53 protein-coding genes, 1 tRNA gene and 3 pseudogenes (2 of these 57 cut by a window edge) are annotated in these 57,671 nt (G+C 46.5%); 9 read left to right on the top strand and 48 right to left on the bottom strand.

The window, feature by feature from the left end:
* Together DW800_RS03570 and dnaN are read right to left on the bottom strand one after the other, a co-directional pair.
* Positions 1–671, bottom strand: the 5' portion of a protein-coding gene (locus tag DW800_RS03570) for a 3'-5' exonuclease (protein ID WP_005831385.1). The gene continues 100 nt to the left of window position 1, outside the view; the window shows 671 of its 771 coding nt (coding positions 1–671); it begins with the start codon at positions 669–671; the stop codon falls past the left edge of the window.
* A gap of 138 nt (positions 672–809) precedes the next feature.
* A complete protein-coding gene (gene dnaN, locus DW800_RS03565) occupies positions 810–1,934 on the bottom strand; it encodes a DNA polymerase III subunit beta (RefSeq protein ID WP_005831387.1) in 1,125 nt (374 codons plus the stop codon).
* 187 nt (positions 1,935–2,121) lie between these two features.
* Between dnaN and DW800_RS03560 the strand changes: the two genes are divergently transcribed.
* Positions 2,122–2,490: a DUF3127 domain-containing protein gene (locus DW800_RS03560; protein WP_005831391.1), complete on the top strand. Its 369-nt coding sequence runs from the start codon at positions 2,122–2,124 to the stop codon at positions 2,488–2,490.
* Between the two features lie 167 nt (positions 2,491–2,657).
* Here DW800_RS03560 and DW800_RS03555 read toward each other — a convergent pair whose 3' ends face one another.
* The 5 genes from DW800_RS03555 to DW800_RS03535 all read right to left on the bottom strand — a co-directional run bounded on the left by DW800_RS03555 (position 2,658) and on the right by DW800_RS03535 (position 8,032).
* Positions 2,658–4,292 carry a DUF3352 domain-containing protein gene (locus DW800_RS03555; protein ID WP_005831393.1) on the bottom strand — a complete coding sequence of 545 codons (1,635 nt, stop codon included), beginning with the start codon at positions 4,290–4,292 and terminating at the stop codon, positions 2,658–2,660.
* 72 nt (positions 4,293–4,364) lie between these two features.
* The gene (locus DW800_RS03550; protein ID WP_005832365.1) at positions 4,365–5,132 is read right to left on the bottom strand and encodes an MBL fold metallo-hydrolase; all 768 of its coding nucleotides are present in this window, start codon (positions 5,130–5,132) and stop codon (positions 4,365–4,367) included.
* Between the two features lie 70 nt (positions 5,133–5,202).
* Positions 5,203–6,189: a UDP-N-acetylmuramate dehydrogenase gene (gene murB, locus DW800_RS03545; protein ID WP_016274343.1), complete on the bottom strand. Its 987-nt coding sequence runs from the start codon at positions 6,187–6,189 to the stop codon at positions 5,203–5,205.
* A 17-nt stretch (positions 6,190–6,206) separates the two neighbouring features.
* On the bottom strand, positions 6,207–7,055 hold the full coding sequence (locus DW800_RS03540) for a DUF4348 domain-containing protein (RefSeq protein WP_005831399.1): 849 nt from the start codon (positions 7,053–7,055) through the stop codon (positions 6,207–6,209).
* Between the two features lie 20 nt (positions 7,056–7,075).
* Positions 7,076–8,032, bottom strand: coding sequence for an NAD-dependent epimerase/dehydratase family protein (locus DW800_RS03535; protein WP_005831407.1), 957 nt, complete (start codon positions 8,030–8,032; stop codon positions 7,076–7,078).
* A 153-nt stretch (positions 8,033–8,185) separates the two neighbouring features.
* Here DW800_RS03535 and kbl point away from each other — a divergent pair, with 153 nt between their 5' ends.
* Positions 8,186–9,373 (top strand): glycine C-acetyltransferase, encoded by a 1,188-nt coding sequence (gene kbl, locus DW800_RS03530; RefSeq protein ID WP_016274341.1) that lies wholly within the window; start codon positions 8,186–8,188, stop codon positions 9,371–9,373.
* A 141-nt stretch (positions 9,374–9,514) separates the two neighbouring features.
* Here the strand turns inward: kbl and DW800_RS03525 are convergent, their stop codons facing one another.
* The 9 genes from DW800_RS03525 to purU form a co-directional block, all read right to left on the bottom strand.
* Positions 9,515–9,997 (bottom strand): ferritin, encoded by a 483-nt coding sequence (locus tag DW800_RS03525; RefSeq protein WP_005831414.1) that lies wholly within the window; start codon positions 9,995–9,997, stop codon positions 9,515–9,517.
* A 142-nt stretch (positions 9,998–10,139) separates the two neighbouring features.
* Positions 10,140–11,300, bottom strand: a complete 1,161-nt coding sequence (gene lysA, locus DW800_RS03520) for a diaminopimelate decarboxylase (protein WP_005831416.1) — start codon at positions 11,298–11,300, stop codon at positions 10,140–10,142.
* A 153-nt stretch (positions 11,301–11,453) separates the two neighbouring features.
* A complete protein-coding gene (locus DW800_RS03515; protein WP_005831418.1) occupies positions 11,454–12,773 on the bottom strand; it encodes an aspartate kinase in 1,320 nt (439 codons plus the stop codon).
* A gap of 123 nt (positions 12,774–12,896) precedes the next feature.
* Positions 12,897–13,604: a cell division ATP-binding protein FtsE gene (locus tag DW800_RS03510; protein ID WP_005831420.1), complete on the bottom strand. Its 708-nt coding sequence runs from the start codon at positions 13,602–13,604 to the stop codon at positions 12,897–12,899.
* A gap of 23 nt (positions 13,605–13,627) precedes the next feature.
* Complete coding sequence (gene hisIE / locus DW800_RS03505; protein WP_009038209.1) at positions 13,628–14,233, bottom strand: bifunctional phosphoribosyl-AMP cyclohydrolase/phosphoribosyl-ATP diphosphatase HisIE; 606 nt, start codon at positions 14,231–14,233, stop codon at positions 13,628–13,630.
* A 121-nt stretch (positions 14,234–14,354) separates the two neighbouring features.
* Positions 14,355–15,110 (bottom strand): imidazole glycerol phosphate synthase subunit HisF, encoded by a 756-nt coding sequence (hisF, locus tag DW800_RS03500; RefSeq protein ID WP_005832373.1) that lies wholly within the window; start codon positions 15,108–15,110, stop codon positions 14,355–14,357.
* Between the two features lie 42 nt (positions 15,111–15,152).
* Positions 15,153–15,875 carry a 1-(5-phosphoribosyl)-5-[(5-phosphoribosylamino)methylideneamino]imidazole-4-carboxamide isomerase gene (gene hisA, locus DW800_RS03495; RefSeq protein WP_005832375.1) on the bottom strand — a complete coding sequence of 241 codons (723 nt, stop codon included), beginning with the start codon at positions 15,873–15,875 and terminating at the stop codon, positions 15,153–15,155.
* Positions 15,876–15,895: 20 nt separating this feature from the next.
* Positions 15,896–16,486 (bottom strand): imidazole glycerol phosphate synthase subunit HisH, encoded by a 591-nt coding sequence (gene hisH, locus DW800_RS03490; protein WP_119957812.1) that lies wholly within the window; start codon positions 16,484–16,486, stop codon positions 15,896–15,898.
* A gap of 89 nt (positions 16,487–16,575) precedes the next feature.
* Entirely contained in the window at positions 16,576–17,433 is an 858-nt protein-coding gene (gene purU, locus DW800_RS03485) for a formyltetrahydrofolate deformylase (RefSeq protein WP_005831431.1), read from the bottom strand.
* Between the two features lie 359 nt (positions 17,434–17,792).
* Here purU and DW800_RS03480 point away from each other — a divergent pair.
* Positions 17,793–17,866: transfer RNA gene (locus DW800_RS03480), tRNA-Asp, on the top strand.
* A 146-nt stretch (positions 17,867–18,012) separates the two neighbouring features.
* On the opposite strand, the gene DW800_RS19585 is transcribed toward DW800_RS03480, so the two are convergent.
* The 19 genes and pseudogenes from DW800_RS19585 to DW800_RS03380 all read right to left on the bottom strand — a co-directional run bounded on the left by DW800_RS19585 (position 18,013) and on the right by DW800_RS03380 (position 36,096).
* Complete coding sequence (locus DW800_RS19585; protein WP_008647309.1) at positions 18,013–18,162, bottom strand: hypothetical protein; 150 nt, start codon at positions 18,160–18,162, stop codon at positions 18,013–18,015.
* Between the two features lie 75 nt (positions 18,163–18,237).
* Positions 18,238–19,047, bottom strand: coding sequence for a hypothetical protein (locus tag DW800_RS03475; protein WP_008647311.1), 810 nt, complete (start codon positions 19,045–19,047; stop codon positions 18,238–18,240).
* A 15-nt stretch (positions 19,048–19,062) separates the two neighbouring features.
* Positions 19,063–19,506, bottom strand: a complete 444-nt coding sequence (locus DW800_RS03470) for a hypothetical protein (RefSeq protein ID WP_119957811.1) — start codon at positions 19,504–19,506, stop codon at positions 19,063–19,065.
* An 86-nt stretch (positions 19,507–19,592) separates the two neighbouring features.
* Positions 19,593–20,939, bottom strand: coding sequence for a MobV family relaxase (gene mobV, locus DW800_RS03465; protein ID WP_119957810.1), 1,347 nt, complete (start codon positions 20,937–20,939; stop codon positions 19,593–19,595).
* Positions 20,940–21,123: 184 nt separating this feature from the next.
* Positions 21,124–22,093 (bottom strand): annotated as a pseudogene (locus DW800_RS03460) (toprim domain-containing protein).
* 205 nt (positions 22,094–22,298) lie between these two features.
* Entirely contained in the window at positions 22,299–23,369 is a 1,071-nt protein-coding gene (locus DW800_RS03455) for an AAA family ATPase (protein WP_119957809.1), read from the bottom strand.
* A gap of 11 nt (positions 23,370–23,380) precedes the next feature.
* A complete protein-coding gene (locus tag DW800_RS03450; protein ID WP_119957808.1) occupies positions 23,381–23,689 on the bottom strand; it encodes a DUF3853 family protein in 309 nt (102 codons plus the stop codon).
* A 221-nt stretch (positions 23,690–23,910) separates the two neighbouring features.
* Positions 23,911–24,939 carry a hypothetical protein gene (locus DW800_RS03445; RefSeq protein WP_119957807.1) on the bottom strand — a complete coding sequence of 343 codons (1,029 nt, stop codon included), beginning with the start codon at positions 24,937–24,939 and terminating at the stop codon, positions 23,911–23,913.
* A gap of 13 nt (positions 24,940–24,952) precedes the next feature.
* Entirely contained in the window at positions 24,953–26,239 is a 1,287-nt protein-coding gene (locus tag DW800_RS03440; RefSeq protein ID WP_119957806.1) for a site-specific integrase, read from the bottom strand.
* Positions 26,240–27,077: 838 nt separating this feature from the next.
* A pseudogene (locus DW800_RS03430) lies at positions 27,078–27,500 on the bottom strand (GNAT family N-acetyltransferase).
* 64 nt (positions 27,501–27,564) lie between these two features.
* Positions 27,565–28,149 (bottom strand): annotated as a pseudogene (locus DW800_RS19875) (Crp/Fnr family transcriptional regulator).
* A gap of 39 nt (positions 28,150–28,188) precedes the next feature.
* Positions 28,189–28,971, bottom strand: coding sequence for a Cof-type HAD-IIB family hydrolase (locus DW800_RS03415; RefSeq protein ID WP_044468969.1), 783 nt, complete (start codon positions 28,969–28,971; stop codon positions 28,189–28,191).
* A gap of 44 nt (positions 28,972–29,015) precedes the next feature.
* Entirely contained in the window at positions 29,016–29,915 is a 900-nt protein-coding gene (locus tag DW800_RS03410; protein ID WP_057089044.1) for a helix-turn-helix domain-containing protein, read from the bottom strand.
* 156 nt (positions 29,916–30,071) lie between these two features.
* Complete coding sequence (locus tag DW800_RS03405) at positions 30,072–31,382, bottom strand: DUF58 domain-containing protein (RefSeq protein WP_117703169.1); 1,311 nt, start codon at positions 31,380–31,382, stop codon at positions 30,072–30,074.
* Positions 31,379–32,353 carry an AAA family ATPase gene (locus tag DW800_RS03400; RefSeq protein ID WP_022402023.1) on the bottom strand — a complete coding sequence of 325 codons (975 nt, stop codon included), beginning with the start codon at positions 32,351–32,353 and terminating at the stop codon, positions 31,379–31,381. Before DW800_RS03400 ends, DW800_RS03405 begins: the two co-directional genes overlap by 4 nt.
* An 11-nt stretch (positions 32,354–32,364) precedes the next feature.
* Positions 32,365–33,588, bottom strand: coding sequence for a DUF4350 domain-containing protein (locus tag DW800_RS03395; protein WP_117703170.1), 1,224 nt, complete (start codon positions 33,586–33,588; stop codon positions 32,365–32,367).
* Positions 33,585–34,199 (bottom strand): DUF4129 domain-containing protein, encoded by a 615-nt coding sequence (locus DW800_RS03390; RefSeq protein ID WP_009038199.1) that lies wholly within the window; start codon positions 34,197–34,199, stop codon positions 33,585–33,587. The genes DW800_RS03395 and DW800_RS03390 overlap by 4 nt, the downstream gene beginning before the upstream one ends.
* Before the next feature lie 9 nt (positions 34,200–34,208).
* Complete coding sequence (locus tag DW800_RS03385) at positions 34,209–35,153, bottom strand: hypothetical protein (protein WP_005832395.1); 945 nt, start codon at positions 35,151–35,153, stop codon at positions 34,209–34,211.
* Positions 35,134–36,096 (bottom strand): stage II sporulation protein M, encoded by a 963-nt coding sequence (locus DW800_RS03380; protein WP_005832397.1) that lies wholly within the window; start codon positions 36,094–36,096, stop codon positions 35,134–35,136. Before DW800_RS03380 ends, DW800_RS03385 begins: the two co-directional genes overlap by 20 nt.
* Positions 36,097–36,196: 100 nt before the next feature.
* Between DW800_RS03380 and DW800_RS03375 the strand changes: the two genes are divergently transcribed.
* Together DW800_RS03375 and DW800_RS03370 are read left to right on the top strand one after the other, a co-directional pair.
* Complete coding sequence (locus DW800_RS03375; RefSeq protein WP_117703171.1) at positions 36,197–36,922, top strand: RDD family protein; 726 nt, start codon at positions 36,197–36,199, stop codon at positions 36,920–36,922.
* Positions 36,923–37,047: 125 nt separating this feature from the next.
* Positions 37,048–37,623, top strand: a complete 576-nt coding sequence (locus DW800_RS03370; RefSeq protein ID WP_008664890.1) for a DUF4251 domain-containing protein — start codon at positions 37,048–37,050, stop codon at positions 37,621–37,623.
* 179 nt (positions 37,624–37,802) lie between these two features.
* Here DW800_RS03370 and DW800_RS03365 read toward each other — a convergent pair whose 3' ends face one another.
* Both DW800_RS03365 and DW800_RS03360 read right to left on the bottom strand, forming a co-directional pair.
* Complete coding sequence (locus tag DW800_RS03365) at positions 37,803–38,636, bottom strand: DNA-formamidopyrimidine glycosylase family protein (RefSeq protein ID WP_005832407.1); 834 nt, start codon at positions 38,634–38,636, stop codon at positions 37,803–37,805.
* 75 nt (positions 38,637–38,711) lie between these two features.
* On the bottom strand, positions 38,712–39,770 hold the full coding sequence (locus tag DW800_RS03360; RefSeq protein WP_005832409.1) for an MBL fold metallo-hydrolase: 1,059 nt from the start codon (positions 39,768–39,770) through the stop codon (positions 38,712–38,714).
* A 144-nt stretch (positions 39,771–39,914) separates the two neighbouring features.
* On the opposite strand from DW800_RS03360, the gene DW800_RS03355 reads away from it, so the two are divergent.
* A complete protein-coding gene (locus tag DW800_RS03355) occupies positions 39,915–40,790 on the top strand; it encodes a PfkB family carbohydrate kinase (protein WP_005832412.1) in 876 nt (291 codons plus the stop codon).
* 35 nt (positions 40,791–40,825) lie between these two features.
* Here the strand turns inward: DW800_RS03355 and hcp are convergent, their stop codons facing one another.
* Positions 40,826–42,475, bottom strand: coding sequence for a hydroxylamine reductase (gene hcp / locus DW800_RS03350; protein ID WP_005832415.1), 1,650 nt, complete (start codon positions 42,473–42,475; stop codon positions 40,826–40,828).
* Between the two features lie 182 nt (positions 42,476–42,657).
* Between hcp and DW800_RS03345 the strand changes: the two genes are divergently transcribed.
* Both DW800_RS03345 and DW800_RS03340 read left to right on the top strand, forming a co-directional pair.
* Positions 42,658–43,296 carry a Crp/Fnr family transcriptional regulator gene (locus DW800_RS03345; RefSeq protein WP_005832417.1) on the top strand — a complete coding sequence of 213 codons (639 nt, stop codon included), beginning with the start codon at positions 42,658–42,660 and terminating at the stop codon, positions 43,294–43,296.
* A gap of 52 nt (positions 43,297–43,348) precedes the next feature.
* Entirely contained in the window at positions 43,349–44,038 is a 690-nt protein-coding gene (locus DW800_RS03340; RefSeq protein ID WP_005832420.1) for a Crp/Fnr family transcriptional regulator, read from the top strand.
* 1 nt (position 44,039) lies between these two features.
* Here the strand turns inward: DW800_RS03340 and DW800_RS03335 are convergent, their stop codons facing one another.
* The 8 genes from DW800_RS03335 to DW800_RS03300 all read right to left on the bottom strand — a co-directional run bounded on the left by DW800_RS03335 (position 44,040) and on the right by DW800_RS03300 (position 54,927).
* Positions 44,040–45,320: an alginate export family protein gene (locus tag DW800_RS03335; protein ID WP_005832422.1), complete on the bottom strand. Its 1,281-nt coding sequence runs from the start codon at positions 45,318–45,320 to the stop codon at positions 44,040–44,042.
* Between the two features lie 7 nt (positions 45,321–45,327).
* Entirely contained in the window at positions 45,328–46,119 is a 792-nt protein-coding gene (locus DW800_RS03330; protein ID WP_009038192.1) for a cytochrome c biogenesis protein, read from the bottom strand.
* Positions 46,116–47,360 carry a cytochrome c biogenesis protein ResB gene (locus DW800_RS03325; RefSeq protein WP_005832426.1) on the bottom strand — a complete coding sequence of 415 codons (1,245 nt, stop codon included), beginning with the start codon at positions 47,358–47,360 and terminating at the stop codon, positions 46,116–46,118. The genes DW800_RS03330 and DW800_RS03325 overlap by 4 nt, the downstream gene beginning before the upstream one ends.
* Positions 47,361–47,489: 129 nt before the next feature.
* The gene (gene nrfA, locus DW800_RS03320; protein WP_009038191.1) at positions 47,490–48,971 is read right to left on the bottom strand and encodes an ammonia-forming cytochrome c nitrite reductase; all 1,482 of its coding nucleotides are present in this window, start codon (positions 48,969–48,971) and stop codon (positions 47,490–47,492) included.
* Positions 48,972–49,163: 192 nt separating this feature from the next.
* On the bottom strand, positions 49,164–49,754 hold the full coding sequence (gene nrfH, locus DW800_RS03315) for a cytochrome c nitrite reductase small subunit (protein WP_005832432.1): 591 nt from the start codon (positions 49,752–49,754) through the stop codon (positions 49,164–49,166).
* A gap of 196 nt (positions 49,755–49,950) precedes the next feature.
* On the bottom strand, positions 49,951–51,132 hold the full coding sequence (locus DW800_RS03310) for a PepSY-associated TM helix domain-containing protein (protein ID WP_005832435.1): 1,182 nt from the start codon (positions 51,130–51,132) through the stop codon (positions 49,951–49,953).
* Between the two features lie 35 nt (positions 51,133–51,167).
* A complete protein-coding gene (locus tag DW800_RS03305; protein WP_119957805.1) occupies positions 51,168–52,577 on the bottom strand; it encodes a DUF4374 domain-containing protein in 1,410 nt (469 codons plus the stop codon).
* Positions 52,578–52,620: 43 nt separating this feature from the next.
* Positions 52,621–54,927, bottom strand: coding sequence for a TonB-dependent receptor (locus DW800_RS03300; protein WP_227224497.1), 2,307 nt, complete (start codon positions 54,925–54,927; stop codon positions 52,621–52,623).
* Between the two features lie 364 nt (positions 54,928–55,291).
* Between DW800_RS03300 and eno the strand changes: the two genes are divergently transcribed.
* The gene (gene eno, locus DW800_RS03295; RefSeq protein WP_005831501.1) at positions 55,292–56,572 is read left to right on the top strand and encodes a phosphopyruvate hydratase; all 1,281 of its coding nucleotides are present in this window, start codon (positions 55,292–55,294) and stop codon (positions 56,570–56,572) included.
* Between the two features lie 355 nt (positions 56,573–56,927).
* On the opposite strand, the gene queF is transcribed toward eno, so the two are convergent.
* Positions 56,928–57,383: a preQ(1) synthase gene (gene queF, locus DW800_RS03290; RefSeq protein WP_008664917.1), complete on the bottom strand. Its 456-nt coding sequence runs from the start codon at positions 57,381–57,383 to the stop codon at positions 56,928–56,930.
* A 31-nt stretch (positions 57,384–57,414) separates the two neighbouring features.
* A protein-coding gene (gene queC / locus DW800_RS03285) for a 7-cyano-7-deazaguanine synthase QueC (protein ID WP_119957803.1) crosses the window boundary here: on the bottom strand, positions 57,415–57,671 show its final stretch. It continues 400 nt past the right edge of the window; only the last 257 of its 657 coding nucleotides appear in the window; the start codon falls outside the window, past its right edge; it ends in the stop codon at positions 57,415–57,417.

Below are 57,671 nucleotides of genomic sequence, written 5' to 3'. Positions count from 1 at the left end.
CGCTTCAGGACATCGGATACCGACATGCCCTTGTACTTGCCGAAGTTGAATACTTCCACACCTTTGTCATCGTAGACCATACGACCGGCAAAGTCCACATTCTTGTTGAAGCTGGAATAGTCGGCAAGGAAAGCCACGTCATTCTGCAACTCCGGATAGCGGTCCAACTGCGACATCAGCACTTCGTAGGTGGCACGTGTATCAGCCTCTGCCGTATGGGCGTCTTCCAAATTCTTGCCGCAATAGAATTTATAGGCAGCAGATAGCGTGCGTTGCTCCATCTTGTGGAAAATGACCTGCACGTCCACAAACTTGCGGCGGCTCATGTCAATGTCCACACCGGCACGAAGGAACTCTTCCGCCAGGACGGGGATATCAAAACGGTTGGAGTTGAAGCCCGCCAAGTCGCATCCTTCAATGTCATTGGCAATGTTGCGCGCCACTTCCTTGAATGTGGGGCAGTCGGCTATATCGGCATCGTAGATGCCATGAACGGCAGATGCTTCGGCAGGAATGGGCATTTCGGGGTTGATACGCATGGTTTTGGACTCCTCATTCCCGTTGGGATATACCTTGAGGTAACAGATTTCGACAATTCGGTCTGAGTTGATATTGGTACCCGTAGTCTCCAAATCAAAAAAGACTATCGGATTTTTCAGATTCAATTTCATTGTTTTTTCGTTTTATAAGCTCTGGCTATGAGCTATAAATTATAAGTTTAACTTACAAGCCACGAGCTACAAGTACCGTGCGGCATAATTGCGCAGCCACTTGTAGCTCGTAGCTCATAATCCGATTGCTAATATTCATCAGTCATTCAGCATCATCGGCATCAGCAACATCAGCAAGTCTTCGTTCTCTTCCTGCTCTACCGGAATAATGACACCTGCACGTGAAGGATCTGCCAGTTCGATAACGATTTCATCGGCAGAAATGTTATTCAGAATGTCAATCAGGAAAGTGGACTTGAAACCGATGCTCATCGGATTGCCCGCATATTGGCAAACCAGTGTTTCTTCGGCCGATGTAGAGAAGTCGATGTCCTGTGCGGAGATGACAATCAGATTCTCCTGCATACGGAGCTTGATAAGGCTGCTTGCCTGCGAGGAGAAGATGGACACGCGGCGCAAAGCACCGAGCAGTTGCAGGCGGTCTACCGTCACTTTATAAGGGTTGTTCTGCGGAATCACAGAGTTGTAGTTGGGATAGCGCCCTTCAATAAGGCGGCATACCATGCGGTAGCTTTCCAATGTGAACACAGCGTTGCGTTCGTCGAACTCGATAGTCACCATGCCTTGCTCTTTCGGTAGCAGGTTCTTCATCAGGGAAGCCGGCTTCTTGGGCAGGATAAAGGCAGCACGTTCGTTGCCCTTGGCGGCCAGTGTCTTGCAGCGCACCAGTTTATGACCGTCCGATGCCACCATCGTGATATCCTCCGTTGTGATATCGAAATAGATACCGTTCATCACGGGACGAAGTTCGTCATCAGCCGTAGCAAACACGGCACGGTTGATGCCACCCAGCAACACTTGTGCATCCATTTCCACACGTACGGCATTGTCACCCAACATGGCGGACTGCGGGAACTCGTCTGCATTCTGCCCCATCAGGCTGTATTTACCGTTCTGATACTGTACCGTGATTTCAAGGGAATCCGTATTGATTTCAAAAGTCAACGGTTGTTCGGGAATTTCCTTCAAAGCGTCCAAAAGGGTTTTGGCTGTGACGGCAAAACGACCGTCCATATCACTTTCATTCACTTCGACTGTAGTGACCATCGTCGTTTCACTGTCGGAAACAGTTGCAGACAAGGTTCCGTCTTGCAGTTCAAAGAGGAAACAATCCAAAATAGGCAACGCATTCTTCGAATTAATCACACGGCTAATAGCCTGCAAATGACTGGAGAGCGCAGTACTCGAAACGATAAATTTCATATCTTCTGTATATTTAAGTTTTTTATTTTGCTAACGTCTTAGAAACCGTTTTTATATTTTTCAAACTGACGGACAAAGTTAAAAAAAGAATTCCCTACGACAAAGAAATAGCAAGAAAAAACAGCCGAATATTCGTCTCATATTCCTAAAAAATTGTAACTTCGCCGCATCATTTAAAAAGAAAACAATGGAATTTACAGGAAAAATCATCGCTATACTCCAGCCCAGAGGCGGAGTTTCCAAGTCAGGTAACGAATGGAAATCACAAGAATATGTGATTGAAGACCATGGCCAATATCCGCGCAAAATGTGTTTTGACGTATTTGGAGCGGACAAAATCGAACAGTTCAATATTCAGATGGGCGAAGAGCTGACAGTATCTTTTGATGTAGACGCACGCCAATGGCAAGACCGTTGGTTCAACAGTATTCGCGCATGGAAGGTAGAACGCGTAAGCACTGCCGCACCCGCTCCGGGCGCTCCCGTTCCACCGCCGGCTCCCACTGCCGCACCGGAATTCCTCGCAGGGGATGCAAAGGATGACCTGCCGTTCTAAGAATATGTTATAATTCACCACAGATTGCACAGATTAACACAGTTTATTCTAGAATTTTGATAATCAAGAATTTTTAGCTGTGTTAATCTGTGCAATCTGTGGTGAGTGTGTATTTTGACTTTCCTCGTGCTTATTTTCCCTCAGCACTCTACAGAATGACCGATTAATCACCCTTTATAAAGCAATACGATATTCGGATAAACCACCCCTTCTGTACAAGTAAACTGTACTGCAAGCATGAAATGACGGAAGAAGTTGGATTGACGGAAGAAGAAGTTCGGTATCAGACGCACATACGTTTCAGGCTGGCTCAGCATCATCTCCATATCCACCATCATCACAAAATTATATATGGGTGAAAGACTGCCTATACCCTCTTCGTACACCGGTGTTCCGTCTAACACATCTCCACTCTCCACCGCCTCAATATAGGCCGAAAGGCTCAGTGCATCGGGAGCCAGCAACAGACTACCCCGATAGAAACAGGCAAAGGTATAAAGGGCAGACTCCGTGATGCCCGTCAGCTGGGTGAGCAGCGTGTTACGGGGCAACACATATTTAGGGAACTTCCTTGCTTTGGGATACAACGAATTATTTGAAACCACCTTCGGCATAAGCGGAGCATCCTCTTCCTTGGGGGTACTGTAAAGCAGAGACTGCAAGCGGCGTTCCGCTGCCAGTTCATCCTTGAGAGGGATACACATCACGGCGCAAGGCAGCTTGTCCAACGTGTCTTTAGACTGGAACAAGCAAGACATCACGCTCTCGCCCGCATGCTCATTCAAGTAAGCAATCCACTCCTCGTCGCGCTGCTTGATATAGTCTGAATAGGTGGCCTTGGCATACTCCTGACTGGCAGTAAAGCCAAACCAGGAATTTCTGTCAGACATTGCCCAGCGATCGTAAAAGAAAGTGGAAGACGGAAGCAGAGCCCCGGAAAATCCGTCCTCTACCGGCTGCTGCACCCGCAAGGCATTGATAAACGTCTGTGTGGAATCCGACCCATGGCTGATGCCGGAGCAATAAATGGCATCTTCATTGAACTTCATGTCAAACTCCGCCCAACTGCCCAGCTGCGTCTGCGAACGGATACCGTCCGTAGGCTTCCCCATATCCACTCCTTTCATACGCACATAGACCGTGGCAGCCACGTTACTCTGCTTGCCCGCGTACATAGTGCGGAAAGAAGGGAGGTTCATCAGGGACTTTTTGCTGCGCCGCGCATCAATCACATGTTCTATCAAACGCTTCTGGAAACTTACAACCAGAAAATCGGGAGTGAAGTAGGCAGCCAGGAAACGACCGTCTGCCATGGGATAGATACGTATCTCCTCTCCCTTGTAATCGAAATACTTGGAAGGAAACGAACTGGAGCAGTACTTCTCCACAAAAGACTCCACCAACTCATAATCACCCGAACCCAAACTACAATACAATACTTGGTTCATCGGTGTATCCGGCTCGTGAAAGCTAATCAGCATCTTGTTCATCTGTTTACTCAGTCCATGCGGAGTATCCTCCACCAAAGTATACAAATACTTCTTCAAGTAAACAAAAAGCTCCGATACGTATAGAAAATGATTGTCTTTGCTGCAATTCAGTTCATTGATATCTTCCACGAGGTCTGCCATACGGTCGGTTTCGAGTATGGCTGTGGCATCTTGCGGCACCAAAGTATAAAGATTGAAATCCTGCCGGTTCTCCACCGAATTCAACCGCAGGAAGGAATACACGCCAAAACCGGTACATAGCAGCACTATGGACACAACGACAGCTATCTGTATGAGGAGTCGGAGTTTCATGGCATTTATTCATCAACTTTTGGCAAAAATAGCATTTTCTACTAATAAAACAAAACAAATGTTTCAAAAAGTTTAGAAATCTATTTCAAGTCCATCGTAGGCAAAGTGTACATGGGGTGGCAGCTGCTTTTCGATGTCGGCATGAAGCCCTGCATGATGGCTCATATGGATGAAATAGGTCTCTTTGGCACCAATACGTCCGGCAGCCTCCAACGCCTCCGAAATACTCTGGTGCGTAGGATGCGGCTTTGGCCGTAAAGCATTCATTACCAAAACGTCCAAGCCCTTCAATTGTTCATAAGATTCCTCAGGCATCATGTGCATATCCGTGATATATCCCAGCCGGCCGCCAATGCGGTAGCCCAGGATGGGAAGCCTGCCGTGCATCACCCGTAAAGGCAGCACTTCCGTCCGGTTGATGTGGAACACCTGCCCCGCCTCCACTTCCTGCAGATAGATACGCGGAACTCCCGGATATACCTTATCGACAAAGCAGTAAGGCATCCTTGCCCGCAGATGGGCAGCAGTGTAGGCATCGGAATAGATAGGGATATCGGCAAAACGACCGAACGGGCGCAAATCATCCAGACCACCCACATGGTCATAGTGTTCGTGTGTCACCAGTACGCCGTCTATCTTCTCAAAAGAAGAAGCACGCAGCATCTGTTCCCTGAAGTCAGGACCACAATCTATCAATATCACCGCATCATCCGTATGCAGCAGGGATGACGCACGCAAGCGGTTGTCCCGCGGGTCAGTGGAAGTGCAGACCGGACAAGTACAGCCTATCTCAGGCACACCGGTCGAAGTTCCACTTCCTAATATTCTGAGTTTTCCCATTGACTAAATCAAATAAATTTCTAAAATCAGGTTATATACAACAATGTTTGGGTGTGTCAAAACTCTCTTACTATTTTATCAAACAAACTTCCGGGTGAATATCAATGCCGAATTTCTCGCGGACAGAAGCCCGCACGGCATCCGAAAGAGCGACAATATCCGCTCCCGTGGCACCACCCGAGTTCACCAGCACCAACGCCTGCCGGCCGTGCACCGCAGCAGGCCCCAGCGCCTTGCCTTTCCAGCCACACCGGTCTATCATCCAGGCAGCCGGTATCTTTACCCGACCGGCATCCACATCATAGTGGGGCATGTCCGGATATTCCCGTTGCAAAGACTCGAACTGCCGACGCGGCACGATGGGGTTCATAAAAAAACTACCCGCATTGCCCAGCACCTTCGGGTCGGGCAACTTGCTTTGACGGATGTCTATAATCACGCGGCGCAAAATTTCCAGATTCAGCACCGGATATTTCTCCAGCTCCTGCCGGATAGTACCGTAATCCAATGTATAATGTTCCCGTTTACCCAGGCAGAAGTTCACGTAAGTCACAAACACGGTCTTCATCTCCGGTTGCTTAAACAAGCTCTTTCTGTAGGAGTAGCCGCATTCGTCCACCCCGTAGATACGCTTCTCCCTTGCCATGTTTATGGTTTCCACGGATGTTATCAGGTCCTTTACTTCCACACCATAGGCACCGATATTCTGTACTGCGCTCGCCCCCACCTCACCCGGTATCAGCGAAAGGTTCTCGGCACCATACCAATGCCGCTCCACACAGTAGGCCACAAAATCGTCCCATACCACACCGGCGCCCACACGCACCGACACGTGCTCCTCATCCTCTGACGTCACCTCCAGGCCACCGATACGTGAATGCAGCACCGTGCCTTCATAATCCTTAATAAAGAGCAGGTTGCTCCCTCCACCGATATGCAGCCAGGGCGCAACGACCTGTCCTGCTGCAATCAGCTCCCGCAGTTCATCCTCCGAACCGTATTCCAGAAATCTTGCAGCAGTAACGTCAATTCCAAATGTATTGGGTATCTTCCTCAAACCTTTCCTCCTTTATTTTAAATGCTCGTGTCTTCATATTTGTACAGCTCCCATCCCTTACTGCGTTTGCGGAAATAGAAGATATTGGAGTATCCGTTGCCTATGCCATTTACCTTCAGTATTTTGGTATCCGACAAGTCCTCATTCTTCTGTCCGTAATTGATATTAGACAATCTGTCGGTAGGCATTACCGGACGAAAGGCATACCACTGGTCCACATCCAAAGTAGTTTCCAGAATAGAAAACTCGTCATCAGGGTCTATGGTGATGAATTGTAGCGGATGCCTGATATGCTTGCTCTGATAGACACTGTCCGTCACAAAACGGGTATAGAATTCCACGAAGTCCTCATTTTCACCTTTCTCCATCTCGCGCAGGTTAATGGCCTCGAGCATCCACATTCCCCGCTTCCGCTCAAAATAATAACGCTTCACCATACGCGTTTTCAAGAAAATCCACTCCACTTGCACCGATGTCAGCGTAGTATCGCCCACCATGTCCATATCCTCTTCCTTATCAAAAAGCAAGGTGTAATAGTTCTGCTTGGTAAACAGATAATCATGCTTCCAAAACTCTTCCTCTATCTTTGACGGCGTGTCACGATTGTAATAGGGCAAAGGAAATACCGTCCTCTGCCTTTGCAGGGCATCATCCGAAGCATAATTGAAGATAAAATCATCAAACAGCTCGTCTGCCTCCATCGGCTTCGGTTCTTCCTTCACTTCTGCTTCCAGCAGCGTATCGGCCTTGTGACCGGCCGAATCCACCATTTCCGTAATGGTAGCAAAGGGATCCATTTTCGCCTTTTTGTTTCCGCACGAAATCAAAAAGGTGAACAACAAAAATCCCAATAAAAGTTTTTTCATTCTTTACGGACCGCTTACGGTCACTTGTTTAATTTAGCTCTTAATTTCTCAAGCATGTCTACGGTCATGGACTCCAGGTCGTACTGCGGCATCCAGTCCCATTCCTCGCGTGCACAAGAGTCATCCAGAGAGTCGGGCCAGCTGTCGGCAATGGCCTGCTTCAGCGGATCAATCTCGTATGCCATCTCAAAATCAGGCATATGCTTCTTAATTTCCTGATAAATCTGTTCCGGGTCAAAACTCATGGAGGCGATGTTGAAAGCGTTGCGGTGCTTCAGCCTTGCCGGTGCCGCTTCCATCAGCGAGATGGCCGCGTTCAGTGCGTCGGGCATATACATCATATCCATATACGTGCCGGCCTTCACCGGACATACGAATTTTTCTCCCTTCACGGCAGAGTAGAAAATATCCACCGCATAGTCCGTAGTGCCGCCACCCGGAGGGGTCACGTTCGAAATGATTCCCGGAAAACGTACCGAGCGTGTATCCACACCATATTTTGTATAGTAATAGTCACTCAACAATTCAGTCGTCACTTTTGTCACCCCATACATGGTACGCGGACGCTGGATAGTGTCCTGCGGTGTCTTCACATGAGGCGTAGCTTCGCCGAACGAACCGATGGAACTCGGAGTAAACACGGCACAATTGTACTCACGTGCCACTTCCAGTACATTCCACAACCCGTCGATACCGATTTTCCAAGCCATGGCCGGACGGCTTTCGGCAACTACCGAGAGCAAGGCAGCCAGGTTGTAGATAGTATCAATCTTGAACTGACGTGCCACCACCTCGATGGACTGACGGTCTGTCACGTCGGCAATGGCCGAAGGGCCGGATGCTTTCAATTCTCCCTTGGGCATAGCACTCGGAATGTATCCTGCCACAACATGGTCATCGCCATAACGTTTGCGCAACTCCAGCGTGAGTTCCGACCCAATCTGTCCGGTAGCTCCAATTACCAAAATATTCTTCATACGAGTTATTTATAAGGTTTCGTTATTATATATGGTGCAAATATACATACTTTTTTTTCATATTTCTGCCATATTGATATTGTTTATTCCAAGAAAAATGATGTTCTTTGTGGGAAATGTAATGACAACGTATTACCTAAAAAATAAAATGCTATGTACGGTAAAATGAAAGACCATCTCAGCAAGACACTTGCTGAAATAAAAGAAGCCGGACTCTACAAGGAAGAGCGACTGATTGAGAGTGCACAACAAGCTGCCATCAGCGTAAAAGGCAAAGAGGTGCTGAACTTCTGTGCCAACAATTACCTGGGACTGTCCAACCACCCGCGGCTGATTGCCGCCGCCCAGCAGATTATGGAACGCCGCGGATACGGCATGTCGTCCGTACGCTTCATCTGCGGAACGCAGGACATCCACAAGGAGCTGGAAGCAGCCATCTCCGACTACTTCAAGACTGAAGACACCATTCTCTACGCCGCTTGTTTCGACGCCAATGGCGGTGTGTTCGAGCCCCTCTTCACCGAGGAAGACGCCATCATCTCGGACTCCCTGAACCATGCTTCCATCATTGACGGCGTACGCCTCTGCAAAGCCAAACGCTATCGCTACGCCAATGCCGACATGGCCGACCTGGAAAGATGCCTGCAGGAAGCCCAGGCACAGCGTTTCCGTATCGTAGTTACGGACGGGGTATTCTCCATGGACGGCAACGTTGCCCCGATGGACTGCATTTGCGACCTTGCCGAGAAATACGACGCGCTGGTCATGGTGGACGAATCACACTCTGCCGGCGTGGTAGGCCCTACGGGACACGGCGTAAGCGAACAATACGGCACCTACGGACGCGTAGACATCTATACCGGAACTTTGGGCAAAGCCTTTGGCGGCGCTTTGGGAGGATTCACTACCGGACGCAAGGAAATCATCGACCTGCTACGCCAACGCAGCCGTCCGTACCTCTTCTCCAACTCATTGGCTCCGGGCATCATCGGCGCCAGCCTCGAGGTATTCAAGATGCTCAAAGAGAGCAATGCCCTGCATGACAAACTGCTGGAAAACGTGAACTACTTCCGCGACAAGATGACCGCCGCCGGTTTCGACATCAAGCCGACACAAAGCGCCATCTGCGCCGTCATGCTGTATGATGCCAAACTCTCCCAGATTTATGCCGCCCGCATGCAGGAAGAGGGCATCTACGTCACCGGTTTCTACTACCCCGTAGTGCCCAAAGACCAGGCACGCATCCGCGTACAAATCTCTGCCGGACACGAAAAGGAGCATCTGGACAAATGTATCGCTGCATTTATTAAGGTGGGGAAAGAACTGGGAGTGCTGAAATGAGTGATGAGTTATAAGTTATTTGCTTGTGCTTTCCCTTGCGGATATAAGCCCTTCATCAACAAATAACTCACAACTTATAACTCATAACTAAAAAAAATCCCGCGACTAAAATTAGCCGCGGGATTTTTTTTAGTTTCTCTCTTATCTACGTTCTCCCAGTTTTGAGTCAACGAAGAAGATTCCGGCATCACCGGCTTTCTTTATCATATCTACAATGCCGTCGGCAGTAGCTTCTTCTTCTACCTGCTCGCGCACGAATCCCCAAAGGAAGTCTTGTGTAGCCTTATCTTTTTCGGCAGAGGCAACATCTACCAATTCATCAATCATTTTGGAAACACGGCGTTCGTGCTGGGCTACCTGCTCGAACACTTCCAGTGGAGTACCGAAGTCATTGGGAACAACATCAATCTTGTCCAGTTTGGCCTTACCGCCACGCTTGATGATATAAGAAGCCATTTCACAAGCATGAGCTTTTTCTTCAGAAGCCTGCTTCTTCAACCAGGAAGCCATGCCGTTATAACCTTCTTTCTCCATATAGAAAGACATTGCCAGATAAAGGTTGGAAGACCACATCTCAGCCGTAATCTGCTCATTAATTGCATTCTGTAATTTTTCTGTAATCATAATCGTATTTATTTAAATTGAAATCATTACAAAAGTAACAAGAAACCTTAAAAGTTGTTCACGCAATAACATTTTTTATATAAAAACAGAAGCCTTGGTATAATAAATGCTTCGCCATTCATGCAACGCATCTCCAGCCTCTCTATACCAGCTCGTCCGACGTATATCCTTGAGGCAGCTCACGGCAGTTATAGCCCGAAGCCATAATTTCGCCATAAGCCCCTGCCGAACGGAGGGCGATAAGGTCGCCACGCTTCACCCCATTCAAATCAATAGCCTTACCGAATACATCAGAAGACTCACAGATGGGCCCTACGACATCATAAGCCTGAACCGGCGCATCCGAAGTGATATTCTCTATCTTATGGAACGCTTGGTAGAGTGCCGGACGAATCAAATCCGTCATGCCGGCATCCAGAATGGCAAACTGCTTGTTGGTGCCCTGCTTCACATAAAGCACCTGCGAAATCAATGAACCGCATTGTCCCACTACCGCACGTCCCAGCTCGAAGTGGAGCGTCTGGTGGGGACGGAGTTTCAGATGGCTGTTGTAAGTCTCGAAGTAGCTTTTGAAGTCGGGTATCGGCTGACGGTTGGGGTGACCGTAATCAATGCCGAGTCCGCCCCCCACATTGACGTGCTCGATGCGGATATGGCGAGCTTCCAGCTTATCCTGCAATTCGTTGACGCGGTTACACAAAGCCACGAAATCGCCCATATCCAATATTTGGGAACCGATGTGGAAATGCAGTCCGATGAATCTCAGGTTCTTCATATTCTGCGCAATGTCTATCACATGGTCCATATCCTGCATGCTGATACCAAACTTGTTTTCGGCCAGCCCAGTGGTAATATTGGCATGGGTATGGGCACCTACATTGGGATTGATACGGAAAGCCACATTGGCCACCTTACCTTTAGCGGCAGCCAGCTCGTTGATAATCTCCAGCTCGGGGACAGACTCCACATTAAAGCAGAAAATGTCATAATCCAGCCCCAGATTGATTTCCCAATCAGCCTTGCCCACCCCTGCAAAAACAATCTTGCCAGTGGGAAAACCTGCCTTGATGGCTGCACGGATTTCACCGCCACTTACACAGTCGGCACCCAAGCCGTTCTCGCGGATAATGGCAAGCACCTTGGGATTGGCATTGGCCTTCACAGCATAATGCACCGAATAGTTACCATATCGGGCAGCTTCCGTACGGATGCACGAAAGTGTGTCGCGCAAGACCTTTGTGTCGTAGTAATAGAAGGGAGTACGCAATTCGCGGAATTTATGGATAGGGAATGTTCCTTTCATATAATAATCGTAATCTTTGTTTAGTTTAAAAAAAGGAAGATGAAAGAGGTGTCTACAAATAATTTTTCAGACGCAGATGACGCAGATTACACAAATAGGAAGCAAAAAGAATCTGCGTCATCTGTGTAATCTGCGTCTGAAAAATATCAAGAGTTATTCCTCATTGAACAGCGCATCACTGAGTGACTGCAACGCTGCCTTCTTGTCGCACTCGCGGATGAGGAAAGAAATATTATAGTTGCTACCACCGAAAGAAATCATACGTACCGGTATGTCGCGCATGGCATCCAATGCCTTGGCTTCGAAACCGACATTTTCCCATTCGAGGTCGCCCACCACGCAGATGATGCACATGTCCTTGTCCACCGTCACTGTGCCATACTTCTTCAAGTCATCCAGAATTTCATTGAGATGCTTCACATTATCGATAGATACGGACACACCCACTTCTGAAGTACAAATCATATCGATGGAAGTCTGGTAGCTCTCGAATATCTCGAAAACCTTACGCAAGAATCCGTGAGCAAGCAACATGCGGCTGGATTTTATCTTGATGGCCGTAATGTTGTCCTTGGCAGCCACCGCCTTAATCTTACCCTTCTCCGTATCATTGGAAATCAGCGTACCCGGAGCAGTGGGGTCCATCGTATTGAGCAGACGGACGGGGATATTGGCATACTTGGCAGGCTGGATGCAGGTAGGGTGCAGAATCTTGGCACCGAAGTATGCCAGCTCGGCGGCCTCTTCGAAATGCAGATGACGCACCGGCGCAGTCTTGTCCACAATACGGGGGTCGTTGTTGTGCATGCCGTCGATATCCGTCCAAATCTGGATTTCGGAAGCGTTGATGGCAGCACCAATCAGCGAAGCCGTATAGTCGCTTCCGCCACGCTGCAGATTGTCTATCTCGCCGTAGGCATTGCGGCAGATGTACCCCTGAGTGATATAAATCTCAGCATCCGGATGCAGTTCCAGCTGAACTTGGAGCTTGTCCTTGATATAGACCGGATCGGGCTCGGCATTCTTGTCCGTACGCATGTATTCTAAAGCCGGAAGCAATACAGACTTCACGCCGCATTCCTGCAGATAGTAGTTCATCATGGCGGTGGAAATCAACTCGCCCTGAGCCAACACCACTTTCTCCTCAAACAGAGTGAAGAGGTCTTTGGTATAAGAACGGATATAGTCAAAATGTGATTTGATGAGTTCCAGGCCTTTCTGTTTATACTCCGGAGTAGCAAAGAGTTCATCAATGTGCTGGCGATATTTACTTTCCAGCTTGTTGATAATCTCGTTGGCACCTTCCGGATTCTTCTTGTACAGATAGTCCGAAATCTCAACCAATGTGTTTGTGGTACCCGACATGGCAGAGAGAACCACAATCTTACGTTCACCATCGGTAATCAATTTGGCCACTTCCTTCATTCGCTGAGCCGAACCTACTGAAGTACCTCCAAACTTTAAAACTTTCATTTTCGTTCCTGTATTAATTAGTTTATAGTTACAAGCTACGAGCTACAAGTAGGCAGCTGCGGAGCTTTATCGTTAATTTCTGTTCTTTATAAGAATCAGTAGTTAGAGATAACTACTTAACTACTAATCATTGGTTATTGCAGGGGCGTATTCTGCTGTAACATCAGTCATCAGATGGTCTGCGCACCGGTACACCTTGCCGGGAAACTCTCGCAGCAGCTGCAGGTTGTGCGTGGTCATCACCACCAGTGCGCCGGCTTCACTGATGCCGTGCAGAAGTTCTGCAATGGCATGTCCGGTTTCCGAATCCAGGTTTCCGGTAGGCTCATCCGCAAGGATTATCTCCGGAGAGTTGAGCACTGCACGCGCAATCACAATGCGCTGTTGCTCACCACCCGACAGTTCATTAGGCAGCTTATATCCTTTGTTGCTCATCCCCACCAGGTTCAACACCTCTTCTATTTTGTCCTTAATCTCCCCTTTGCTCTTCCAACCGGTAGCACGGAGAACAAATTCAAGGTTGTCGTACACCGTACGGTCTGTCAGCAACTGGAAGTCCTGGAATACGATTCCCAGCTTGCGGCGCAACTGCGGGATGTGCTTACGCTTAATATGGAGCATGTCATACCCCAATACTTCAGCCTCGCCCGATGCAATATCCAGTTCGCCATAGAAAGTCTTGAGCAGGCTCGTCTTGCCGGAGCCCACTTTACCTACCAGGTACACGAACTCCCCTTTGTGAAGTTCCAAATTCACATCGTTCAGTACGCACAACTCCTGCTGGTGTATCTCTACGTCCGTATATCTTATCAGCGCCTCGCCCACCCCCATTTTAATTATTAATTTTTAATTACTTAATGTTTCTTCCACGTCGCACTGTGACGTTCCTCCAATTCACGCGCAAGGTCTTCAATGCGGTATCCTTTGGATGTGAGCAGCACGATGAGGTGATACAACAAATCAGCTCCTTCATAAATCAGGCGTTCGTCCGTACCGTTGCAAGCCTCAATGACGGTTTCCACAGCCTCTTCGCCTACCTTCTGTGCCATTTTGTTGATACCGGACTGGAAAAGACTGGTCGTATAGGAACCTTCGGGCATTTCATCATAACGCTTACAGATGAAATCCTGAAGAAGCTTTAGAAACATAACCGGCTGTTCGTTCTTCTCACCCCAGCAAGTATCTGTACCGGTATGGCAAACCGGGCCTACGGGATGTACCTGCACCAGTAACGTATCCCGGTCACAGTCTTCCTTCATGGAAACCACATTCAGGAAGTTGCCACTCTCCTCGCCTTTCGTCCAAAGGCGGTTCTTGGTACGGCTGAAGAAAGTCACCTTTCCAGTTTCCACCGTCTTGTCATAAGCCTCCTTGTTCATGAAGCCAAGCATCAGCACCTTAGCGGTATCTGCATCTTGTATAATCGCCGGAACGAGTCCGTTCATCTTGTCAAAATCCATTCTATTTACGATTTAGCTATTTACTATTTACGATTGATATTACTTTAAGTGACTGGAGACTTATGATTTGCTTGAGTAATCCCAATCGTAAATCGTAAATCGTCCAATCGTAAACTCACCTTCATCTTCTCATCGCAATTCCTTGGGCACAAAGATACGATTTTAATTCGGGAATTTTGATTTCTCCGAAATGAAAAACACTGGCTGCCAGGGCAGCATCAGCTTTTCCCTGCAAAAAGACGTCACGAAAATGTTCTTTGGCACCTGCCCCTCCCGATGCAATGATGGGGATGGACAATCCGTCGGCAAGGCTGGAAAGCGCTTCATTGGCATAACCGGTCTTGACACCGTCGTGATTCATGCTGGTGAACAATATCTCGCCCGCACCACGTTCCTGGGCTTCTTTTGTCCACGCAAACAGTTCCTTATCCGTTTCCACACGACCACCGTTCAAGTAGCACCGCCATCCCTTCTCTGTCTGTTTGGCATCAACTGCCAGTACACAAACCTGAGAACCGAAGTTCTTCGCAATCTCGTCTATCAATCCGGGACGGCGGATAGCAGAGGAATTGATGGAGATTTTATCGGCACCTGCATGCAGTAGCCTATCCACGTCACCCAGTTCATGAATGCCTCCACCTACTGTAAAAGGAATGCTGATATTCGCAGCTATGCGTTTCACCAATTCAGTGAAAGTCTTACGGCCTTCAAAACTGGCTGTGATGTCGAGAAAAACCAGTTCGTCGGCACCCTGCTCACTATAAGCACGCGCCAGTTCTACCGGGTCGCCCGCCTGGCGGAGGTTCACGAAATTGGTACCTTTCACGGTCTGCCCATCTTTAATGTCGAGGCAAGGAATGATTCTTTTTGCTAACACGGCGGTTTGAGTTATAAGTTATAAGTGATTAATTTTCACCTTTCAACTAACAAAGTTTTCCAACTCTTTGAAGGTGATGCGGCCTTCGTACAGAGCCTTACCGAAAATAACGGCAGGTATGCCGGCGGCTTCCAGCTGGCGTATATCATCGGCACAGCTTACGCCTCCACTGGCTATCAGATAGAGTTCTGGATGATGCTCCAGTATCTCCTTATACAGCGCTATCGATGGTCCTTGCAGCATTCCGTCACAACTGATATCAGTACAGATAACCTTACGGACCCCCTTCTCTACATAGTCTTTCAAGAACGGAAACAGTTCGCAGCCACTCTCATCCTTCCAACCATTGACGGCTATTTTATGCTCTTTCACATCAGCACCAAGAATAATCTTCTCGGAGCCATACATTTGAAGCCACTTACAGAACAATTCGGGATTCTTCACAGCAATGCTGCCGCCGGTCACCATCTGCGCACCGTTCTCAAAAGCTATCACCAAATCTTCATCACTCTTCACCCCACCTCCAAAATCAATAATAAGAGACGTACGCACAGCTATCTGTTCCAACGTGCGGTAGTTTACCACATGATGGGAAGCCGCACCGTCCAAATCGACCACATGAAGTCTACGGATACCATGAGCCTCCAGCTCCAGGGCCACTTCCACGGGATTTTCGTTGTACACCTTCTTGCTGTCATAATCGCCTTGGGAAAGGCGTACACATTTTCCGTCAATAATGTCAATAGCGGGAATCAGTTCTATCATTTTATTTACGATTTGACGATTTACAGTTCCAGGAAATTCCGCAAAATACGCTCTCCCACACTTCCACTCTTTTCCGGATGGAACTGTGTGGCGTAGTAATTGTCTTTATGCAAAGCGGCACTGAACGGATGAATGTAATCCGTCACGGCTGCCGTACAATCATTGACTGGCACATAGAAACTATGTACGAAATAAACAAACTCTTCTTTAGTAAAGCCTTTAAAAAGTCCGCTATTCGTCCGGGCAATGGTATTCCATCCCATATGAGGTACTTTATCCTCGTGCCTCTGCGAAATGAAACGTTTCACATCAGTATCAAAAATACCCAGGCAATCCACATCCCCCTCTTCAGAGTGGCGGCACATCAACTGCATGCCCAGGCAAATGCCCAATACCGGCTGGCGTAACTCCTTTATCAGCCTATCCATACCACCGGCACGCAAAAAGTCCATAGTGGTTTCCGCCTCTCCCACACCGGGAAAGATAACCTTATCGGCAGCACGTAGCACAGCCTCATCCGCCGTAATCACTGCCTCTACTCCCAGACGCTTCAAAGCATAATCCACCGAACGGATATTGCCTGCATTATATTTGACAACTGCAACTTTCATTTTTTTAATTGAGAATTGACCATTGAAAGGTAATAATTGAAAGGTAATGACAAGTTCCCCACCATCAACTATCAATTATCAACTATCAACTAATTAAATATTACCGTTTTGTTCTTATATGCCAACACCTTGCGTTCAATATGCTTCTGAACAGCACGAGAAAGCACAATCTTTTCCAAGTCCTTACCCTTGTTCACCAAATCCTGCACAGTGTCCTTGTGTGTAATACGCACCACATCCTGCTCTATGATGGGACCGGCATCCAATTCTGTGGTAACATAGTGGCTGGTAGCTCCAATAATCTTCACTCCACGTTCAAACGCAGCATGATAGGGCTTCGCTCCCACAAATGCCGGAAGGAAAGAGTGATGGATATTGATTATCCTATTGGGATAAGCGTTTATCATTTGCTCGGAAATGACCTGCATGTAGCGCGCCAGCACTATGAAAGTTATCTTATGCTTTGCCAGTAACTCCATTTCCTTCTTCTCTTGTTCCTCCTTTGTCTCTTTGGTAATGGGGAAAAGATGGAAAGGAATACCGAAACGCTCGGCCACGTGCTGCAAATCGGGATGATTGCTTATAATAAGAGGTATCTCCACATTCCACTCACCAGCGGTGTAACGCGCCAACAAGTCGAACAAGCAATGGGACATCTTTGAAACAAAGATAGCCATACGCGGTTTTGTATCGGAGAAATAGAGACGGAAATTCATCTCATATTTCTGTGCATACAAAGTGGCAAAATAATCCTCAATCTTTTCCTGAGGCACCAGAAAATCTTTCAATTCCCATTCAATACGCATAAAAAAGATATTCTCTACATGGTCTACATACTGATCCAGATAGATAATATTACCTTTATTCACCGTTATAAAGTCTGTTACTTCTGCCAATATGCCTGGTTTGTCAGGGCAGTGTAGCAACAGTTTGGCTGTTTTCATCATCCTAAAATGTTTTTTATCATTTTTCAAATTACAACATTCTCTTTTTGAGTTCGCAAAAATAACGATTTATTGCAAAACAACGAACTTTTCGAGCAAGAAGTTTAAAACAAGCTCCGAAATGTTTCGTTTTCTCCAGGAAAGGTTTTCATATCAAGAATAAAACAGTGCATAAACGTATTTCTAAACAGTTGTTAAATTTACTTTTCTCTTATTTTTCCAATCTTCTCAATATGAGGATATAAAGCAAATACAGCACAAAACGCTTGGAAAAAAGTTCGCCATAGCTATTGCAGATATCAAAGAAATGCCTACCTTTGCAACCGCAATCAAGAGAGATAGCAACGAAAGAATGAAATAATGGTGCGTTAGTTCAGTTGGTTAGAATACATGCCTGTCACGCATGGGGTCACGGGTTCGAGTCCCGTACGCACCGCAATAAATATTGAAAATCAATATTTTATAAATAGAACACCCATTTTTACACCCTAATAATGTAAAAGTGGGTGTTCTATTTATAAAATATAATATGGATACAAAAAAATTGTAGGAGAAACACTAGTTTTCTCCTACTCTCATATTTTATCCAATCAAATCTTGTAACCAAAGGTGAAAACTGTCTACTTCTACATAGTCTTCTCCAACCATATCTATATAATTTATGGCATAAGATAAATCAACTTCGTAACCATAAAATTCACTTAAATCACATATTAATTCTTCAGGTGTCATTGTTGTTTAACGAATTTGAACTCCTAAATATATAAATTCAGTAATTAACTCTAAATCTGATAGAATAAATACAAGTCATAATTTACTTTTTATTGTATCTATTACAATAGAAGAAACCTTTAAACCTAATTCATCGAAGAAACCCTTAATACTACTTTTGGTATACTTTTTTACACCTAGTTCATCCATTGATTGTTTATATTGAATAGCCCATTTATCAATGCTTTCAATTTCCAATTTTTTAAAGCGATTAATAATTTCATTTTTAACATAATCATCAGCTATATTTATTTTGTCTTGAACCTTTTGAGGTAATTGATATCTATAATAGGCAATCCCAATATGTCCAAAAAAGCTATCACGTGCTTTAGGATATATTTTTCTGTCAAATCCTTTTTGTAGCAAAGGAAAATGTTCCCATATATAATTGAACATTACACTATTCATTTCTTCTTGTGTGTATTTCTTTAAGATAGGAATGGATTTATGGAATTCAATTTCTCTATCTCGCCACATTTTATTTCTCTCTTTTTCATTCTCCTTTATTGCTTCTTTTTCTTCTTCTGTTAAGTCTTCATCAAAATACCCATAATTTTCTTCTTCTACTTCATCATCTTCGTCTTCATCAAGTCCATCCATTTTAATTCTGATAACACTATCTTTCATCCTGTTTTTTAGACATGCCGCTAATAAACGGGTATCTACAGGTAAAGTTTCATCATTTTGTATATTTTCAAGATGTACCTTTAATGCACCTGATTCACCATTAAGAAGTTCAGAAACAATATTTTCAGGTATAGTTAAATCTTTGATATACGATAACTCAACCGGAGATATATTTAATATCTCTATTAATTTAAATTTGGCTTCAATATTAGTTTTCATAATAATAAAATTTATTTAAATGTACGTTTGTACTTTTTCGAATACAACCTTTAAGTCATTTGTTTTATTTCGAATAATTCTTTTCTTTTTATCATATTCAAAATCGTTATAAGAAATAACAACGAGACTAATACCATGTTGAGGTAAGACAACTTTTCTACGTTCGTCATATAGTTTTCGTTGTTCTTTACGAGTAATTCCACTTATAGTTTTTTTTCTATCGAAAAAAGCAACATCCTCGGTATGTTGTTTTTCATTATATTCAATAACTAAATTCTTAGATTCATAATAAGCGTCTACACGTAATTTTCTCCCGCGTTTCCCGTTTATAGAATCCCCCCTTAGAAAATCAAAACAATGTTGTCTTAAAGCTTTTGTCCCTAATATTTCATCACATAAATCAATTACATAAATTTCATCTTTAATTTTATGCTTTGTGATGATTGGTTTATTAATCATGCTAATACAATGGTTTGATATACTTGACAAATATATAAAATTTCATTTATATTTTCGCATAAATTATATTCGATAAGCAAATAAATTTATATTTTTAATCCTCGCATAGGTTTGTTTTCCTCCTTTTGGGTGTGGCTTACACCCAGCTTTTCTTTGAGCTCTTTGAATTTCATCCTGAACCATTCAAGTATCGGCAGCCCATCAATGCATAACCTGAATTTCCCATTCTCCTGCGGGTTTCTCTCTACGGTTGCCGTTGAGTGCTCCGTCTTGAACCTCTCCTTGTGTTCCTTCGAATAGAGCCTGCCTTTGAACCCTACGGGCTGCAGGCTGACGATTCGCCTTGTCAGTTCCTCGGTGAACCCCACTTCCCGGCATTGTTCGGCTATGGGCAGCAGTTCCGTTACGATAGAGAAATAGGTATCTATCTGTTTCAGCCTATTGTCGTACCCTGCAATTTTCTGTTGGTAACTTCGCTCTATCCTGATTATTTCGCTGTTGTGGCGGTTCTCCATTTTTGTCTGCTCCCTTTGTTCGGCTTGTACCTGCTTTTGCAGATCTACAATGTCTCGCTTCAAATTTTCGTTCTCCGCCTCTAGCCTCTTGACCTTACTGCCGCCCAAAAGAGAACTCACCCCGTCCGCTATGGCTGTAGTGGCGTTCACCGCCGCACCCTTCATCTTCTGCACGTTGATTTCCCCCTTTACTTGCTTCAACCTTTTCTGCGCTTCTTCTTTCAGCCCCAACAGGGCTTCTATGTTCTCTTGCAGGCTGTCCTGCTGTTCCACCAGTTCCTTGTAATATTGTGAGGTGGAAACGTGTCTTGCCAGTGAGCCGTCCACACCTCTTTGCAAACCGTACTTGTTCATGGCTTGTGCATAAGTGTCCTGATAGTGTTTCAGCTTGTGCCTTGCCATTACGTCATCAGCGCACAGCCGTACATCCTGCGGGCTCTTCTTTCTGTACTTTTTCTTCCCGTTCTGCTCATCTTGTCTGGCTTTCCTGCGTTCTCCCGTCACTATCGGTACGATAGTGGCGTGTATGTGCGGTGTCTTCTCGTCCATATGCAGGACTGCCGATACGAGATTCCGCTCCCCGTATGTTTCCCGGAGCCATTTCAGGTTGTCGTTGCACCAGCCGTCAAGCCTCCCGTCCGCTTCCATTTGCTTCATGTCCTTGTTGCTTCCAGTGAGCAGCACCCGGATTGCCCTTACCTGGTTGGTGCCTACCTTGCGTCTGATGCCTGCCGTCTCTATCCGGTGTGCTATCGCCTGCGTGCGATTCTTCACTCCTTCGGGGAACTGCACCAGTTCCCGGTTCAGGTGCGTGCGCATTCTGTCCGCGTTCTTCGGATGGACGGTGCGCTCTATGTGTGTGGACATTGCACCGTCCGCACCTTTCGCCTTTTCCAAATGCAAAACTGCATATCCCATAACTGTAATACATTTTTTCGGTGAATACTTCCCCTGCCTTGCTTCCATGCCGCATGGCTTCGGGGTTTCAAAAGGGGCGACTTCCCTTTTGCTCATTGGGGCTTTTTTAGCGATGCATGCATTGCGTGAAGAAAAAGCCCTAATGAGCTATGGCTTTTTTCAAAGCCTTCCGGTGGCTGTACGGTTACATCCTGATACCTTTGTTTTTCTTTTTCGGTTGCTCTGCCTTCTGTTGGTTTTTCTCCGGTTCCGGCTTCTCACGCCTCCGTTCGGATTGTCCGTTCTGTTTACCCCGCAGGAAGTCGTTCAGGTCGTTGTAGCCTCCGTATATGTGCGACGCGTCCCGGACGCGCAGCCCGTATTCCTCCCGCAGTTCCTGAACAGCTTCCATTCCCGCCTTGTCGTTGTCGAGGAAACAGTGGATGCGCCCGTAACCGCCCAATGGTTGGATTGCTTTGGAGAGGTTGGAAGTCGAGTTCAGCACGATGTAGTCCTGCCCGTCAAGGTCGGGACGGTCAGGACATCTTTCCAGCCGCAGGGTGAGGAAGGAGAGGTAGTCCATGAAGCCCTCGAAGAGGTAGCAGGTCTCCTTCGGCTGTTCCTGCCGTATGTGGGTGATGTCCTTCGGTGCTATGCAGCCCTTGAACAGCTTGTTGCGTATCTCGTAGCCTCCCGAACGGTTGAGAAAACCAACGGCAAAGTAGGGTTTGCCGCCAGTCAGATAGCGCACCTCCCTGCATTCTCTTTTTGCCAGTTCCGTATTTATCCCCCTCTGCCGCAGATAGGACAATAGGGCGGGGGGAAGAAAGCGGTACCGCCTCCAACTGCTGGAAGCTCGGTTTTGAGAATGGTTGCCCGCCAAAAGAGAAGGAGACTGGGCGCACGCTGGGTGCCTGCTCCGCTATCCGTTCCAAGAGGTAGGGCAGGCTGTCGGATGCGTATAGTTCCCGCGCCAGTGCGATGATGTTCCCGCCCCTGCCCGCGCCAAAATCGTACCATAGGTTGCGTTCCATGTTCACCTTGAAGGACGGTTCCTGCTCGTCCCTGAACGGTGACTTGTACCATAGGCTGTCTCCCTGCCGTCTTACCAGGTTGTAGCCAAGAGTGTGCAGATATTCTTCTATGCGTATCCGCTTCGCTTCATTCGTATTCATGTAGATTTCTGTTTAAGTGGATATTGTTTTTTCTTTTCGCCCGTACATGTTTGCGGTACGGTCTGTATATGTCCGCTTCACTTCACTTCCGTATATATAGGTACGGGAATGAAGTGAAGCGGTTTTTACCATATTCCGGAATATTCCACTTCACTTCACCATATATATACCCCAGTTGAAGTGAAGCGGTTTCCAGTCTGCGCCGCTAATAGTGGAAGTCCGGCTTGAAGGTGTATTTCCTTCCGTTCTCCTGCACTATCATCCGCTTGTTTTTCAATACGGTGATGAGGTCACGCAGTCTGTGGTCACTGAGTCTGACACCGACAGAGGCGTATGCTTCCCGCAAAGCCCCTTCAAGTTCCTTGTAACCGTATTCGTCTTTCAGGGTGAATGCCGCTTCCAGTGCGATGCGGTGCTGCTGTTCGGTGATGTCCCTATACGGATCGAACTTCCCTCTATTCCCTTTTGTCTCGTCCTTGTCCTTGAACTGGTAGTCCTCCAGCAGTTCGGGCAGTGCCTCCCCGTTGATGCGGAAAGCAAATGGCTCGAAGTCCACTGCCCTGATATGTGCGGTTTTGACTGTGCTTACACCGGGGTTCTTCTCGTCCTTTTCTACTTGCAGCACCGTTTCCGCCTTGTTGCTGAGTTCGGTTCCGATGTGCCCCCTTGCATGCTCGTCCCCCTTGTTCTGGTGCAGTATGGTGTGAATGTGGATATTCCTTTCACCCGTCCATGTCATCAGCAGGGAGATTGCCTTTGTGGACTCGCTGGAACTGTTGATGTCATACACCATGTCTCGTATTCCGTCGATGATTACCAGCCCGACGTTTTCAGTCCGATAGATTGCCTCCCTCACGATTGCTATGCGCTCTTCGGGCGTGTACTTCCGCAGGACGAGGAACTCGAGGTTCTCATGGTTGCTGTCGGTCGGCAGTCCCGCCATGCGAAGGCTGCGCCTTGCCACTATCTCACAGTGGTAGGTGCTCTGTTCGGTGTCCACATAGAGTATTTTCCGTTTGTTTTCGGGCAGTTCCGCCGTATAGTTCAGTACCGTCCCGTTTTTCAGCGCAGCCGCCACGATTGCGGAGACGTTGAACGTCTTCTTGCTTTTGGCTTTTCCGATTGACGCGCTGAAATTTCCCAGTGTGCCGATGACGGAGCCCTGCACTTTCAGGATTTCGGGCGCCTGCTCGTGGTTTTTCGAGAGGTCAAGCCGCGAGGCATGCCATAGGATTACCGCCTCTTCGGAGGTGATGTTTCTTTCCTTGTTGTCCATACTACACCTCCTTATCCGCGTCCCCCGCTTTTGCGTCCTGCCAGTTCCAGCGCCATGTCCGCATCGACGATGATTTTGCGCCCTATCTGCGTAATGGCTCTGTCTATCCTCCCGCTTTTCTTGATGCGGTTTGCTGTGGGTATGCTGCACCCGAACAGCCGGGCTATGCCGCCTATCCCGTACACGTATTTTTTGTCCTTGTCGGCTGCGGATTGCACCGTTCTCACTTTATTTTCCTGCAAGGCGTGGCGGTTCAGGAATATAAATTCCTCGCCCGTCATCTGCCATACGGGTTTTGACAATAGGTTTTTCACTTCCATTTTTTTGATAAGATTAAGTTTACACTGCAAGCCCTGCGCATGGGCTTTTTACCTCGTTCGAACAGTGCAAAGTTACTTCCAGGTACGGGTGGTAAGGATGTGGATAGCGTGATTTGAATATCACGCTATCTTATTAAATATCAGCATGTAATAAAAAGTGGCAAGAATTATTTTGAGTGGTAAAAGTGGTGGTATCGTGGAATGTCGGGACATGTCACCGACTATCGGAATACTGACCGCATTTCCCTTGCAAATTCCTGGTTGCTGTCACTGGGGAAATCGGAAACGGGCTCTTTGTATTTTGACTTGTAGTATGCATCGTCTATTCCCAACAGGTTCATGATGTCCTCTTTCCATTTCTCTCTGTCCGGTTTGGGCAGCGTTTCACCCATAAGGAAAATGAGATAGCATACACGTGCCTTCTCCCTCGGTCTTATTTTCAGTCTGCCTTCGCATGGTTGCAGGTTTAGGTTGGCGTAGAAGTCCAGTTCGGAAACGGTTTCAAACTGTTCACCGTTGCATTTCTCATAAATGGCTGACAGCAACCGCATGGGAAAATAGGCGGATGGGCTTGCTGGGGTGGTACCGGATGAGGAAATTCCCTTTTCCTCCCTTTCCTTTTTCTTTTGGTCGGTCAGGTATTTTTCAAGGATTGCCAATAGTGAGCCGCCCAACCTGCAAATGTCCCCGCAACGGTTTTGCAGGCATTGCAGGGCTTCCCGCCTTGCCTGCTCCTTCTGCCTGTACAGTTCATCCAGTTTGGCTTTCTCCTTGTCGTATTCCCGTTTGCACCGTTCGTACCTTCTTTCCAGCAGTTCCTCTTCTTGATGGTCGTGTTCCCTGAAACCCACTGCCTCCAGAGAGCCGTTCGCCTCCATAAGCTCCCGGTAATATCCGTTTGTGACTTTCATCTGTCTGTCAATACCCCAGTCAAAACGGCTTTCATGCTGTCGGCAGACATATCCGGTATCAAGACGGTCGAAAAACTCCTTGCAGGTATTGTAAGTTGAAATGTTGCTTTCAATCTCACGTTTCAGGCTGTTAAGCAATATGGAGAAGTGCGCGGCGTCCATTTCAAGCATGAGGCTGATAAGTGCCGTCTCAAAGGTCTGCGTATCCCCGTACTCTCTGTAAAAATCGGAAATGAACTGCTGCTTCTCAAAAGAGAAACTGTCCCCGGATATTATTTCGGTGTATATCTTGTTGAGTTTCCCGTAGCGGGGTATCATTGACGTTATTCTTTCTTCCATGATATTATTGTAGTTACAATTGGTTAAACTTGCTCATTGCGTTTGCCTTCACGTCATCGGCTATGTCTATGTAGGGCTTCATCGCCTTGTAGTCGCTGTGTCCCGTCCACTTCATCACCACTTGTGCGGGAATGCCGAGCGCGAGCGCGTTGCAGACGAATGTCCGTCTTCCGGCATGGGTTCCCAGCAGCGCGTATTTGGGTGTAACGGTGTCTATACGCTCGCTGCCCTTGTAGTAGGTCTCGCTTACCGGGTTGTTGATTTCCGCAAGTTCTCCCAGTTCTTTCAAATAATCGTTCATCTTCTGATTGCTGATGACCGGAAGTGCCTTGTGTCCTTCAAACTCCACGTCCTTGTATTTGTCAAGTATCGCCCTGCTGTGGTTGTTCAGTTCGATGACAAGGCGGTCAGCAGTCTTTACGGTGGTGATTTCTATATGCCCGCCCCGAATGTCGCTCCGTTTGAGGTTGTATACGTCCGAATAGCGCAGCCCACTGAAACAGCAGAACAGAAAGACGTCCCTTACCCGTTCGAGATATTGTTTGGTCGGGGGTATCTTGTAGCCTTTCAGCTTGTTCAATTCTTCCCATGTGAGGAATATCACTTTCTTTTGGACGCTTTTCAGCTTCGGGTTGAAGCTCTCGTAGGCGTTGTTCATGCAGTACCCCTTTTTGGTGCACCATCGCAGGAACCATTTCAGGTAGGCTATCTGCTTCATGGTGGACGTGTTGCGCAAGCCTTCCACGTCCTTGAGGAAATTCACGTAGCTTGTCAGCTTGGGTTCATCCAGTGCCTCGAAAGTCAGTTTCTTGTCGAACTTCTCAAGGTGTTTCCTTACTGCGGCGAACTTCTCATAGGTGGCGTCAGACCAGCCGTTCTGTGTCCCGCATTCCTTGATGAACTCCCCGAACACCTCCATAGGTGCGAACGTCAGGGGCTTCTGCTGTTCCTCCTCCCTCTTTTCGCTGTGCAGGCTGTTGAAAGCCTCCTTCACTTGTGCGGTGGTAGGCATGGTTCCCAGAACCTCGAACTCCTTGAAGATGTTCTGTATTTCCGTATAGTAGCGCAGCAGGTCGGTGTTGATTTCGAATGCGCTCTGTTTCAGCTTGTTGGTGCAGCCCGGCTTTACACGCTGTTTGTCGGTGTCCCATTTGGCTGCGTCGATGCGGTAGCCCGTTGTAAACTCGATGCGCTGGCTGGCAAATATCACACGCATACGGATAGGCACATTCTCTACGATTGGTACGCCGTTCTTCTTCCGGCTTTCCAAAGAAAAGATGATGTTTCTCTTTATATTCATATTCGGGTGTAATTAAATTAGCACCCAAATATACACCCAATTATTAAGATAGCAAAAGATTTCGAGTGATATTTTACGATATGAATCAATCGTAATAAGCTGTTTATTAGTAAATAGTTACAAGTTTATGATATTTTGAAAAATTGTAGGTTCGAGTCCCGTACGCACCGCGAAAGCAAATAGCAAATTAAAGCAAAGCTCTGAAATTCAAGTATTTCAGAGCTTTTTCTTTTTCTCGCTCCGGCAAAAATGGGGACCCGAAATATCCGGTGCATAAGCAATTTTCGAGTTTCAGCTTTCTCAGACTTACATCACAAGAATAAGAAACTGAGCAGCAATGAATGGGCAGACCGTCCTCCGGATAGGGACAAAACTGGAAGAAGGTATAGGCAGAATCCACGTATGTCCCATGCTTTTTATTATGAAGGTTCATGTAAACCCTCGTCCCACGCACGTGGGCTCGACAGTTCACGCAGGCAAACCGGCGAGCACACATGCGTGGGACGAAGTTTTGTAATAAGGTTTCGGGAATTATGCGCCAAGCTTCTCTGCATTACACACAGGACATGAAGGGAAAAAATGCCCATATACGGGGAGCCAAAGCCATACTTCCGGCACTATAGACAACGGAGTTCGCCCCTTAATCACCATATTTGCACAAAGAAAACGGAAAATAAGCCCGAAATAGACATTAACAAATATTATTTATTATAAACAAAAAAAACAGAAAAAAACACGTGGTTAAATTCTTGCTGTCAGATAGTTAAAGCCGAATATGAGAAGAAAAAGTAGTGCTGGCAAAAATGATGATTTTTAAAATCGGGGTCTGACTTACGAACTACAACTGCATGTGTAAAATAGGATATTCTTTACCTTCTCCGTCCAAATCGGACCTTTTGTATACGCTAAAGCCTATATATTTATAAAAACCGACAGCTTGAATATTCTGCTCGTTCACATCGACTTTCGTTACCTGCAAATGATTTATGGCATAAGTAACCAGTTTTTCCCCAATTCCTGTGCCTCAATAATTATTGGTAATAAACAACATTTCAAGATTTCCTTCTGCAATTCTCATAAATCCGATTAAGATTCCCTCCTGTTCAAACCCGAATAGAATGACATACTGAAAATATACCGGAAGCTGTTCCTTATAGTATAGAAAATCTTCTTCTTTAAGAAAATCATGTGTACTCAATACTGCACTTTCCCAAATTTCTATCAAACGTGGATAATCCGTAACTTTAATTTTTCTAATCATAATTGTAATTGCTATTTAAAACCGCAAAGTTCGGAACTTATACATTCAATACACTGAACCCAAGTTAAAAAATACGTTTACGGATTTTGCTTAGTACTTGTGGCATGATACCCAAATAAGAAGCTATATCTTTGAGTGGTATATAGTTTAATGTAATGCCATATCCTTCAATCATCTGTAGATAATACTATTCAGGAGAATATTTAATCAAGTCGATATTTCTTTTCAAGAGTTTACTCAGTAGTATAGCATTCAAATCTTCAAATACAGTTTTTACCTTAGGAATAGCAGTATACAGTTCATCTACTCGCTTCTTGTCTATTCGGTAAATAACGCTATCTACAATTGTCTGCACATTAAATGCAGATCATGTTTGTAAGGTAAAAGACATGTTCGACATTGAAAACGTACCTTCTTTACAAAACCAAAAAATTTACTCTTCCCCTTTATGATTCAAAAGCCAACAACGCAATATCCCATCAAAAACGAAATAACTATATCTTTCTATTTCTCCTTCCTTAATCAAAAATGTATCTTTACTAATCAATATCCGCTCAAAATATTGGTCAAATGACTTAGATTCCTCCAAATTAAAAATATTGATGCTAAAATTAAATCCTTTAAGTAATTTTTCTAAAAAGCATAATATTTACAGACTATAGTTTTCATCAGTTTTGATAGCCGATTTTTATTCCAGAATACCGAAACGAACCAAGGCGTTCCGGACACCATTCTCATCCACCGCCTCCGTTATATAATCGGCAACGCTTTTCACAGCCTCGGAAGCTCCTCCCATAGCTATTCCCATCCCGGCTGCACGAATCATGGAAATATCATTCCCGCCATCACCAAAAGCGATGGTTCTTGAAACATCAAATCCATAATAGGAAGCAAACTCATTGATACCCATAGCCTTGTTTACTCCCGCCACATTGACATCCGCGAAGAAAGGGTTCCATCTGGAAACAGAAAGTCCGGGAAGTTGTGCCATTACTTCTTTTTCCATTTCTTCATCACAATATATGCATAACTGACAACATTCGCCTCCCATAAACTCTTTTTCGATGTCTGCCACCGGCGGTGTAGGGTGATTGACCAGCCTGGCCAATTCGATGACGGTCGGGTTGAGTTCGTTGACAAAAATACCTTTATTCGTTTCGATAGCCAGAGCAAACCCATAATGTTGAGCCAATACCAGTACCCTCTGAAAATCCTTTTCGGGAATCTGTTTACTAGATATAGGAGTGCCATCTCTCAGTACACAATCGGACCCATTCAAAGCTATCACTGCATCGTATGGAATCTCTTCAAGTTCGTGAAGATCGGTAAACGCCCTCCCAGTTGCTATTATGATTTTTATACCGGATTCATGAACTTGCTGCAACGCTTCGATAGCCGACTGCGGAACGCGGTGAGTGTCGAAACTCACCAATGTTCCGTCTACATCTAAAAATATAGCTTTGGTCTCCATTATAAAATATTTTGGTCTAATAAATTCATTCTATCTGCATCATCTCAATTTTGTGAATATCTATATTCATTCGGTGCAACTCCCGTTGCTTTCTTAAACACCAGACTGAAATATTGCACACTCGGATAGCCCAGCCGACGCGCTACGGCAGCAGGTGTATTACCACCTTCCGATAACATTTTCTTGGCCGTGTACAAGCATTTGAACTGGAAGTATTCAGCCAATGTCTTACCCGTCTCAAACCTCAGCAAATCATCAAAGTAAGCCGTCGAAAGATTCAGTTTTTCGGCACAGCATCCGGAAGTGGGCAGCTTCCCCTCCTGCAACTTTCCGGAAGTGATATACTCGTCCAATATCCCTTCCATTTTCCCCAGAATCATCTTGTTCTTATTCTCACGGGTGATGAATTGCCGCTCATAGTAACGTGAGCAATAATCCAGCAGCAATTCGATGTGACGGGACAAGATGGTATTGCTATGCATATCAATGGAATGATGAAGTTCATCCTCGATATTCTCAAGGCAACACGTCACTTTGGCTGTTTCGCGCTGTGACAGATGCAACGCCTCCTCCTTGCGGTAGAAAAAGAAAGTATAGTTGTCGATATGATTCTTTAGCGTAGTACAAAGCAATAAATCGGGATGAAATGCCAGCAACCAGCCTTTGTCCGGAAGCGTATTGTTCTTGTTCATCCGGAATATCTCGCCGGGAGTAAGAAATACCATCGTAGCATTGGAATAATCATAATATTTCCGTCCGCAGCAGTCACAATCCCCTTCACAGTCCTCAATCAGTAGGATGGCATAGAATTCAAACTTCACAGCATCCTGATACACACTAGGATTTTCCAGATTAATAATGCTTACCTGAGGATGCAACGTTTTACATCCCAGGCACCGGTTACATTCACATACGGTCTTTATGTCCAATGTATTGTCTTTCATCACCTATAAAGTCATTCTCATTATTGTAACTTCAGATATCTAAAATCTTAAGGATATGTTTTCCACACCTTCACAATATACCAATTACAAAATTAGAGGAAAATCCAGACATCTTCACTACCCTTATTACGGATTATATAACCTTAGTTACTGTTTTTATATCTGGCTACGTGACTTCATCTCCAGATACTTGTTTATCACGTCCACAGAAAGATTTTCCGGTGTAGTTAGCACAGCACTGATGCCGTGCTGCTTCAAGGTGGAGACTATCAGCCGTTTCTCGAATACAAATTTCTCGGCAATGACATGGCGGTAATACCCTTCCGTATCCCTCGCAGGAGTGGCGACGTACTCTTTCAGAGCGGCATCTTCGAAGAAGATGACCAGCAACCGGTGCTGGCGGTTCAACTGCTGCAAATAAGCCAACTGGCGATTCAAGCTGCCGATGCCGGAAAAATTGGTATACAGCACCAAAAGACTGCGTTTGTTGACGCGCTTGTTCAAATGTACGCACAATGAGGAAAAGTCGGTCTCCCCAAAAGTAGTCTGCTGGCTGTAAAGGTTCTCCAATAACGCCTGCATTTGTCCGGGCTGTCGGGAGACGGGGATAAATGTATCAAAGTGCTCATTAAACGTTACCAGTCCGGCTTTATCCTCCTTCCGCATGACAACGTACGAAAGAACCAGGGAGGCATTAATAGCATAGTCCAGCAAGGTCATCCCGCGAAATGCCTGCTGCATAATCCGCCCCTTGTCTATCACGTTATAGATTTGCCGGGAACGCTCGTCTTGATAGACATTTACCATAAGTTCGTGCCTCCGGGCGCTTGCTTTCCAGTTTATCGTGCGGTAATCGTCGCCTTTCACATACTCCTTTATCTGTTCGAACTCCGTATGATGCCCCACCCTGCGGATACGTTTGATGCCCAATTCCGTCAAGTTGTCGCTGATAGCAAGCAACTCATACCGATGGAGCATCAGATAGGACGGATATACCTTGACATCCAGCGGAGCATCGCAAGTATATCTGCGGAAAAGCAATCCCATTCTGCCTGCCACAAACACCCGAATCCGTCCGAAAGAGTAAATCCCCCGCCGCGTAGGACGCAGATGATACGTAATCGTCCTGCCCTCATTCGCCTGAAGCCTCATCCGGAAATCAATATTCCGCAACTGGAATGCAAAAGGAATCTCATCCACCACTTCCACAGCCACCGGATGCGGATAACTGCTCTCCACACGTATGTTCACGGTGTTTTCATCTCCGTTGGAGAAGCGGGTAGCACACTGGCGGAATGCCCGGATGCCGCGAATACGATAGAGCATCACCCCATCCACCAACGCCGACACCGCCAAAACAAAAAGCGCCCACTGCCCGATTGCAAAGAATGGAGCAAAGACGTACCCGATACCCGTCAGCAGGACTATCAGAACAAGAGCAATATAGAATCGGCGGCCCAGTCTCACTTCGGCACTTCCACCTTATCAATCAGACGTTGCGTCACCTTTACCGGCGAATAGCCTTCCATCTCGGCTTCCGCTGTCAATATCAAGCGATGCTGAAGCACATACGGAGCAACGAACTTAATATCCTCCGGTGTCACAAAGTCACGTCCCTGCAACAGTGCATATGCCTTGGAGGCCTGCATCATTGCCACGGACGCACGCGGAGAAGCTCCTAAATATACAGCCTTGCTGGTACGCGTCTGCTGTACAATCAACGCGATGTACTGAAGCAGCGTGCGGTCTACAAACACGTGTTCCATCAGCCTGCGCAACGAAAGCAGTTCTTCTTTTGTGAGCACGGGCGTCAGGCTCTCCAACTTCACCAACGAAGCATTGGCGTGGTGGCGCTCCAGGATGTCCACCTCCTCCTCCAATGAGGGATATCCCATGGTTATTTTCATCAGGAAGCGGTCCAGTTGCGCTTCAGGCAACTTATAAGTCCCCTCCTGCTCCACCGGATTCTGGGTTGCCAGAATCGTATAGAGTTCTCCCATCTGATGCGTGGTACCGTCAATGCTGACCTGCCGTTCTTCCATAACCTCGAACAAGGCTGCCTGCGTCTTGGCGGGAGCGCGGTTTATCTCGTCCACCAGCACGAGGTCGGCAAACACCGGTCCTTGATGAAAGCCAAAGTCATTGGTTTTCATGTTGAAGACCGTAGTACCCAACACATCACTCGGCATCAAGTCCGGAGTAAACTGAATGCGGCTGAAGTCCGCCTTAATCAAGCGTGCCACTAGACGGGCAAGCAGTGTCTTTGCCACCCCCGGCACTCCCTCCAGCAACACATGGCCGTTTGCCAGGACAGCCGTCAGTACCAGGTCCACTATCTGCTCCTGCCCCACTATGACCGTAGCAATCCGGTCCTTCAACGCTTGTATCTTCTCGGAAAAGAGAGTCAAGTCCACCCGTTTTTCTGTGTTCTCTTCCATAAATATCTTCTTTATATATGATTGATTATTTCATTCATTTTATCGACAAGCCGTTTCATCTCCTTCTCAGAGATGCTGCGCCCTCCGTACACCACCGGCCTCACCTCGCGGATGAACACGGCTATTTCCCCCGCTTCCATACCCGTCTTCCGGGCAATCCTGCCGAAAGAGCGCTCATCCTCTGCCACTTCCTCCACATCCACTTGTATTTCCCTCCTCAGTTCCTCCGCAAAATAGAGATATTTCTTGCGGACTAAGTCAGCATGGTCCTTCTTCTGATAATAAAGAGTACCTATCAACTCTGCAAACTCCAAAGACTTATTTTCCGGTTCGCGGATAACCGGAATGGCGCGCTGCTTCCTGCGGGCTGTAAATATCATAAAGAGCAGGATGGAAACCATACTCAAGTACAATGCCCAGCGAAGCGGCGGCTGCGAAAGGAAATAGCGAAAAGGAGACATCTGTACCTGGGCTGTTTCTTTCATATAGCCTTCGGTACGGACAATGGGAAATCCACCCATCTGGGACAATATACGAAAAAGATAAGCCGCATTCTTCCCATCCAGCACACCATAGTTCGTAAAAAGCAGGGGAGTGGAAGCCAGTATAACTTCCCCCTTTCCCCAAGAAACCGACATGGCAACCGGATGAGCAGCTTCTCCGGTAACAGTTTTTTCCGCCAACACTTTACTAGAAATGGAATCTGCAAAGAAATAAGACTGACAAAGTTGGGGATAGAAACAGAAAGTCTGCTGCGGATAAACCGCCGAATCCCCCACCCAGCACAAACTGTCTTTCGAAAGCAATGCAGTGGCATATTTTTTCAAAGCCGACGGACTGAAATAGGAATAGCTGCACTCAAATCCCAGCGTATCTTTCAAAATACGGCTGAAAGAGCTCCCCACCAGCATAATCCGGTCTCCCCGTCCCGCCATCTTCAACATCGCCTCCACATCTACATCCGTCAAATGCAGGTTATCGGTAACAACCAGTATTCCGCGGCGGAGCGTCGTATCTTCCTGCTCCAGTTCATAAAAAGTCTTTCTCGACAACGAATATCCCTTCGGCAACGATGAAGACAGCAGGCTATCGAACACGGCACAGCCGAACGGTTGCTTGTCATAATGGCTGAACGTAGGGTTCCAGACAAACTTCTTTGGCAGACGGCACTCTATCGCAAACATCAACACCAGAAAAACAATGATACCGGCTATAAACCAATGGTTCCCCTTCATGCCGCCCCTCCTTTCTCCACTTCTTTCTGCAAATCCCGCATCGCATGGAACAAAGTTTCGGTCGCTTCAAAATTTCCGTAACGTACTCGTAGAAAATGGTTGGTCATTTGGCGGAAAGCTGGCAGACGGACTTCATAGATATATTGTGTTGGCGTTTTATATAACTGCCAGTCTATACGTTTTCCATCGCTGAGCTGTTTCAGCGTCTGCAGATAGAGCAAACGCACCGCCTCCCGATAATCCGTCCGGGCAAGCGCATCGGCAATTCTTTCCGCAAAATCCACTCCATAGATGGTGTCCTCCCCCACTGTATAGGGCAGGGTACTCTTGCGCGAACGCATGAACAGTTCCGGACGCTTCTTGTACACAAACCAAATGACCAATACCAGGATAAGAACGGCAATGCATATCAATACGACCTCCGAATATTCTGCCACCAACGTATTCCCGAATATCTTGTCCAGCAGCTTGCCGAACCATCTGCTGAACCACTCAAGTACATTAATTTCGGGAGCTATCAACTCACGACTGTAAGCAAACGCCGGGTCAGACTGCCAAGCGGCAACCTGTGCAGTATCACAAACCAGTGTATCAGCCGGAGCCATATTCATAGTCCGTTATCAGAGTTTATCAAAATTGTCAATATCACTCTCCACCATCACATAATCTATCTTTTCCGAAGCATGACCGTATTGATAAGCCAGTCCCAGCAATGAGAAAATCATGGACATATAAACGCCGAATGCCTGGACCACCGCCAGCAGATAAAGCACAAAGCTATAGGCTGCCGATACAGTGGCACCGCCACCTGCATCAGTCATTGCAAAGATATATTTCACAATAGTCCCGATATACCATGGAATCATCGTCACTCCCTGCAAGATGGCGGCGATGAATCCCATAACAATGGAAATCAGTACGATACCTCCCCAGGTAGCGAAACCCAGTCGGTAGGCCTTCTTCAAGGCATCTATGATATAGATATCTTCGAACAGATAGACTGGAGCCCAAATAGCAAGTGGCACAGACACCACCACAACGAGCAGAACGAACAAGAACGCAATCGCCATGAACGGAATGACGGTGGCTATAAAACCAACAATAAGCCCTACAAACAGCACCAAAAGCACACCGATAATCATTATCAGAAATACCCTTCTGACATTACGGAACAACAAGGGCTTCAGCATCCCTAACGTCACTCCCTCCAAGCGTTCTTCCCGTTCATTGTAAGTACGGACCAATGCGTAGACCAAAGAGGTCAGCATGACAGTTCCTAGCAGATAGAGAACGGCATACAGACTGTAATAAGTCACCAGTGCCATGATGGACGCTCCGACAACAGAAGAGTCGAACGAGCCTCCGGTCATATCACCCAGAGCCATTGTACCGCTCATCAGCCCGTTCAGGCTCAGTCCCTGAAGCAGACAAAGCGGCAACATCAGATATGTGGTGAATTTCATCAACGGCTTCCAATTCTCTTTGATAAAATCAAAGGTAGCAGTTAGTTTCTCTCCAAAAGAACGTTGTACATACAGTGCGATTTTAGGTTTCTGTGCTTCCATGCTTCTTTCTGTTAGGTAAATAAATATAATAAAAAAAGATAAACGACAAAGAGAGTAGAATAAAGCCGAACCTCAAAGCATCCGGAAGTTCGGTATGGCGGGTAACGAATCCTTCTATAAATCCTGCCATGATGAATACGGGTACCGTACCCACCACTATTTTCAGTCCTTTTTTGGCTCCCCGTTTGAAAGATTCCAGCCTTGAATAGGTTCCGGGAAAGAGCCATCCGTTGCCCAGGGCAAGACCGGCGGCACCGGCTACAATAATCGCCCAGATTTCGAGTGTCCCGTGCAGCCAAATGGCAAGGAAGGACTCCCAAAGCAAGTCGTGCTGATAAAAGAAGGTTTGGAAAGCCCCTATCATGATACCATTGTTAAGGAGCATGTATCCGGTGCCAAAACTGGTCAGCAACCCCATGGCAAAGCAGTTGAAGGAGACCATGATATTGTTCAGCGTGATACTCAGAAACATGGGGAACTCGGAGGAACCGTTATATACAGCCATAGGTTCACCATTAGCGATATTGTTCAAAGTCATATCCACATAGGAGTTTCCTAAAATCAAACGCACAAAATCGGGGTCTCCGGCAGCGGATACCACTCCTATCAATGCGCTGACCACAAATATAATGAAGGAAGCCACCAGCTCACGGCGTGCATCGTGCATGGCCGAAGGCACTTCACGGGTCCAGTAGGTGATAATTCTTGACCATTTCTCGCGCTTGTTTCTATAAATGCGGTTGTGCAATGCCGAGGCAAGATTGTTCAGATAGATAGTGATGCGGGAAGCGGGGAAATGCGTTTGGGCAAAAGCCAGATCTGCCGTAAGCTCCGTATATGCGTCGGCAAGTTCATCGGGAGACAGACTTTCCGCCTGCTCCACCATTGTTTCTGCTCGTTTCCATTTTTCGATGTTCTGCCGGATAAACGTCACTTCTTTCATACCCCATGACTATTTCAGAGAAGTTTTGTCTGAAATAGGTAACAAAAATAAGAGAATAATGATATATTTGCAATGAAATACTAAAAATGTTTTATCAGGAATGGCAGAATCTACAATTATCACCGGACAATTTGTCCGCATCAGTCAAACGCCTGCCAGTATCGGTGAGCGGCTCATTGCACTGGCCATAGATTATATTCTGCTCGGATTCTATGTATTTTCTACTTTGGCCTTGTTTTCACGGATTCATCTACCCTCTGATTTCACGATGCTTTTCTTTTTTACCATTGTCTACCTGCCAGTCTTGCTTTATGCATTTCTCTGCGAAATGTTCAACCAGGGACAAAGTTTCGGCAAGCGGCTGATGAACATTCGTGTCGTAAAGGCAGACGGCTCCACGCCCGGCATAGGCTCGTACCTGCTCCGATGGCTTCTCTTCCCTATCGACGGACCGGTGACCGGTGGTCTGGGACTTCTGGTCGTCCTTTTGACCCAAAACAGCCAGCGAATGGGAGACCTTGCCGCCGGCACCATGGTAATCAAGGAAAAGAATTACCGCAAGATACACGTCAGCCTCGATGAGTTCGACTACCTGACCAAAGACTACCGACCTACCTATCCACAAGCTTCCGACTTGTCATTGGAGCAAATCAACGTCATTACCCGGACCCTGCAATCGGGTAAGAAAGACCGTACACGCCGCATTGCCTCCCTTGCGAAAAAAGTGCAGGAACTTCTCTCCATCACTCCTCATGACAGTAACCCGGAAAACTTTCTTCAGACCATTCTCCGGGATTACCAGTATTATGCCTTGGAAGAAATTTAATACGAACTTCCAACAAAACCAAAGAAGTGTTAAGTCTTACGCTTATTTAAGATTCAAGCTGCATCTTTTTGGTTTTTCATTTGTTAATTAACCAGAAGGTCTTAACTAAATAACAAAGAACAATTATGAAACGAATCATTACATTAATCACACTGGTGTTGGTAAGTGCATCGACCCTGATGTATGCACAGAGTAGCAGCGAAACACGCCAAGCAGAGCGTAAAGCCCAACGCGAAGCCCAGAAAGCACGCGAAAAAGCGGAAAATGAAAGGAACTATGCCATTGCCGTCCAGGCATTGAAAGAGGGCAAGTTTGTATTGGAAGCAGACCAGCTGGTGTTCAAGAGAGGACGGAGCGCATTTGTTTCATCGACAACAAACTTCGTTCTGATGGACGGTGAACACGCATCCGTACAAATAGCTGCCAACAATGCCCTTGCAGGCCCCAACGGAATAGGCGGCATCACAGTGGACGGCAGCAGAAAGGAAATGAAAATCACGACCGACAAAAAGGGAAACGTGAATTGCAGCTTCAGCGTACAAGGCATCGGAATATCCGCACAAGTGTATATCACACTGACCAACGGCGGCAATAATGCATCGGCAAGAATCAGCCCGAACTTCAATTCGAATACCCTGACGCTGAACGGAGTCCTGGTTCCATTGTCCCAGTCAAACGTTTACAAAGGGCGGGCTTTATAAAACACCCCTTTTGTCCGTACAAAGTATAAAGAAAAGAAGATATTCATATCGTGTTCGCAGGATACGAATATCGTGTAGACACGATATTAACAGAATGCGATACAAGGAATTAATAAACTGTTATACAGAATATTAATTCCTTGCATCGTACATAAAGGGAGCTAACAGAATGTGGACATTTATTCTTTTATCTGTTGACACGTTGGGCAATAATATACCGAACCACCCATATAAGCCTCTTTTATGATGGTACTGCCACAACGGAGACAAGGATTCTTCCATGTTTTGGCAGAAAGAATGGTTTTGTAACCTCCGGCGTTGCCATAAAGATCTGTTTGCGTATCGCGTCCGCCCTCGAACGTCATATCCACCAATGTTTCTTTTAGAGCATTAAAAAGAACGTCTTTCTGATTATCCGACAGAAGTAGCACTTTCTGTTTGGGATTTATCCGTGCATTGAACAGAATATCCTGCGTTACGCCGTTACCTACACCGGGAATACGCTGATTGGTTGCTAATAGAGCTTTAGCAGAGAGGGTCTTCTTTGCTTCGGCAACGAGTTTCTCAAATTCCGCTTCGGTGTATTTATCGCTCAACGGCGAAATGCTTTCCCGACTCAATTTATAGTACTTATTGTCGATATAGCTATCAGGATAAACATTGATAAAACCATACATTACAACCGTGAAGACAAGGAATGAATCATCATTAAACGTCAGCAACAACTGGTAATTGGCAGGAATCTTATCTCCCGCATTGTAATAACGGACACTGACTCCGTCGCCTATATTCATGATCACATTATCCGAAAGATTGAAATTGACAAACATGCCATATCCTTCGGATGAAAGGATGGTTTTGCCTACGAGCAGTTTACCATACTCCGACGGATTGCCGTTATAGAACGTAAACTTATGCGGTTTGGTGGCATTGAATACCTGCGTGATTGTTTTACCGCTCAAGGCGTTGTTCACTTGTTTGCTCAGGGTGATAACTTCGGGTAATTCCAACATATTATCTTACTTTTATTTTCGATAGGGATATATATTTCCGTTAATAACTCGTCAATAGCTAATCAATATCGTTCATTATTTTAACCGGACCACTTCCCCTATAATAGGCATCAACACGTTCAAAGAGTCTTTCTCTTTCAGATTCATGGCATTCTTCAACGGTTCGTCCCAGCGGTGTCTAGCCAAAGCATATTTGGAATGATGGACAGTCAGAATCTTTTCCGCATTCAAGTCCCTGGCCACTTGTCCCAAATATTGGGGCATGGTATGGATATATTTCCAATCTTCGTTATACTGCCCATTCTCCAATATGGCAAGGTCAATGCCAGGATATTGCTTGCCTATTTCGGCAAAATGCGTATCATATCCACTATCACCGCCCATATAAATCTTCTGCGAAGGGGTTTCGATAAGGAAAGAGGCCCATAGTGCCTGATTCGCTTTCAACGAGCGGCCCGAAAAATGCCGGGCGGGCAAGCAATGAAGCAGAAATCCCTTATCCAGTACAGTATCTTCAAACCAATCCAGCTCAACCAGGGATGATTTCTCAAATCCCCAATACTCGAAATGTTCACCTACCCCCAAAGGACAGACCACCTTATCTACCCGATTTTTCAGCTGCATCACCGTTTCATAATCCAGATGATCCCAATGGTCATGTGATATCACCAGATAGTCAATCTCCGGCATATCGGCAGGCTTGTAGGCATCCGCCCCCTTGAACGGCTTGTTTACAAACGAAACCGGAGAAGCCCCACAAAATACGGGGTCTACCAGTATACGCTTTCCGTCTATCTGGATAAAATAGGATGAATGTCCGAACCATACCAATACATTCTCGTCCTTGCTTATCTTGCTGAGGTCCGTCTTTATAACCGGAATCTCTTTTTCAGGACGTAAATCGGTTTCTTGCTTAAACAAGAATCCCCAGAAAGCTCCCAAACGTCCCTTTTGGGAAGTCATCATCATCGTACTGTGCAGATTCCGGAATTCTCCGTCTTTGTAATGAGGCGACTTCTTAATCCTCTCCAACCGTTCTCCTTGAGGAGCCCTCCCGAAACTCGGCTGATTGACAAAAACGAATCCCACTATGACCGCAACAGCCACAATACCCACTATAATGCCAACTATCATACGTACTCTTTTCGTTTTTAATGAATTCATATTCAATGAGGCTACATTTACAGCTGCAAATATAGTCGAATTGTTATTAAATCACTATCTTCGCGCCCAATTTACGGAATCAATACAATAAAGCAATAAAAAGCCAACAAAGAAATGAACACACACAGTCTATGTTGCATCGGTTATATTACCCAAGATAAAGTCGTAACCCCTAAAAATACCATATATATGCCGGGAGGCACCTCCTTCTACTTCGCACATGCCATCAAGCACTTGAATGCTAACGATTTTTTATTGGTAACAGCTTTGGCTGATACTGACATGGGCATTGTGGAAGACATTCGGAAAGAAGGTATTTCCGTCAAAGCCTTGCACAGCACACATTCCGTCTGTTTCGAGAATATTTATGGAGAAAACCAGAACGAACGTACACAACGTGTCACGGCAAAAGCAGACCCTTTCACCGTGGAAGGTTTGAAAGATACCGATGCACGGATTATCCACTTGGGCAGTCTGCTTGCCGACGACTTCTCTTTGGAGGTCATCAAGTTCTTGTCCGGAAAGGGACTCCTCTCGGTAGATGTGCAGGGATTTCTCCGCAAAGTGGATAATGAAAAAGTGCTGGCAGTAGACTGGCCGGAAAAGAAAGAAGCATTGAAGTATATCCATATTCTGAAAGCCAACGAAGCTGAAATGGAAGTACTGACCGGATGCAGTGAACCGCACGAAGCCGCATTGCTGATTGCAGACTGGGGCGTCAAGGAAGTGCTGCTGACCCTGGGAGATAAAGGTTCGCTGATATATGCCCAAGGAGAATTTCACGAAATCCCCGCCTATCCTGCCCTTCAGATTACAGATGCAACAGGATGTGGAGACACCTATATGGTGGGGTATCTGTATATGCGCAACAAAGGTGCATCCCACCGGGAAGCGGGATGCTTTGCTGCCGCCATGTGCACCATAAAACTACAATCACACGGGCCATTCTGCGGAACGGAAGAAGCGATAAATAACGTGATAAAAGGATAAAGTGATAGGGTGATATAACACCCTACCATCTTTATTTATAATCCGAATTTTTTCAAATCATCTTCCACACTACCGATACCTGCGATATGAAACATATCAACCAGTACCTTCACAACATTCGGAGAAAGGAAAGCGGGCAATGTGGGGCCTAAGTGAATATCCTTCACCCCGAGACTCAGTAATGCCAACAATACAATAACCGCCTTCTGTTCGTACCATGCTATGTTGTAGACAATGGGAAGTTCGTTGATGTCATTCAGCCGGAATACTTCTTTCAGCTTCATGGCTATCACGGCCAGTGAATAACTGTCATTGCACTGTCCGGCATCCAATACACGGGGAATGCCGTTGATGTCTCCCAAACCAAGTTTATTATAGCGGTATTTGGCACAACCTGCGGTCAGGATAACGGTATCTTGCGGCAAGGCTTTGGCAAACTCCGTATAGTAATCGCGGCTCTTCATACGTCCGTCACAGCCTGCCATTACGATAAAGCGGCGTATGGCTCCGGTCTTCACGGCATCTACCACCTTGTCTGCCAGTTGCAGTACCTGGTTATGGGCAAAACCACCGATAATCTCTCCATGCTCTATCTCCACCGGCGGCTGGCATTGTTTGGCAATCTCTATGATTTCAGAGAAGTCTTTCCTGCCTTCCGCATCCTTATCAATATACTTGCAACCCGGATAACCGGTAGAGTTGGTGATGAACATACGCTCTTTATACACTGCATTAGCCAAAGGAGGAACGATGCAGTTGGTGGTAAACAGAATCGGTCCGTTGAAGGAAGTGAATTCTTCACGCTGTTTCCACCAGGCATTGCCATAGTTGCCTACAAAATGAGAATATTTCTTGAAAGCAGGATAATAGTGGGCAGGCAGCATTTCACCATGTGTATAGACGTCTATCCCCGTACCTTCTGTCTGTCTCAATAATTCTTCCATATCCTTCAAGTCATGGCCGCTAATCAAAATTCCCGGACGATTCTTCACACCGATATTCACCTTTGTAATTTCGGGATTACCGTAAGTACCGGTATTGGCAGCATCCAGTAGAGCCATTGTCTTTACTCCGAACTCACCAGCTTCGAGAACCAGCTTCACCCATTCCTCTGCCGATAGAGACTCAACCGCAATGGTAGCCAGTGCACGCTGCATGAAAACATGAACTGTATCATCATTGAATCCCAAGCGCATAGCATGCTCCAGATAAGCTGCCATACCTTTCAAACCATAGACAAGCAATTCTTTCAACGAACGGAGGTCTTCATTCTGTTCACGCAGAACACCTACTGTCTTCGCTTTCTCGGCATAGTCGTCACGCGTTCCCTGCCAAGTCAGTTCATCTACTTGGGGTAGGAACACTTTGTTGTGCTTGGCCTCTTGAATCAATCCATTACGCAAAGCAAGTCCCCTATCCACCCGTTTCAAGATGCTTTCATCATCGAAATTCGCATTCGTGATAGTACAAAACAAAGCATCCGTCACAAAAATATTCACTTCTTCAGAGACTGGAGAATCTGCCTTGCGTAATGTATCGGCAACAACAGAGATACCCCTGACTACAAACAGTAACAAGTCCATAGCTTGAGCCGTATGACTTTCTTTTCCACATACACCTTTCAATATACAGCCGGTTCCTTTGGCTGTCTCCTGACATTGATAACAAAACATGTTTGGTTCCATATTCCTATTCATTTAAAAGTTTGCATAATCTTTTGATAAGATAAGCAGCACCTCAGCAATAAAAATAAGCAGGCTTATGTTCTATTGCATTCGATTTGCATTATCTTTGTGCAAAGATGAGAGTTCTACAACGCACAAACTGTCACGAATGTTACATCGAATCACAAAAAAGTAAAAAAAGAATGGAAATCCATACATTATTGGAAATGCCTCCTTTCCAAGACATAACAGAAGAAGAGTTATTATCCCTCATCCTGGCACCCGAACATGCACACAGGCAATACAAACCTGCTGACTTCATTGCCATGCAGGGAGAAGCATATCGTTCTCTATTCATATTGTGCAACGGCAGTGTGCGTACCCAAATGGTCAGTGCGGAGGGGAAGCAACTCACCATCGAAACGCTGAAAGCCCCGCAACTGCTTGCCCCGGCTTTTGTCTTTGCCTCCGAAAACCGCTTCCCGGTAAATATCGAAGCTAAAGAGAAATGTGAGATACTCGTTATAAACAAGAACATTTTCCTGGAATTCCTGCATCAACACCCCGCTGTGATGCGCAACTTTCTGCAACTGGTATCGGACAGAACCCTATTTCTCTCCAAAAAGCTAAATGCCTTTGCCCTACAAAGTCTGAAATCGCGTATACTGAACTATCTACGCATGCATGGCACGATACTCAACCAGCAGGAAGTGGCACAAATACTGGGAGTGGCGCGTCCCTCGCTGGCACGTGCCTTATCGGAACTGGCAAGCGAAGGGTGCATCCGAATGGAAGAGAAGGAAATGCGGATAAATGCAGTCTCCGCCCAAAAGTATTTATAAAAAACGTCCGCACTTATATATTATTCTTACCTTTGTCCAAGAATAAAAAGCTATGGAAAAGATTCTACTGGATGAAAAGTACGAACAGTTGTTGTTCCAAATCCCTCTACTAAGGGATTTGCCACATAATATCAAGCAATCGCTGCTTGAGAAACTGGAATATTCAGTCTATTCTATAGACAAGAAAGATATAGTTGCCCGGCAAGGCACCCCCTGCAAGAAGCTATATATACTATTGGAAGGTAAATTGCGTGTAGATATTATAGACGGTCTGGGCAATAAAGTTATGGTAGAATACATCGTTGCCCCCCGGGCCTTTGCCACTCCCCATCTCTTCGGCAGCAACACCACACTGCCGGCAACTTTTACTGCCATTGAAGACTGTATCCTATTCACTGCCACCAAAGAATCCACCTTCAAGCTTATCAGCCAGGATCCCAAAGTGCTGCACAACTTCCTTTGCATAACGGGAAATTGCAATGCCTGCACGGTTTCGCGATTAAAAACCCTTTCCCGCAAAACAGTCCGCGAAAGGTTTGTCGTCTATCTGTTTGAAAACAGAATTTCCAACTCTACCAGCATCACCATTGCGCATACCCAATCTGAGCTGGCAGAATACCTCAATGTAACCCGCCCGGCACTTTCAAAGGAAATCAATAAGATGACCAAAGAAGGTATTATCCTAATGACGGGTAAGAAAATTGAGGTATTGAATGAAGCAGCTCTGAAAGAGTATATCTAAACTACCATTTTACAAACAAGATTCTCGGATTGATGTTGACAGATACCCAGCCCCAATCCTGCCAGCGTTTATGGTCGCCGCCTTTCACCACGTCCATAGACTTCGTACCCCGCATAATGGAGTAACCGGCAGAAAGCTTCACGTCCTTCATCACATTCCAGTCAAGCTGATAGTCCATCTCCGAACCCAATCCCTTTTTTACATCATCCAGCTTGGCAGCAGTAGCAAAATAGTGATAATTCAGTTGCATACTCACCTGCTTGGATGTCTTGAAGTTGACACCCAACTGGGCATCCTGCAAACCGGGAGCTACTCCCTGCCAAGCAGAAGCATAGAAATAGTCCATCGCTCCATAGAACTTATGATGTGTTCCGTAAAGAGGATCGAATGCTTTGAACTTGTCACCTTTCCCGTCACTGCCACTCAGATAATCATAACCCAAGCTCACACTCCATTGCTTGTCTATGGCATAGGCAGCCTTCACGCTTACCATAAAGGCAGATACACTCTGCGCATTCTTGTTCTTTCCGGTCTGATAATAGAAAGCAGCCTGCACAGGTAGCCAATTTCCCGATTCCGGCTGATAAGTCACGTAAGTACCGAACGTCTGCAAATAGCGGGTATGGGAAGTTTCTGTTTCTGCATCACCGGTTTCCAGGCCCAGATTCATGAATAACAAAGAGACATCAAGGTTGGGGGTTTGCGCCGCATAATGATACCAAAGGGTCTGCATATTCTTATAAGGTTGTGCACCGTCATAATAATAGGTACCGCCTTTTGCCTTTTCCTTGTTCTGGTTGAAGGCAAGAATGAAATGCAGTTGGTGGGCATTCTTGGCATAGCCCAACTTCAATGCATCGTGATAGCGACCGGCCACATTCCAGTCCAGCCCTCCCAAAATACGTTCGTCGTCATAAGACAAGGTCTGGCGCCCCAGTTGTGCAAAGAAACCGGCACCAAAGTTGAGTTTTGCCCATGCTTCGTTCATAATGAAACGCCCGTTAGTGTCTATCTGCGGGTCCTGCCCCCATACGCCTACATGTTGGGCCGAAATCTTCATACTCAAATCCGAACGTTTATACTCCATGGAAAGACGTGCACGGTTGTTGATAAATGAAGCAGCCTTGTCTCCCTCGAAACGTGGTAACTGTGCTCCGTTACGGTATTCTGCACGGGGTCTGATTTGCATCGACATGGTGAATTCGTTCTCTTTCTCCGAACCTTGTGCCCACAACATTCCGGGCAACAGCAATAAGCCTAATGCCAAATAAACTGTTTTCATAAGTATTTTAATTTAAGTTATACGTATGTACACTCACTCCTTGTGCCGAGGGCAAGTAATTGATGCCATACCAACACATTTGCAACAACAGAAAAGATACAAGCAAGCCAAACAGTGCCTTACGATAGGCCGCGGGGCATCCCAATCGGAAATGGATATATGCCAGATAGGAGAACCAGGTAGCCGCCGCCCAAGTCTCCTTGGGATCCCATGCCCAATAGTGTCCCCAAGCAGCTTTCGCCCAGACAGCACCGGACAGCATACCCAGTGTCATGAAGGCAAGTCCTACATAAGTCAGATTATCGCACAAAGCCATCTCATGCCGTTCAATTCCTTTTTTCTTGAACCACAGCAGGTAGACAGCCATCACCGTAGCGGCACCCAGCATGGCATAGGCAAACATATAGACAATGACATGAGGAGTGAACCACGGACTCTGCAAAGCGGGCATCAACGTCTTGTTGTGTATTTCGGGCCTAAAAATATTGATGCAGACAAACACCAAGGACAAGACGGAACTGAAACCGAGAATCCATTTGTACCTCCAACGACTGTAAGTGATGATTCCTGCCAATGGAAGAAAGAATGAATACCACAAACGCGTCTCCCCCATCGTCCGCATCGGAGGACGCTCCAAAGAAATCCACATGCCGACAATGAAGCTGAAAAAGACAGCCAAGCCCAGACAAGTCAAAGTGTATACCACTACCGGACGTTTACCACGCCATGCAGCGAAAGCTCCCAATCCCCAGAAAAGTAAAGCGACAATGGCAAACAGAGCAAAATAATCCCAACTCATACCGTCTCCTCCTTTCTTTCTTCTGTTCCTTTCGGTGCATTGACAAACAAGCAGACTGCCCCCAGCACCATCATTATGATGCCGGCATATACAGCCGGAAGCCAGGGATCGCGTACCAGTTCAAAAACACTGACATCACTCCACCGTCCTTTCGTTTCGTCATAGCTTAATTGATAAATGTTCCATCCGAATATCTTCAAAGGACGGTTCACTTCGATTGTGTCTTCCACTACCTCTCCTGACTGCGTATAAACCGTTACAGCAGAAACAAATCGCTGCGGCTCACGTTCGGGCATCACCAGACTGGTCTGTTCCGACAAGCGCAATGCCTTATAAGGAAACATGAAACTACCGCAACTCACCCATCCCTCCTTCGACTGTCCGGAGGTAGCATTCACCGCCTTCAGATAAACAGCATAGGTAGCTCCCATCGAATGGAATTCGGTAAACTTCAAGGTATCTTCCGCAGCTACAGAGGCAGCCATCGGAATGGATTGAAGGATAGAGATGTCCCAATCCAGCAACCTCCCCCGTTCTACCTTCTCTTCCAACAGCAAATGTTCCGGCACATCCTTCGGCAGTGCCTGCCCGGTCTCATTATTTATCAGCATCAGCTTGGGAGGGTATTCATGTATGGTGAATTCTTTCAGTTCAATGGCAAGCGGAAGCTCCGTCAGCTTGCCATCCTCATTCGTGGCACGCCATTCAGTCTTGCCCAATTGGGTAATCATTCTCAGTCGTTGCATATCTGCATTGCCCAGCGTTGCCGTCAAGAGGGCGACAAACAAGCCGACATGATTCAGCAGAAAAGGAATCTTACGCAATTTTAAAGGAATACATACACGGAGAATGGTCAGTCCCAAGACAGTAACCAGCCAGATATAAAGCAACACGAACGGCCAGAAAGAAAGCATCTTCGAAAAGCCGATGACATCTGCCGAAGGCTGGGTAGAAGGAACCTGCCGCACCAATCCCATAACGACAGTGACAACCGCCACACATACCAGGGAAGAAACTGCAGCCGTATAATGACTGAGCCATCCGAAACAGTACACCCGTCTACGAAATCCATGCATGCATGCCAACAATAGCAGGAACAACACCAGAACGATGACATTGACCGGCCACGCAAACAAGCCCCAACGAATATCTCCAACGCTCCACTGCAACAGCAAGCCCGTGACGAACAGTCCTGCCCCACAGATAAAACCTTCCTTATACCTCCACGGTTTCTTCCACATCTTCTGATTTACGATTTGACGATGTACGATGTACGATTGGAGTTAGATTGTTGATAGAGTCAATCCGGGATGTACATATCGGGGAGTAATCCCAATCGTACATCGTAAATCGTCCAATCGTAAATAAATTTATTTTAGTGCTAACCGGTTGTTGGCTTTGGCTTTTTCCAACCAAGCCGGTACGGTAGTCTTCAAGAATTTGTCCTTTGCAGCTCTTTCGGCATCCATATCGAGGCCGATATATTCCTGCGCCTTGTCTTTGGTAGAGATATCCGGCATGGGAACATTGTCCGTATATCCATGCTTTGCCAGCACTTTGGAGACAGCCAAACGCGCCTGCATAGCTCTATCCAAGCCGTGAGACAAGACACGCTGGATTTCCTGTGGTGCATGGAAAGCACCTCCGTGAGATGCCACACCGAAGTCCCAACGCCATTGCGCCTGGCGAATCAGTGCCAGCACTTCTTTCATCTGCTCTTCCGTAGCTCCCTTGTCCCAGGCAAATTTAGCTTCGATATGAGCTTTGGCAAGTTCCTGTTCAAGGCGGTTGCGGATTTCATTGGCCTTGCGCTGGCGTTCGTAGACATTGTTGCGCAAAGTCTCCTCACTTTCGCGATGGCAGGTTTGGCAGGTACGGTCTATCATAGCCAACGGACTTTGTATATGGTGGTCGCTGAACTTCACGCCACCTTCACTCTTATAGGGCATGTGGCAGTCCGCACACGATACGCCACGCTGACCGTGAATGCCCATCCGGGCTATTTCAAAATCGGGGTGTTGCGCTTTCAGGATGGGGGTACGGCTCAACTTATGTATATAGTCGTAGAAACCGGCCTCATCATAATAGGCTTCCATGTCTTCCACCGTAAAACCTTTGTCCCAGGGGAAAGTCAGGTACTTGCCGTCACCCTTGAAGTAATATTCCACGTGGCACTGTGCACATACCAGCGAGCGCATCTCCTGCGGAGTGGCCTCGGTAATATCCTTGCCCTGACGTTCAAAAGCTTCTATCAGAGCCGGACGGCTGATATGCAGATTCATATTTTCCGGTTCGTGGCAGTCCGCACAACCAATCGGATTTACAATTTCACCACCCAAAGCGCCCCACTTATTATTATAGAAAGCATCCACACCGATGGCTTCCATCATACGGGGGACATCGGGACTCTTGCAAGTCCAGCAAGTGGACGGTTGCGGACCATCTGCATCAGTGGCAGGCGCACCGGTACGCAGGGTTGCCGTAATATCCTCGATGGCATGCATGTGTCCGCGCGGAGTGGAATAGTCTTTGGAGAAGGCATATCCAGCCCAAAGTATCACCATTTCGGGACGCTGTTCCAATACATCCACAGCCACATTTCCATTGAATTCACTCTGGAAGTCGGTCTTGGCGGTTTCAGTCCACGTCTGATACTCACGTGGAAAGTCACTCTTGAAGACTTCGTTGCGTGCCTCAATTCCTTCAATCACAGTTTTGCGGTTATTGAATACACTTGCCAGCTCGGCCCTGCGCTCCATCAAGGCAGAAACGCATAGACCCAAGACAAATACAACGACCATTGAACCACCGAACAACAGCCATCCTTGCCATGATTTTAATCTCTTTTCCATATATATGAAGATTTATTGTTATTCAAGTTTCTCATGTCTTTGACCTGCTTTCAGTGAACAAATTGACAAGGCTACAAGGAGGGATAAACAGCCCTTTGTCTATATCTTGCTTTTTAAAGTGATTACAAGGAAAAGCCTTGTGTACTTGTTCACTGAAAGCAAGTTCTTGAACTTGCGAAACTTGAGTTGTCATTATTCCTTTATCAGTTTCTGCAACCACTCCGGTACGGGAGATTCCGGATAGGGTACCAGTGCAGCGGGCGTGGACGAGAGGCTGTTCATTCCACCATGAGGCACATCACGGTGGCAGTCCCAGCATGCCTTTCCGTCGCCGATGAGGGTCATCATGTAGTCTATCCTGCCGACATCCACAAACTCGTTGGTCAGTTGCGTATGGCAACGGATGCAATTATTCATAATGACCTGCGCACTGGCTTCCTCGGCTTGGATGGCCTGCGGTTCGCTTTTAGTGAGAAAGGCACCTACGTGCTTCATGCCGTCCATTCCCTTAAACATCCATTTCTTTACCATATTCTCATGAGGGACATGGCAATCGTTGCAAGTGGCATCCCGGCTGTGGGAGCTGTGCATCCAGGTTGCATAATAGGGAGCCATGATGTGGCAGTTGACACATGCCGCAGGGTCATCTCCCAGATAAGTGTGCGCCCGGAGAAGATACATAAACAAGCCTCCGCTGCCGACGAGGACACCGCAAACAATGAGTGCCGTTACTTTCCACCTGTAGGATGGAAATAGTTTACTTATGATTGGTAACTTCGCCATAAAATGAATATTTTCAGCAAAAATAGGCAGTTACAATCTAAAAAAGTGTAATCATGATTACATTTTTCCATTTATTTTTCGGTATTTTTAATAAAGCATTCATTCTCACGCATACCTATATGAAGATGTCCACAAAACACGCACGCCTGCGCATCTTGTGGACATCTTCATCCTTTTATAAAACTGCCTGCTTTTTTTAAGCTGCTTTCTTTAATTGAACATTCACTTTTCTGCCACTCTTCCGGACCAATCTTCGAATCCAAAGATAATAGCCCGTCAACGGCAGGCTTGCGCCAATCAAAGCGGCCAGAAAGCTCAAGATGCGGGTGGCCCATCCTCCCCAACTGCCTACATGGACGGAGTATATCCAGCCACGGATTTTCCCGGAAGTGTCGGCATCCTTATATAAGGTAGTCCCGGTGATTTCACCATTACGGGGATTGAACGTATAGCGGTCGGCAGCACGACGGTTGCCCAACCGATTGAAGGAGACTGTAGCAGAGCCACGCGATACGGTTATCTGTTTATAATCAGGACTAAGCTCCTTCAGTTCTTCGTAAACCTTCTGCCAGTTTGCAAAAGGAGAGAAAGGCTTTCTTTCACGATTCTCGCCACCAGACCTGCCTTGAGCCCTATCTCCTCCGTGGGCAGCAGTTTGTGCCTGAGCACCATGTCCTCCACCCCCTTGCATGGTTTCCACTCCAAAAACTTTGTAGAAGCCGGTGCGATACCAGGAGAAAGACCATGTCAGTCCCGTAAGTGCCATCGCCAACAGAAAAATCAGCGTGTACATGCCGCCTGCCACATGCAGGTCGTACCAGAACCGGCGCCAACCTTTACCGGCAACAATCTTCAGACTGTTCTTTAAAGCCTTTTTTGTACGGGGCCACCAGATGACAACGCCTGACAGCAGCACAAAGACAAGCATCAGTGTGGCAGTGCCCACAATCATTTTCCCCCAGAAGATACTTCCATCGGGCTTCATGCTGTCCAACAGCCAGCGGTGCAGGCGGAACATGGTCATGAAAAACGGCGCACGCTCATACCGGCCCTTCACCTCACCCGTGTACTGGTCCACATAGACGGAGGCACGACGAGGTTTGGAAAGATTCACCTGCCAGGCACGTTCCGGATTGGACGATGCAGTGATACCCGTCACAGAGACACTATCCGGCAAAGTAGCGGCTACTTTTTCGGCCAACCGGCTCATGGGAAGCGGTGCCGGTCCGGCTTTTTCTACATAGTAGAGGTCGCGGCGGCAAAGCTCCATCACTTCCGTCTCGAATACCAGCATGGCACCGGAGAAGCAGATAAGGGTAATCAACAGTCCGAAGGGGACTGAAAGCCATAAATGTATCTTACTGAAAATTTTCTTCATAAGTATGTTCTCTTATTCATTTCATATCAGAACCTTTATTCCAGTTTACCTACACCGTTCAGTTGGGTTGCATTGACCACCAGCCCTTTGGTAGCTGTTGCATTGGCAGGGTCTACCTTATAGATGGCAGGATAGCCGGAAGAGGTAGTGACTGCCACATATGCGTTACCATTTTCCATGTACGGGGTATTACCAAAGCCAGAGACATCGCTTGGAAGGCCGTTCACATAAGTCAAAGCTCCAGTGGAGGCATTGAAGACGGCAAGTTGGTTGGCAACCTTGTCTGATGCCGTAATTGCCTTATCATACATCAGCAGCAGGAAATAATTACCTGAAATATACCAAGTCCGCAAGAAAGAGGCGCCATTGGCTTTCTCTTCAAGATTATAGTAATAAGCGGCATCAAATTCTTCTGCTTTGGTATCGATGCGTACAACTCCAGCAGGCAATGTAGTCTGCTGACGCGAATCACTCATGGTCTTGGCATAGCTCGGAGAAAATACATATACATAGCCGTCGTCGGCAAGCCAGTTCATCTGGTAGTACTGTGAACGGTTACGTCCGGCAGCATAACTGATTTTGTCTGTAGTGATGACCTTATGAGAATTCAGTGTCTGATCACCAAAGATAGCGATATGGCATTCATTAGGATACTGGGTCCATTGCAATTCGTCCTTCTCATAGGCACCGCTACCCTGCCCGCCGGATTCTGTCTTTATTAAATCCTCATTACCGGAAAGCACCCACTTGTAGCTACCGTCTTCGTTCTTCTGCATGCAACCATACTGGCTAAGCCCCATGGGAATGGCTGCTGCATAAACCTTACTGCCCACTTGTTCTATACCGGCCAGTGTTACGTATTCACCATTTTCAAGGAAATTTTCGGCAAGAAATGGAGTATCCTTTGTTACCGAGTTCTTTGTATAAGTCTGTTTCTCGACATCCAGATAGGAAATCAAAAAAGATTGGGGAGTATATCCATTTGCATCATTCAGTTCCGTAGGGCCGTCGCCGGTAGAAGTCGTCATTATAAATTGGTCATAATAGCCGTAGGTAGTGAAACGATTGACGTTATACTCCTGGCTACGTTTTTCCAGTTCACCGTTTGTATTCATAATGAACGACTGGGTAGTGCCTGCATTTCCCTGGTGATAGTTCAAGGCATACAGATATTTGTTTCCGTAGAACACCCAGTAAGTAGCCCCATCGTTCACAAGGCCATTGCCGGCAGCAGTAATTTCACCGCTTTCCAGTGACTCGGCTGTCAGCAGGACAGGAACGGAGCTACCTGAAACTGTAGCCGTGGCAGCTATCACATAGTTACCCTTTGAACCGGAACCAGAACCGGAGCCGGAACCCGGTTCGTCTGTGTCTGTACAAGAAATTAAAGCCATTCCGGTCATTGCCATTGCAAAGAGGCCGGACAAAAGATAATTCTTCTTCATTTGTTCTTCTTATTAATTACACCTATTAAAACCATTATATTTATTAATCACCAAAATGTACACGTACCTTGCCATAGAACGCACGCCCGGCTTTCTGAAGACTGAAATTGTCGTACAAATCCTCGTTCGTGAAGTTGCGGCATTCAAACGAGATATTATAGCGGCCATTCTTCAGACTATAGCTCAATGTCAGGTTATGGGAGAACTGGTCGGGTACCATGAAATCCTTGTTCTTGCTACCGATGGCCTGCGAATAGTAGGAGAAGCTGTGCATGTACTGGTTGTCGTAAGTCACGGACAGTATATTCCCTTTCTTCCAGAGGTCGCGCCAATAGAAGTTTACGTCAAAATCAGCAAACTGATAGGGCACATTGGGAATGCGTGCCTTGTAACCGAGATTTTCCACAGAGTTGCCGGTACTGCCGATTTGCATCTTCTCATTGTCACGCACATTCATCTGCGTGAAGTTGCCGCCCACACTCAGCCAGCGTCCGAAGCCATAGCGTGCCGATACATTGTATCCCTTCGTCAGCACCTTGCCGTAGTTGGTATAAGTGGCCCCTTCTTTTCCTCCGCTCAAGTCCTGGATATTACGCTGGATATAATCCTTCGTATTGCGGTATACCACACCGCCTTCCACGTAGACGGAATGTTTTCCAAAACTCCGGGAATAACTCAGGTTCAAGTTGATGTTGTCACTTTTCTCGGGACGGATGCCGATGTCTCCACTCTCCAGATCTTCGTCACCAAACATCTCTTCGATAGTGGGCAGGCGGTAAGCTTTTTCATAAGAGAGCTTCGCCTGCAAGCCGGGCAGGATGAAGTAGGTTCCGGCAGCACCATATCCCCAAGAGTCTACCGTACGGCTGGTGCGTACATAATTACTACCGGTATCATCCTCGGCCATAGGTCCTGCCACATACTGGCGGTAGTATTTGCCGAATGCCGAGAAGTTCCACTTTTCGGAAGGCATCAGGCGGTATGACAAACCGGAGATATTCTTGCGGGTCTGCTTGGCAATGGCATCCGTCTGTTCTTCCACCGCCAACAGTGAAGTATTATCACGCTGGAATGCACTCAACACATGATTGAAAGTCAGCATGTGGACTCTGGCAATGCGGTAATTCAAGGTCAATGTACCGTTCCAATTGTCATTATCGGCACGGGAATACTGGCGGGACTGTTCGCCGGGACTGTTCAGCGGATGTTTCTCACCAAGCCAGTTGTATTCATAGCGGGCAGTATCCACATTCGTAGTGGCATTGCGATTGTAGTTGGCTGTCAACACCATATCCAGCCCCTTGATTATCAAGTTGCGTTTGCTGTATTCCATCGAAGGCATTAGTGAATGGCCGAAGCGGTGCTTTTCTCCGAAGACTGTCTTCTGGCGTACACCGGTCTGTATGTCCTTGTACATGTGCGAATAGGTGAAACCGAACATCAGCCGGTCTGCCCAACTTTTGTCCACAATACCCGCTTTGGCCACAATGGCTTCGTTGTGGTAAGTATCATTGAAATGCTTCACGCGCACCTTCTCACTTTCGTTGAAACTGCCCGTCTCAAAATCCTTTACCGGCGCATCTACATGATAATCGTTGTCCGAGTAGTTTTGAAAGGCATTGATTTCATAGCTGAAACCGTTCTTGAAAGTCTGTCCGAAGTTAACGTATGAGCGGTGGGTATTGAACGAGCCGTAAGAATAAGAAGCATCCAGGAACCAGTTCCGGCGTTTCTTGTTGGTAACAATATTGATGACACCGCCAATGGCATCCGTACCGAAGCCCACGGGAACTACACCTTTATATACCTCTATACGGTCGGCAAAGCTCACCGGAATATTGTTCAGGCTGAAGGAGCTTCCCACACCTTCCTGCGGCACACCGTCAATGAACACCTTGACGTGCTTTCCGCTAAAACCGTCCAGCATCAACTGCATGTCCGAACCTACCCCACCCGACTCACGGAGTTTCATGCCCGGAGCCTTGGTCAAGGCATCGCTCAGATTCTTCGTGGTGTTCTGGAGTTCCTTTGTATCGACTGCCACAGCATTGAATGCCGACCTCTTCACCCGGCTTACTCCGGTAGAAACGATAGTCACCTCGTCCAGCTGTTGCGTTTCGGGAGCGATGGTTATGTTCAGCTTCATCCGCTCATCATTGACCAGTTTCACCTTTTTCTCCACCTTTGTATAACCTACGGCAGACACCACCAGCGTATAGTCGCCGGCAGGCGCCTTGATGTGATAGAGGCCTTCCTGATTCGTGGTTCCTCCATAACTCGTCCCTTTCAGATAAACAGTCGCAAAATCCACCGTTTCTTTTTCCGTAGAAATGATTCTACCCGAAATCATCCCTCCTCTCCTCTGCGCATGTACAGACAGAGAAGCCAACAGAAGGAAAAACAGCAGCGAGAATTTAAGTGTATATGCTTTCAATTTTATAATAATTATAATGTTGTTAATAAACCGGTGCAAAGGTCATTATTAACAGCCAGCTGTGCAATCGCTTATTGTAGGTAATTATATGGAGTGGATTTATCGTATATATCATATTACGCAATCACCATTGATGGGTATTATCAATAATAAATCTAAAAAAAGAGGAGCCGGGAAATGAAAAACCCCTATTTATAGGTATTGCCCAATATGCCTTTTTGTACGACCTTTGCTGCAAATTAAAACAAGACAACGGACAATAAATTATTAAAGTTTAAGTATGAAAATTGAAAAGATTGTAGCCCGTGAAATCCTTGATTCACGCGGCAATCCCACAGTAGAAGTGGACGTTATTCTGGAATGTGGTGTTATGGGACGCGCAGCAGTGCCTTCCGGTGCTTCTACCGGCGAGCACGAAGCGCTGGAACTTCGCGATGGCGACAAGCAACGCTACGGTGGTAAAGGTACACTAAAAGCAGTAGAAAACGTCAACAAGATAATCGCACCGGCACTGATTGGCTGGTCGTCACTGGAACAGCGTACCATCGACCACAAGATGCTTGAGTTGGACGGCACGCCTACCAAATCCAAGCTGGGTGCCAACGCCATTCTGGGTGTCTCACTGGCAGTAGCCAAAGCCGCTGCCAATTATCTCGATATACCTTTATACAGATATATCGGTGGAGTAAATACCTACGTAATGCCGGTCCCGATGATGAATATCATCAATGGAGGTTCACACAGCGACGCTCCTATCGCTTTCCAAGAATTTATGATTCGGCCGGTAGGCGCCTCTTCCTTCCGTGAAGGCCTGCGCATGGGAGCCGAAGTATTCCACGCCTTGAAAAAAGTGTTGCACGACCGCGGCCTCAGCACTGCCGTAGGTGACGAAGGCGGTTTTGCACCGGCACTGGCAGGAACAGAAGATGCGCTGGACTCCATCATGAGCGCCATCAAGGCTGCCGGCTACGAACCGGGCAAGGATGTGAAAATCGGTATGGACTGTGCCTCATCCGAGTTCTTTAAGAACGGTATCTATGACTACTCCATCTTTGAAGGCGAAAATGGTAAAAAACGTACTGCCGACGAACAAATAGCTTACTTGGAAGATTTGATTAATAACTACCCGATTGACTCCATCGAGGATGGCATGAGCGAAAACGACTGGGAAGGCTGGAAGAAGTTGACCGAACGCATCGGCAACCGTTGCCAGCTGGTTGGCGACGACCTGTTCGTGACTAACGTGGAATTCCTTGAAAAAGGTATTGCCATGGGCTGCGCCAATTCCATCCTTATCAAAGTCAATCAAATCGGTTCACTCAGTGAAACGCTGGATGCTATCGAAATGGCACACCGCCACGGTTATACCACAGTGACTTCTCACCGTTCCGGCGAAACCGAGGACGCCACCATTGCAGACATTGCCGTTGCCACCAACAGCGGACAAATCAAGACCGGTTCTCTGAGCCGCTCCGACCGCATGGCGAAGTACAACCAACTATTGCGCATCGAAGAAGAACTGGGTAACCTTGCTGTCTATGGCTACAAAAGAATAAAATAACCCTTTGTAGTGAATAAGTCATAAAGAGGGAATAGCGTCTTTGGGAAAAGGCGCTATTTTTATTAAAGAATCGTCTATATCTTTGCAAAAGTCATCCCCTACTATCCTCTATAGGAAAGATTCTTTCCAAGATGGTAGCAGGTTAATGTTTCATTGACTAAAGACTATTCGTCCGACAGTCGTTACATTATCGTCCGACATATGTTTAATTATCGTCCAACAGCTATCGGACGATAATTAAACATATGTCGGACGAATAGTTTTTAGTAAGCAAGAATATAAAATATAGCGGCGCAACAATCATTTGCTCCCAAAGCCTCCCTTTATTATTTACGGAGGCCTTCAAAAACAGTCCTCATTCACGGTTCATCAAACGATGCTCTGCCATCTGCTCGAACTTCGTGCCGGGACGTCCGTAATTGGCATACGGATAAATGGAGATGCCTCCGCGCGGGGTGAAGATACCCGTCACCTCAATATACTTAGGGTTCATCAAATGAATGAGGTCTTTCATTATGATGTTCACGCAATCCTCGTGGAAAGCACCATGATTGCGGAAGCTGAACAAGTAGAGTTTCAAACTCTTGCTCTCTACCATCTTGACATCGGGGATATAGCAAATACGGATTTCCGCAAAGTCCGGTTGCCCCGTGATGGGACAGAGGCTGGTGAATTCGGGGCAGTTGAAACGCACCCAGTAGTCATTGCCGGGATGCTTGTTATCAAATGCCTCCAATACTTCGGGGGCATAGTCCTGACGGTATTCTGTCTTTCTCCCCAAAAGGGAAAGTTGGTCTTTCAATTCTGTCATAGCCATATATTTTTAGTGATACAAGTGTGCCTCATTTAGTAGAAGCCAAAAACTTTTCCAATCCTTCTCTGCGCAACGTGCATGCCGGGCAGTGTCCACAACCATCTCCCGGGATACCGTTATAACAAGTCAGCGTTTCGTGACGTATAAGTTCGAGCACTCCAAGCTCGTCTGCCAGCGCCCAGGTCTCCGCTTTGTCAATCCACATCAGTGGTGTGTGCAGTACGAATTGCTCGTCCATAGCCAGGTTCAGCGTCACGTTAAGCGACTTGATGAAAGCATCCCGGC

The organism is Bacteroides sp. AM32-11AC, from assembly GCF_003603515.1.
GTDB classification, from domain to species: domain Bacteria; phylum Bacteroidota; class Bacteroidia; order Bacteroidales; family Bacteroidaceae; genus Bacteroides; species Bacteroides uniformis.
The sequence above is the reverse complement of the archived record's forward strand: the minus strand, read 5'-3'. Positions and strand labels throughout refer to the sequence as shown.

Coding starts and splice junctions, on each gene's coding strand:
- DW800_RS03300 (WP_227224497.1), bottom strand. CDS start 54,927: ATGATTTCGGGTAGAATCATTTCTACGGAAAAAGAAACGGTGGATTTT.
- hisIE (WP_009038209.1), bottom strand. CDS start 14,233: ATGGATTTTGACAAGATGAACGGACTCGTTCCGGCGATTATACAAGAT.
- hisA (WP_005832375.1), bottom strand. CDS start 15,875: ATGATAGAACTGATTCCCGCTATTGACATTATTGACGGAAAATGTGTA.
- hisH (WP_119957812.1), bottom strand. CDS start 16,486: ATGAAAGTTGCAGTTGTCAAATATAATGCAGGCAATATCCGTTCGGTG.
- DW800_RS03540 (WP_005831399.1), bottom strand. CDS start 7,055: ATGAAAAAACTTTTATTGGGATTTTTGTTGTTCACCTTTTTGATTTCG.
- DW800_RS03330 (WP_009038192.1), bottom strand. CDS start 46,119: ATGAGTTGGGATTATTTTGCTCTGTTTGCCATTGTCGCTTTACTTTTC.
- nrfA (WP_009038191.1), bottom strand. CDS start 48,971: ATGGAAAAGAGATTAAAATCATGGCAAGGATGGCTGTTGTTCGGTGGT.
- hcp (WP_005832415.1), bottom strand. CDS start 42,475: ATGGAACCAAACATGTTTTGTTATCAATGTCAGGAGACAGCCAAAGGA.
- eno (WP_005831501.1), top strand. CDS start 55,292: ATGAAAATTGAAAAGATTGTAGCCCGTGAAATCCTTGATTCACGCGGC.
- dnaN (WP_005831387.1), bottom strand. CDS start 1,934: ATGAAATTTATCGTTTCGAGTACTGCGCTCTCCAGTCATTTGCAGGCT.
- DW800_RS03510 (WP_005831420.1), bottom strand. CDS start 13,604: ATGGGGGTGGGCGAGGCGCTGATAAGATATACGGACGTAGAGATACAC.
- DW800_RS03365 (WP_005832407.1), bottom strand. CDS start 38,636: ATGTTGGAATTACCCGAAGTTATCACCCTGAGCAAACAAGTGAACAAC.
- purU (WP_005831431.1), bottom strand. CDS start 17,433: ATGATGAAAACAGCCAAACTGTTGCTACACTGCCCTGACAAACCAGGC.
- DW800_RS03555 (WP_005831393.1), bottom strand. CDS start 4,292: ATGAAACTCCGACTCCTCATACAGATAGCTGTCGTTGTGTCCATAGTG.
- DW800_RS03400 (WP_022402023.1), bottom strand. CDS start 32,353: ATGGAAGAGAACACAGAAAAACGGGTGGACTTGACTCTCTTTTCCGAG.
- DW800_RS03390 (WP_009038199.1), bottom strand. CDS start 34,199: ATGAATATGGCTCCGGCTGATACACTGGTTTGTGATACTGCACAGGTT.
- queF (WP_008664917.1), bottom strand. CDS start 57,383: ATGACAGAATTGAAAGACCAACTTTCCCTTTTGGGGAGAAAGACAGAA.
- DW800_RS03325 (WP_005832426.1), bottom strand. CDS start 47,360: ATGTGGAAGAAACCGTGGAGGTATAAGGAAGGTTTTATCTGTGGGGCA.
- DW800_RS03440 (WP_119957806.1), bottom strand. CDS start 26,239: ATGAATATAAAGAGAAACATCATCTTTTCTTTGGAAAGCCGGAAGAAG.
- DW800_RS03395 (WP_117703170.1), bottom strand. CDS start 33,588: ATGAAGGGGAACCATTGGTTTATAGCCGGTATCATTGTTTTTCTGGTG.
- DW800_RS03305 (WP_119957805.1), bottom strand. CDS start 52,577: ATGAAGAAGAATTATCTTTTGTCCGGCCTCTTTGCAATGGCAATGACC.
- DW800_RS03370 (WP_008664890.1), top strand. CDS start 37,048: ATGAAACGAATCATTACATTAATCACACTGGTGTTGGTAAGTGCATCG.
- DW800_RS03385 (WP_005832395.1), bottom strand. CDS start 35,153: ATGGAAGCACAGAAACCTAAAATCGCACTGTATGTACAACGTTCTTTT.
- DW800_RS03310 (WP_005832435.1), bottom strand. CDS start 51,132: ATGAAGAAAATTTTCAGTAAGATACATTTATGGCTTTCAGTCCCCTTC.
- DW800_RS03345 (WP_005832417.1), top strand. CDS start 42,658: ATGGAAATCCATACATTATTGGAAATGCCTCCTTTCCAAGACATAACA.
- DW800_RS03360 (WP_005832409.1), bottom strand. CDS start 39,770: ATGATAGTTGGCATTATAGTGGGTATTGTGGCTGTTGCGGTCATAGTG.
- DW800_RS03550 (WP_005832365.1), bottom strand. CDS start 5,132: ATGGGAAAACTCAGAATATTAGGAAGTGGAACTTCGACCGGTGTGCCT.
- DW800_RS03535 (WP_005831407.1), bottom strand. CDS start 8,032: ATGAAGAATATTTTGGTAATTGGAGCTACCGGACAGATTGGGTCGGAA.
- DW800_RS03525 (WP_005831414.1), bottom strand. CDS start 9,997: ATGATTACAGAAAAATTACAGAATGCAATTAATGAGCAGATTACGGCT.
- DW800_RS03375 (WP_117703171.1), top strand. CDS start 36,197: ATGGCAGAATCTACAATTATCACCGGACAATTTGTCCGCATCAGTCAA.
- DW800_RS03380 (WP_005832397.1), bottom strand. CDS start 36,096: ATGAAAGAAGTGACGTTTATCCGGCAGAACATCGAAAAATGGAAACGA.
- DW800_RS03335 (WP_005832422.1), bottom strand. CDS start 45,320: ATGAAAACAGTTTATTTGGCATTAGGCTTATTGCTGTTGCCCGGAATG.
- lysA (WP_005831416.1), bottom strand. CDS start 11,300: ATGAAAGGAACATTCCCTATCCATAAATTCCGCGAATTGCGTACTCCC.
- DW800_RS03410 (WP_057089044.1), bottom strand. CDS start 29,915: ATGAAAGACAATACATTGGACATAAAGACCGTATGTGAATGTAACCGG.
- DW800_RS03560 (WP_005831391.1), top strand. CDS start 2,122: ATGGAATTTACAGGAAAAATCATCGCTATACTCCAGCCCAGAGGCGGA.
- DW800_RS03475 (WP_008647311.1), bottom strand. CDS start 19,047: ATGAAAACTAATATTGAAGCCAAATTTAAATTAATAGAGATATTAAAT.
- DW800_RS03515 (WP_005831418.1), bottom strand. CDS start 12,773: ATGAAAGTTTTAAAGTTTGGAGGTACTTCAGTAGGTTCGGCTCAGCGA.
- nrfH (WP_005832432.1), bottom strand. CDS start 49,754: ATGGCGAAGTTACCAATCATAAGTAAACTATTTCCATCCTACAGGTGG.
- DW800_RS03355 (WP_005832412.1), top strand. CDS start 39,915: ATGAACACACACAGTCTATGTTGCATCGGTTATATTACCCAAGATAAA.
- DW800_RS03445 (WP_119957807.1), bottom strand. CDS start 24,939: ATGGAAGAAAGAATAACGTCAATGATACCCCGCTACGGGAAACTCAAC.
- DW800_RS03470 (WP_119957811.1), bottom strand. CDS start 19,506: ATGATTAATAAACCAATCATCACAAAGCATAAAATTAAAGATGAAATT.
- DW800_RS03340 (WP_005832420.1), top strand. CDS start 43,349: ATGGAAAAGATTCTACTGGATGAAAAGTACGAACAGTTGTTGTTCCAA.
- DW800_RS03455 (WP_119957809.1), bottom strand. CDS start 23,369: ATGGACAACAAGGAAAGAAACATCACCTCCGAAGAGGCGGTAATCCTA.
- DW800_RS03450 (WP_119957808.1), bottom strand. CDS start 23,689: ATGGAAGTGAAAAACCTATTGTCAAAACCCGTATGGCAGATGACGGGC.
- kbl (WP_016274341.1), top strand. CDS start 8,186: ATGTACGGTAAAATGAAAGACCATCTCAGCAAGACACTTGCTGAAATA.
- DW800_RS19585 (WP_008647309.1), bottom strand. CDS start 18,162: ATGACACCTGAAGAATTAATATGTGATTTAAGTGAATTTTATGGTTAC.
- mobV (WP_119957810.1), bottom strand. CDS start 20,939: ATGGGATATGCAGTTTTGCATTTGGAAAAGGCGAAAGGTGCGGACGGT.
- DW800_RS03415 (WP_044468969.1), bottom strand. CDS start 28,971: ATGGAGACCAAAGCTATATTTTTAGATGTAGACGGAACATTGGTGAGT.